Below are 56,464 nucleotides of genomic sequence, written 5' to 3'. Positions count from 1 at the left end.
GCTGGCCCGCGCCAACGGTTCCCCGATCAAGACGATCGACATCTACTCCCAGCCGGAATGGGCGGCCCTGGTGGCGAAGGAGTCCTCGGGCATTACCACCGTCGCTGACCTCAAGGGCAAGTCCGTGGCCGCGACCAAGGGCACCGACCCGTACTTCTTCCTGCTGCAGTCACTCTCCGAAGCCGGGATCTCCGCCAAGGACGTCACGGTGCAGAACCTGCAGCACGCGGACGGCCGTGCCGCGCTGGAAAACGGATCGGTGGATGCCTGGTCCGGGCTGGACCCGATCATGGCCGGCGCTGAGCAGAAGGGCGCCAAACTCTTCTACCGAAACCTTTCGTTCAACACCTACGGCTTCCTGAACGCCACGGAATCCTTCCTGGAGGCCAAGCCGCAGCAGGCGCAGGCCGTCGTCAATGCCTACGAGAAGGCACGCGCCTGGGCCGCCGCCAATCCGGACGAGACGGCCCGGATCCTCGCCGAGGTCGCCGGGCTGGACCTCGCCGTCGCGAAGACCGTGGTGCTGGAGCGCAGCAACCTGGACGTGGACCCGGCACCGGGCGAGGCCCAGCGCACTGTGCTGGCGAAGATCGGCCCCACGTTCGTGGAGACCGGCGACGTCGCCAGCCAGCAGCAGATCGACGACGCCGTCGCGTCCCTTCTTGATGACTCGCTGGTGAAGAAGGCGGACGCGTCCGCCATCAAGGATTCCTGATGACACAGCTCAGTAATCAGGCCGTCACCGGCACAAATGTTGCGGACGGGCGCGCTGCAGCCGTCCCCGCAACTCCAGCAGACGCCGCCCAGCCGGGCCCGACCCTCACGGGTGCGGGCGGCCCCCCGGCGAACGGATGGTCCCCCGCCGGGATCCTGGCCAGCGGCTGGGCGCGTCTGCTCCTTGGATTGATCATTCCCGCTGCGGTGCTGGCCGCCTGGCAGCTGTCCACGGCTGCCGGGGTGTTCAGCGTGGTCCAGCTCCCGCCGCCGGCCATGGTGCTGGAGGCCGGACTCGACCTCCTGCAGCGCGGGCAGCTCGGCCAGCACATCGCGATCTCCACCCAGCGTGTGCTGATTGGTTTCGCCGCCGGCGCGGCCCTTGGCCTCGTGTTCGGATCCCTGGTGGGCCTGTCGAAGTTCGCGGACGCCCTGCTCGCACCGACCATCGGCGCGCTTCGTGCCGTCCCGTCGCTGGCGTGGGTGCCGCTGCTGATTTTGTGGATGAGGATCGGCGAGGACTCCAAGATCACCCTGATCCTCATCGGCGCCTTCTTCCCCGTCTTCACCACCGTTTCCCTGGCGCTGCGCCATGTGGACCGGAACCTGGTGGAAGCAGCGCGCGCCTTTGGACTCAGGGGTGTGAAACTGCTGACCACCGTCCAGCTTCCGGCCGTGGTTCCGGCCGTGTTCTCCGGGCTCCGGCTGGCGCTGGCCCAAGCCTGGCTGTTCCTCGTCGCCGCCGAACTGATCGCCTCCTCGATGGGGCTCGGCTTCCTGCTCACGGATTCGCAGAACAACGGCCGCACGGACCGGCTGCTGCTGGCAATCGTGCTGCTCGCCGTCATCGGAAAAATCACCGACGCCTTGCTGGGCCTTGCCGAGAAATGGGCGGTGAAACGATGGGCGTAAGCACGCAAACAGCCCCCGCCAGTCACCCTGTGACGGAGGACGAGCGCCTCTCCTTCTGGGAGGAAGCGGCCCTCCGGCTCGACTGGGAGGACGTGCCCGGGCAGGACAAGCCGTGGCGCACCACCCACCGCCGGGTACCGGCAGACGTCGACGCCGGCACCGGGCCGGATATCACCTGGTTCGAAGGCGGCAGGCTCAACGTCGCCTACAACTGCGTCGACCGCCATGTAGCGGCGGGACGCGGGGACAAGGTGGCCCTGCACTTCGAGGGCGAGCCCGGCGACCGCCGCACCATCACCTACGCCGAGCTGCAACGCGAGGTTTCGCGGGCCGCCAACGCCCTGCTGGGCCTCGGCATCAGCAAGGGCGACCGGGTGGTCATCTACCTCCCGGTCATCCCGGAAACCGTGATCATTACCCTGGCCGTGGCCCGCATCGGCGCCATCCACTCGCTCGTCTTCGGCGGTTTCTCCGCGGAGGCGCTCAAGTTCCGGGTGGAGGACACGGGCGCCAAGCTGCTCGTCACCACCGACGGGCAGTTCCGCCGCGGCGTCGCCGTGCCGGTCAAGGACAACGCGGACGCGGCCGTCGCCGGGGACAACGCGATTGAGCATGTCCTGGTGGTCAACCGCACCACCGCACCGGAGATCCTGGACACCGTTCCGATGACCGGAGGCCGCGACGTGTGGTGGCATGACGCCGTCGGGCAGGCCTCCGCAGACCACACGCCGGAAGCGTTCGACGCCGAAACGCCGCTGTTCATCATGTACACCTCCGGCACCACCGGAAAGCCCAAGGGCCTGGTCCACACCTCCGGCGGCTACCTCACGCAGGCGTCCTGGAGCTTCGAGCACCTCTTCAGCAACCCGGATCCGGCCCTGCGCGACGGCGATGTCCACTGGTGCACGGCCGACCTCGCCTGGGTCACGGCCCACACCTACGAGCTGTACGGCCCGCTCTCCAACGGCGCCACGCAGGTAATCTTCGAGGGCACCCCCAACACCCCGCACCCGGGCCGGCACTTCGAAATCATTGAACGCTACGGCGTCACGCAGTACTACACCGCGCCCACCCTGGTCCGCTCGCTGATGGGCTGGTTCCCGGACGGCGTTCCGGCCAGCTACGACCTCTCCTCCATCCGGCTGCTCGGCACGGTCGGCGAAGCCGTCAACCCCGAGGCGTGGCGCTGGTTCCGGGAGAACGTCGGGGCCGGCACAGCCCCCGTGGTGGACACCTGGTGGCAGTCCGAAACCGGCGCCACCATCCTCTCCCCCGCCCCGACCGACACCGCGTTCAAGCCCGGCTGCGCAGCCCGGCCGCTGCCCGGCGTCAGCACCCGGATCGTGGACGACGCCGGCAACACCGTCCCGCCGGGCGTCCAGGGCTTCATCGTGGTGGACGCCCCCGGCCCCGCCATCGCCCGGACCGTGTGGGGCAACCCGCAGCGCTACTTCGACTCGTACTGGCGCCAGTATGCCGAACAGGGCTGGTTCCTTGCCGGTGACGGCGCCAAGTACGACGACGACGGCGACATCTGGATCCTCGGGCGGGTGGATGACACCCTCAACGTCTCCGGGCACCTGCTCTCCACGATCGAGATCGAATCTGCCCTCGTCTCGCACCCGGACGTCGTGGAGGCCGGCGTCTGCCCGGTCGCGGACCCAAAGACCGGCCACGCCATCGTCGCGTTCGTGGTCCTTCGGGAATCGGCGGCAGCCAAGAACATCGCGGCCGAACTGAAGGCACATGTCGCGAAGGAGATCGGGCCCATCGCTAAGCCGCGCGACGTCGTCGTGGTTGCCGATGTGCCGAAGACCCGCAGCGGCAAGATCATGCGCCGGCTCCTGACCCAGCTGTTCGAAGGAACCACGCTCGGCGACACGACCTCGCTGCAGAACGAACCGACGATCGCCGGCATCCAGACCGTCCTGCGTGAACGCAATGACACACCCGAAATACCCCAGAAGTAAAGGAACTCCCATGACTGACATCAGCAACGTCGCCCGTCTTTCCGATCCACTCAAGTTCGCCTACTGGGTTCCGAATGTCTCCGGCGGCCTCGTGGTTTCCACCATCGAACAGCGCACCGGCTGGGACTTCGACTACAACAAGAAGCTGGCCCGGATCGCGGAGAACTCCGGCTTCGAGTACGCGCTGACCCAGACCCGCTACGCCGCCTCGTACGGCGCGGACAAGCAGCACGAGGCCACCTCGTTCAGCCTCGCGCTGCTGGCCGCCACCGAGCGGCTCAAGGTGATCTCGGCCGTCCATCCGGGCATGTGGCACCCCGGTGTGCTGGCGAAATTCATCATCACCGCGGACCACATCTCCAACGGCCGCGCCGCTGTCAACGTCGTCTCGGGCTGGCTTAAGGCGGAGTTCGAGAACTTCGGCCTCGAGTGGCTCGAGCATGACGAACGCTACGTCCGCACCGAGGAATTCATCAAGGTCCTCCGCGGGCTGTGGACCGAGCAGGACTACAGCCAGTCCGGGAAGTACTACAACATCACCGACTTCACCCTCCAGCCGGCACCGGTGGACGTGCCGGGCCGGGCGCACCCGGAGATCTTCTTCGGCGGCAATTCCACCGCGGCGCAGGCCACGGCCGGCCGGGTGGCGGACTGGTACTTCTCCAACGGCAAGGACCTGGAAGGCTTCAAGGAGAACATCGCCGGCGTCGTCGCTTCCGCAGGGGAAAGCGGGCGCGGCACCGAGGGAGCCCTCGCCGCCCCGAAGTTTGGCCTGAACGGCTTCGTAATCTCGCGCGATTCCGAGAAGGAAGCCCGCGACACCCTCCGCGAGATCGTCGCGAAGGCGCACAAGCCCGCCGTCGAGGGTTTCCGCGCCGCGGTCCAGGAAGCCGGGGCGTCCACGCAGGACGGCAAGGGCATGTGGGCCGACTCGAGCTTCGAGGACCTGGTCCAGTACAACGACGGCTTCAAGACCCAGCTGATCGGCACCCCGGAGCAGATCGCCGAGCGCATCGTGGAGTACAAGAAGATCGGCGTGAACCTGTTCCTCACCGGCTACCTGCACTTCCAGGAGGAGGTCGCGGCCTTCGGCCAGGACATCCTGCCGATCGTCCGCGAACTCGAGGCCGACCTCGCCCGGAAGCACGGCACCGAACTCGTCCCCACCGGCACCCCGGCCGCTCCGGCCGGCACTACCGGCGAGCTGGTGAGCGCGTAATGGCCGACCGCAAATTCGGTTTCCGCACCCGCGCCCTGCACGCCGGAGGAACGCCCGACGCCGAGCACGGCGCCCGGGCCGTGCCGATCTACCAGACCACGTCCTTCGTGTTCAAGGACACCCAGGACGCCGCCAACCTTTTCGCGCTGCAGAAGTACGGCAACATCTACTCCCGGATCGGCAACCCCACGGTCGCCGCGTTCGAGGAGCGCATCGCGTCCCTGGAGGGCGGCATCGGCGCGGTGGCCACGTCCTCGGGCATGGCCGCGGAGTTCATCACCTTCGCCGCACTCACCCAGTCCGGCGACCATATCGTCGCGGCTTCCCAGCTCTACGGCGGCACCGTGACCCAGCTGGACGTCACGCTGCGCCGCTTCGGGGTGGACACCACGTTCGTTCCCGGCACCGACCCGGCGGACTACGCCGCCGCGGTCCGCGAGAACACCAAAGCGATTTTCGTCGAGGTGGTGGCCAACCCGTCGTCGGAAGTCCAGGACCTTGAGGGGCTGGCAAAGGTCGCGCGCGACGCCGGCATCCCGCTCGTCGTCGACGCCACCTTGAGCACGCCGTACCTCGTGCGGCCGATCGAACACGGGGCGGACATCGTGATCCACTCCGCCACCAAGTTCCTGGGCGGGCACGGCACCACCCTTGGCGGTGTGATTGTCGAGAGCGGCCGCTTCAACTGGGGCAACGGAAAGTTCCCCACCATGACCGAGCCGGTGGCTTCCTACGGCAACGTCTCCTGGTGGGGGAACTTCGGCGAGTACGGCTTCCTGACCAAACTCCGCTGCGAGCAGCTGCGCGACATCGGACCCGCACTGTCCCCGATGTCTGCGTTCCAGCTCCTGCAGGGCGTGGAGACCCTCCCGCAGCGCCTGGACGAACACCTCAAGAACGCCCAGGCCGTGGCGGAATGGCTCGAAGCGGACGAGCGTGTGGCCTACGTGAACTTCTCCGGCCTGCCCTCGCACCCGCACTTCGAGCGGGCCAAAAAGTACCTGCCGCTGGGACCGGGTTCGGTGTTCTCCTTCGGGGTGAAGGGCGGCCGGACCGCCGGCCAGAAGTTCATCGAGTCCCTGCAGCTGGCCTCGCACCTGGCTAACGTCGGCGACTCACGGACCCTCGTGATCCACCCGGGCTCCACTACCCACCAGCAGCTCAGCCCGGAGCAGCTCGAATCCGCCGGCATCCCCGAGGATCTGGTCCGGATTTCAATCGGGCTGGAAGACATCGAGGACATCCTCTGGGACCTGGACCAGGCTTTGGACTTGGCGTGTGAGGGGTCCGCCTCTGAAGCCGACACCTGCACGATCGGAGCACTGTCATGAGCAGCGAAGAAACCCGCACCTGGGCCGGACCGTCGGCGCCGGAGCGGCTGAACCTGCTGCGGCAGGCGAAATCGATCGCGATTGTGGGCGCCTCGGACAAACCGTCCCGGGCAAGCTATTTCGTGGCGACCTACCTGCAGTCCTCCACGCGCTACAAGGTGTACTTCGTGAACCCGGTGGTCAAGGAGATCCTGGGCGAGCCGACGTACGCCTCGCTCGCGGACCTGCCGGAGAGCCCGGACATTGTGGATGTGTTCCGCAAGCACGACGACCTGCCCGGCGTCCTGGACGAAGCCATCGCCGCCGGCGCCAAGACGCTCTGGCTGCAGCTTGGCTCGTGGCATGAGGACGTGGCGAAGGAAGCGGAAGCTGCCGGCCTCGAGGTCGTGATGGACCGCTGCGTGAAGATTGAGCATGCCCGGTTCCACGGCGGCCTGCACCTGGCCGGCTTCGATACCGGGGTCATTTCCTCCAAGCGGCAGGTCCTGGCCTAGCCCCCTGCACGTTTCCGCGGCGCTTTCGGACGAGCGCACCCCGGGTCCCAGCCGCGCCCGTCTGAAAGCGCCGCGGTAATCGGTACGCCGCGCCTCAGCCCGGGACCCGGCGGGGCTTCGATGGACCGTTGAGGGACAGGGAACGGGAACAGGGGCTTAACGACGGCGGCGGGCCACCTTTTCAGGTGACCCGCCGCCGTCGTGCGTCAGCTTCTGGAACGTCAGTCGTTGATCAGGTCGTTGATCACGATGGTCTGGTCGCGGTCCGGACCGACGCCGATGGCCGAGAAGCGCGTGCCGGAGAGCTTCTCCAGGGCCAGCACGTAGTTCTTGGCGTTCTCCGGGAGGTCCTCCAGGGTGCGGGCGCCGGTGATGTCCTCGGTCCAGCCTTCGAAGAACTCGAAGATCGGCTTGGCGTGGTGGAACTCGGTCTGCGTCATCGGCATTTCATCGTGCCTGACTCCGTCGACGTCGTAGGCCACACAGACCGGGATCTGCTCGATGCCCGTGAGCACGTCCAGCTTGGTGACGAAGTAGTCCGTGAAACCGTTGACGCGCGAGGCATGGCGCGCCAGCACGGCGTCGTACCAGCCGCAGCGGCGCGGCCGGCCGGTGTTGACGCCGAACTCGCCGCCCGTCTTCTGCAGGTACATGCCCATGTCGTCGAACAGCTCCGTAGGGAACGGACCTGCGCCGACCCGGGTGGTGTACGCCTTGATGATGCCGATGGAGCGCGAGATGCGGGTGGGGCCGATGCCCGAGCCCACGGAGGCGCCGCCGGCCGTCGGGTTCGAGGAGGTCACGAAGGGGTACGTGCCGTGGTCGACGTCCAGGAAGGTGGCCTGGCCGCCTTCCATCAGGACCACCTTGCCCTCGTCCAGGGCGGTGTTCAGGACATAGGTGCTGTCGATGACCAGTGGGCGGAGGCGCTCGGCGAAGGACAGGAAGTACTCCACAATCTCGTCCACCTCGATGTCGCGGCGGTTGTAGACCTTGACCAGGAGTTCGTTCTTCTGGCGCAGCGACCCTTCAACCTTCTGCCGCAGGATCGAGGCGTCGAAGACGTCCTGCACGCGGATGCCGAGGCGGGCCACCTTGTCCATGTAGGCCGGGCCGATGCCGCGGCCGGTGGTGCCGATGGCGCGGGAGCCGAGGAACCGCTCGGTGACCTTGTCCAGGACCTGGTGGTAGGGCGCCACGAGGTGGGCGTTGGCGGAGACGCGCAGCTTGGAGGTGTCGGCGCCGCGGGCTTCGAGGCCGTCGATTTCCTGGAACAGCGCCTCAAGGTTCACCACGCAGCCGTTGCCGATGATCGGAACCGCGTTGGGGCTCAGGATGCCGGCCGGAAGGAGCTTGAGCTCATACTTCTCACCGCCTACGACGACGGTGTGCCCGGCATTATTGCCGCCGTTGGGCTTGACGACGTAGTCGACTCGGCCACCAAGCAGGTCAGTGGCCTTACCTTTGCCTTCGTCGCCCCATTGGGCTCCGACGATCACGATTGCTGGCATGGGATCCTCCCCCATTCGTTCGGGCCAAAGTCCGTATGACTCACCGGGGTGGTCACCGGAGCTCAGCACCGTTCATGAGAATGCCCCGAATCTACCGCTGTGCTCGATCCATCAACGCCAGAGTCCGGGGCTCTTACCACCCAAGTTTAGCCGATCAGGGTCGCGGCAGCTCATTTGACCATCCAATGGACTTCCCGCCGGGCACGGCCTGCGACCGTGCGTCCAGCCAGCGGAACTCCGGCGCCCGGACTTGCGCAAGCCCGCCCGGTGGAATTGAGTGAGAGTTGACCATCCCGAGCGGCCGAGGGACCTGGACCGTTGACGCCGCAGCAACCCTGCCCGGACACAGCAATGTGACGGCAACGGTGCTACCGCCAGGACCGATGGAAAGGAAGCGCCCCATGCGCCACAACACCGACCATATCCGCGCCACCCACGCCGGCTCGCTGCCCCGCACCCCCGAGCTCATCGCCGCGAACGAGGCCAAGGAAGCAGACGGCGTCTCCCCCGAGTTCCTGGATCTGCTGGAAACGTCCGTGGTGGACATCGTCCAGCGCCAGAAGGACCTCGGCATCGGTATCCCCAACGACGGCGAATACGGGCACACGATGTCCAGCTCAGTGGACTACGGCGCGTGGTGGAACTACTCCTTCAGCCGGCTGGGCGGCCTCGAGCCGACAGAGGTGGACCGTTGGGCTGACGCCGCGGTGCACCGCTCCACACCAGGCAACATTGTGCTGACCTCCTTCCCGGACCGGCGCGACCGGCAGAAGTTCAACGAGGCCTACGACGATCCGTCCTCCGGAATCCTGGCGCACCGCAAGAGTGTCACGCAGCCGAAAATTGCCGGCCCGCTGCACTACACCGGGCAGGCCCTCGTGGGCTCGGACATCGCCAACCTCAAAACCGGCCTGGCCGCCGCCGGGCTGACCGACGGCTTCGTCGCCTCCCTCTCTCCCGGTTCCTGCGCCCGCGTCGCCAACGAGTACTACAAGACCGACGAGGAACTCCTGTACGCCTGCGCGGACGCCATGCGGGAGGAGTACAAGGCCATCATCGACGCCGGGCTCACGGTCCAGCTCGACGATCCGTCGCTGGCCGAAAGCTGGGACCAGATCAACCCGGAACCTAGCCTGGCGGACTATCTCAAATTCATCCAGCTCAGGGTTGAAGCCACAAACTGGGCCCTGCGAGACCTTCCCCAGGAGCAGATCCGGCTGCACGTCTGCTGGGGTTCCTGGCACGGCCCGCACACCACGGACATTCCTTTCGCGGACATCATCGGCTCCGTGCTGCAGATCAATGCGGGCGGCTACTCCTTCGAGGCCGCCAACGTCCGCCACGAGCACGAATGGCGCGTCTGGGAGGACACCAAGCTCCCCGACGGAAAAGTCATCATCCCCGGCGTCGTCTCCCATGCCACCAACGTCGTCGAGCACCCCGATCTGGTGGCGGACCGGATCGTACGCTTCGCCACATTGGTGGGCCGGGAAAATGTGATTGCCTCCACAGACTGCGGTCTTGGCGGCCGCGTGCACCCGCAAATCGCCTTTGCCAAGCTGGAATCCCTGGGGGAAGGCGCCCGCCGCGCCACCACCCGGCTCTGGTAACCAGGCGCCGGGAAGAAACGTCATTTCGCAGGGCTTGATAGACTAATAAAGATCGACCAGGAATCGGTCAACACCACATTTTCAAACCACACCGTACTTGGCGTGCCCGGTGCTCGGCGTGCCCGCGTACGGTCTGGCAGCTTCACCAATCCCGCAGGAGACTCAGCAATATATGACAGCCTTGGCCACTGAAAATTCCCGCGAACAGCTTCTGAGCCGCCGCTACGAACCTAGCGTCGCGGCTGTCAACGAGCTGTGCGACACGCTGCAGGCGACCAAAGCTGGCACCAATGTCCCCTATGTGGACCCGATGCACGACGTGGACGAGTGCCGCATCATCAGCCTCTTCTCCAACATCGGAACCGAGGATGAGTCTGGCTTCATCACCGCCGGGGACGAGGAAGCGGCCACCCGCCTGCTCGGCGTCCAGTGGAAGCTTGGCCTGCGCCCTGAGTACGTCATGCCCTGGAACGTCCACCCCTGGTACGTCCCGGGCGAGCCCAACGGCAAGTTCACGCCGGACCAGATTTCCGCAGGTTTGAAGCCGCTGCTGAAGTTCCTCGCCGTCGTGCCCCGCGCCTCAGTGATTGTGGCTCACGGCACCGAGGCCAACCGCCTCGCGAACCTGCTCCTCAAGACCGAGGTGCCCATGATCTGGCGCCGCGGCCTCAAGACCTACAAGGTCCGCTCGCTCAGCGGCCGCGCCTTCGCCGGCACTCCGGCCCGCCAGGAGCAGTACCTCGAAGAGATGGGCACCGTCTACGCGGACGCCATGGCCCGCACCGGTCTGGCCAAGACCAGCTAGCACGCATTAACGACGGCGGGCGCCCACCTTCTGGTGGACGCCTGCCGTCGGACTTTAAGCCGCGCTCCGCGTTGAGGCTAGCGCTTTTCGGCTTCGATGGCTGCTTTGGCGGAGGGGTCCGAGTCCTTGAGGAACTTCTCGATCCGCTCCGGTTCCTCGGCCTCGCCGATCGCCGCGGACGCCCGGCCCAGCGAATACAGGGCACGCAGGAAGCCGCGGTTCGGTTCGTGGTCCCACGGGATGGGCCCGACGCCGCGCCAGCCGTTGCGGCGCAGCGAATCCAGGCCGCGGTGGTAGCCGACACGGGAGTAGGCGTAGGAATCGATGGTCCGGCCCTCTTTCCACGCTTCCTCGGCCAGCACGGCCCAGAGCAGCGAGGAGGTCGGGTGCTTTTCCACCAGGTCCAGGGCTTCCTGGCCCGCATCAAGCGCTGCATAGACTTCCGTCTCGGCAGGCAGGTGCGTGGGCTCGGGACCCATCAGGTTCTTGCGGAACTCGTCCGACATGCCTAGAACGTCTTGCCGGTGGAGCCGAGCTGCTGCGCGGCCTCGACCACGCGGGCCGCGAGGCCGGCCTCGGCGGAGGCGCCCCAGACGCGCGGGTCATACAGCTTCTTGTTGCCGACCTCGCCGTCAATTTTCAGCACGCCGTCGTAGTTGCGGAGCATGTGGTCCACCACGGGGCGCGTGTAGGCGTACTGGGTGTCGGTGTCGATGTTCATCTTGATGACACCGTAGGAGACGGCGTCGGCGATCTCCTTCTCGGAGGAGCCGGAGCCGCCGTGGAACACCAGGTCGAACGGGTTGGCCTTGCCGATCTTGGCGCCCACCTGCTCCTGGATGTCCTTGAGGATCTCCGGGCGGAGCTTGACGCCGCCGGGCTTGTAGACGCCGTGCACGTTGCCGAAGGTCAGCGCCGTGATGTAGCGGCCGTTCTCGCCGGAGCCGAGGGCGTCGATGGTGGCGAGGGCGTCCTCGACCGTGGTGTACAGCTTGTCGTTGATGGCGTTCTCGACGCCGTCTTCCTCGCCGCCGACGGTGCCGATCTCGACCTCGAGGATCATCTTGGCGGCAGCGGTGCGCTCCAGCAGCTCACGGGCGATGCGCAGGTTTTCCTGCAGGGTCTCGGCGGAGCCGTCCCACATGTGGGAGTTGAAGAGCGGGTTGCGGCCGGCCTTCACCTCGGCTTCGGAGGCTGCCAGCAGCGGCAGGACAAAGCCGTCCAGCTTGTCCTTGGGGCAGTGGTCCGTGTGCAGGGCGATGTTGACGCCATAGTTCTTGGCGACTTCGCGGGCAAACGCGGCGAAGCCAAGCGAGCCGGCCACCATGTCCTTGGTGGAGGCGCCGGACCAGTAGGCTGCGCCGCCGGTGGAGACCTGGACGATGCCGTCGGACTCGGCCTCGGCGAAGCCTCGGAGGGCCGCGTTCAGGGTCTGGGAGGACGTGACGTTAACGGCGGGGAACGCGAAGCCACCCGTCTTGGCGCGGTCGATCATCTCGGAGTAGATCTCTGGGGTTGCAATGGGCATGCTGACTCCTAAAGTGAATTTCGTCTGCGGGCTGGGCTCACCCTGGAGTGAACCTCGTCGGCTAGGAACCATCCTAGCCATTCCTGCGCCCGGGCAGTGTCTCCGGTCACTCGCGCCTGTAATACTCGCCCGCGGGTGACCCCGTTCGCCGGGTCAACAGCGCGCACCGGCCGCCCCCTCCCCTACCCCGGGAGCTGGTTGAACACGTGCCGGCGGATCCAGGCATGCATCGCGATGGCGGCGGCCGAGGCGGCGTTGATCGAGCGAGTCGAGCCGAATTGCTCGATCGACAAAGTGTCCACGGCCGCTTCGTGGACCTCGGGGGAAAGTCCCGGGCCCTCCTGGCCGAACACCAGCACGCAGTCCCTGGGCAGTTCGTAGGTTTCCAGCGGGACGGAGTCCGGGAAGATGTCGATGCCGATGATCGCCAGGCCCTCCCCCTGCGCCCACTCCACGAACTCCGCGACGGTCGGGTGATGGCGGACGTGCTGGTACCGGTCGGTGACCATGGCCCCGCGGCGGTTCCACCGGCGTCGACCGATGATGTGGACCTCCTTGGCCAGGAACGCGTTGGCGCTGCGCACGACCGTGCCGATGTTCATGTCGTGCTGCCAGTTTTCGATCGCGATATGGAAATTGTGCCGCTTGGAGTCCAGGTCCGCGACGATCGCCTCGTGCTTCCAGTAGCGGTACTTGTCCACCACGTTGCGGCGGTCCCCGTCCGCCAGCAGGTCCGGGTCCCAGTGATCGCCCTCCGGCAGTTCCCCTTCCCAGGGGCCGACGCCGACCTCCGCCCTGGCCTCCTCCTCGGCCACAGTGCCGGAAAGGGTTTCGCTGGGGATCTCTGGTTCAGTCACGACTCAACATTAGACTGGGACTGGCATCGGCACATTATCGGCGGAGGACAGCATGGCGGAGCAGCAGGCAGACCACAGGGAAGACTCGGACCACGTGCTTTCATCGAAATCCGTGTACCGCAGCGGCCAGGAAATCGAGTGCTGGCTGACCGACATGGACGGTGTCCTGGTGCACGAAAACCAGCCCATCCCGGGCGCTGCCGAACTCATCCAGCGCTGGGTGGACACGTCCAAGCGCTTCCTCGTCCTGACCAACAACTCGATCTTCACGCCCCGGGACCTCGCCGCCAGGCTGAAGAGCTCGGGCCTGGAAATCCCGGAGGAGAACATCTGGACCTCCGCCCTGGCCACCGCACAGTTCCTCAAGGACCAGGTGCGCGGCTCGGATTCCGGCAACCGCGCCTACACGATCGGCGAAGCGGGCCTGACGACGGCGCTGCACGAGGCCGGTTTTATCCTCACCGACCAGGATCCCGACTTCGTGGTGCTCGGCGAGACCCGCACCTACTCCTTTGAAGCCATCACCATGGCCATCCGGCTGATCTTGGGCGGGGCGAGGTTCATCGCCACCAACCCGGACGCGACCGGGCCCTCGAAGGACGGCCCCATGCCTGCCACCGGCGCGATCGCGGCGCTCATCACGAAGGCCACCGGCCGGGAACCCTACATTGTGGGCAAGCCGAACCCGATGATGTTCCGCTCAGCCATGAACCAGATCGACGCGCATTCAGAAACCACGGCCATGATCGGTGACCGGATGGACACCGACATCATCGCGGGGATGGAAGCGGGGCTGCACACGGTGCTGGTGCTCAGCGGTATCACCCACAAGGATGACATCGCCGCCTACCCCTTCCGGCCCAACCAGATCCTGAACTCCGTGGCCGACCTGAAGAACCAGATCTAGGACCCCGCCCTAAACGACGGTTTTCTTGCCTCCGCCGGAGGGCAGCGGAAGGAACTGGTCCTGCAGCTCCTCAATGAGAGGCCGGTAAACGAACGGATTCCAGCCCGGGCTGGCGTGCGCCGGCCGCGCGCCGTCGGTCCGCAGTGAGTCTGCAACGAAGTTGTCCTTGAAGGTCAACGACCACGTGTCACGGGCTGTCTCGTAGTCGACCGTCCGGTCCCGCGGGTTGCCGATAAAGGCCATCCGCGTCCCGCCGAGCTTTCCCGCGAAGCGGGTGGCGTCGAAGTGGTAAATGTAGGCGGACTCGGACTGGATCAGCACGCTGGAGGGCGCAATCGGCGAGAGCTGTTCCAGGGTCTGGTCCACCACCTGTCCCCAGCTGCGCTCGTCCTTGTGCAGCATCCGCTCACCCAGTTCGTAGCCGCCGCGCAGCACCGAGGGGAACCGGAATCCGCTCTCGTAGAGGAACACCACCCCCTCAAACCAGCTCTGGTCCAGCACGTCGTACTTGCTGCACGGGCTGGAGTCCAGCAGGATAAACGCCACCTCAATGCCGTGCAGTTCCCGGAGCCGGGCGGCGACCTGGGTAGCCACCATGCCGCCGAAGCTGTGGCCGTAGAAGTAGAACGTGGTCAGTTGATGCGCCCGCGCGTGCTCGACCACGGCGATCACGATTTCGTCGATGTCGATGCCCACGTTGGAGTATCCGACGGCGGCGAGCTGGCCCCGCTTGTTCAGAGCTCCGCGCAGCGTATTCAGGATCCACAGGGCTTCCTCCCAGCTGGTCTTATAGCCTGGAAAGAGGAACCAGCTGGCGTTGGGAAAGTATCTCTCCGCAGTCTCGTCCGGCACCGTGAGGACTCTATGCACACGGCGTTCGGCCTGCACACGGCGCGTGAACAGCATGTCCGCCGCCAGCACGGAGGCGGCGCCCGTACCGGCCAGAAAGCCCCTCCGGGAGAACCGCTTGAGTTCAGCGGCGTGCCGAAGCACACGGGCGTCGGCCGGGCCGTCCCCGCCCACATCCTCAACTTCAGGCTCACGCGGCACATCTCTACCGTAGCCACCGAGGAACACGGATAAGAAACGACGCCGGATAACAGCTCTGTTACAGCCTGGCCGGGTGGGGCCGCCTAGACCGGTTTCGGTTCCCGGCCCGCTTCGGGGCGGCTGATTTCGAGGCCCGCGTCGCGCCGGACGGTTTCCAGGCCGACTTCGCGGCGGCTGATTTCGAGGCCGATTTCGTTATAGGTCGCGAGCAGCTGCGAGCGTGCCATGTCCGCCGGGTTGTCCAGCAGACCGAACACGGAGTCGCTCGCGGCGAGCAGTTCGGCGTCGGAGAAGACGTTCAGCGGGCGGGTCCCGGAGGTGTCAATGGACGCCGTGAAGTCCGTCGAGAGATCGAGCGACGGCAGCGCGGCGACGGCGGTTTCCAGGTACGGGTTCAGCTCGAGGGACACGCCGGCTGAGCTCGGGAGGGCGCCGGCGGTGTCGACGAGCGCTGCGGCGCCGTCGATGGCGTTGAGGTCGTTGCGGAGGCCAGCCAGCGCCGAGGATTCCACGAAGGCGGCATTGCCGAGATTCACCCGAATGTGGGACGTGATACCCATCCGGCGGACGCGCTGGATCAGCTGCATCAGAGTGGGGCGGGAGTGCTGCGTGAGGCTCCCCCGGACATCGATCCGGAGGACATCAGAGGCGATGTCCAGCTTGGCTTGGGCGTTCAACGAGGTGTCCATAGGTACTCCAAAAAAGGGTGTCTATGGCCGACGGCTCAACCTCGTTCAGCGTATAGGCCGCAGGGGGTGCACACAAGTCATATGGCCCTACCGGTTCGCACGTGACGCTGCCTGTTTAGCCGGCTTCTCTCTGGCCGGGTTCCTCGAAGTGGGTCCGGGACGCGGTGCCGCCCACGGACTGGACCAGGGAGGTGGCGATGTCACGCAGCTTGACGTTCCCGTTGCTGGACGCGTCGGTGAGGATCCTGACTGCTGCCTCCTGGTTGCAGCGGTTCTGCGCCATGACAATCCCGATCGCCATGTCGATCACGGTGCGGGACTCGAGGGTGGCCCGCAGGTTGGTGGCGCTGTCAGTGTGAAGGGAGAAGCGGACGGCGAGCCGGAGCGCCTGTGAGATCTGACGGGTGTAGCCGCGGGCCCGGGCGGCAACGTCGCCGTCGAACTTGCGCGGCGCATCGGAATACAGGTTCAACGCCGCCTGGGCCTCGCCCTGCAGGTGGAACGGCACGGACAGCACCGAACGAAGGCCGTGCGACGCGACGGCGTTGGCATAGTCCGGTCCCCAGCGGTCCTCTTCGAAGAGGTCCGGAACGTAGACTTCGCGTTCTTCCTGCGCCGCCGTCAGGCACGGCCCCTGCGCGAGCCGGTACTGGATTTCGTCCACTTCGCGGGCGGAGTCGCTGCTCCAGCCGATGGTCGCGGCCTTGCGGTCGCGCAACAGGGTGATGCCGCACAGGGCATCGTCGCCGGCGCCGGCTACCTGGTGGGCGGAGAAACGAGCGAGTTCGTTGAGGAAGTCCTCAAAATCGGTGCTGTCCAGAATGAGGTTTTGGATCTGGTCAACGGTGCTGAGGGGTTCAGATTGGAGGATTTCTTCGGGCAGGAGCATGGCGCTTGGTCTCCGGAGGGGTGTGGTGGGTATTCCAAGATGATAATTCACGGTCTATTCACCGTCCACACGCGTCCGCTGAAGGAGGAACTCCTAGCTGAGGCCGAGTTCGTCCTTGCCGAAAGCGAAGAGGTAGGGAACACCGGCCTCTGCCTCGATCTTTTCCTTGGCACCGGTGTCGCGGTCCACGATCACGGCGACGGCGACCACGTTGCCGCCGGCCTTGCGGACGCCCTCGACGGCGGTCAGCGCGGAGCCTCCGGTCGTGGAGGTGTCCTCCAGCACCAGCACCTTGCGGCCCTCGACGGCGGGGCCTTCCACCTGGCGGCCCATCCCGTAGGACTTCTGCGCTTTCCGGACCACAAACGCGTCCACGGGGCGTCCGGCGTCGACGGCGGCGTGCATAACAGCGGTGCCCACCGGGTCGGCACCCATGGTGAGTCCGCCGGCGCACTCAAAGTCGATGCCGGCGTCGTCCAGCAGTGAGAGCATGACCTGGCCGACGAGCTTGGAGGCCTCGTGGTGCAGCGTGATCCGGCGCAGGTCGATGTAGTAGTCGGCCTCGGCGCCGCTGGAGAGGATAACCTTGCCGCGCACGACGGCCAGCTCCTTGATCAGCTCAAGCAGGCGGGCACGGGCGGCAGCAGCGTCAGCTGCAGGGGCACTGTTGGCAGTCATGGGACCCAGTTTAGTGGCTGGCCGGTACCGGTTCCCCCTCCGGCCCGTTGATGTCGGGCAGCCGTCCGAAGGCTCCCGTTCCGGCGCCGGGTCTTTGTCCTCTAGGAACCCTTGCCGGGCAGGAGTGCGATGGAACCATGACGGCAGGAACGGAACCTTCGACCCGCTGGCCCGCGATTCCCAAAGACGTCGGCAGCTTCCGGGTCCGGCCGAACCTCGTGGATTATGACGCAGCCTATGCCGCCTTCTCCTGGGACGAAGCCCGGCATCAACTGTCCGGGCTGCCCGGTGGCCGCGGCGTCAACATCGCCTATGAGGCAGTGGACCGGCACGCCGCCGGGGGGCATGCCGGTCATGAGGCGCTGCGGTTCGTGCGGGCCGACGGCAGCAGCCACTCCCTGAGCTTTGCCGAACTCGCGGAACAAACCGGCCGCTTCGCCGGAGTGCTGCGCAGCCTCGGCGTCGGGCGCGGCGAGCGCGTCTTCTCGCTCACCGGGCGCGGACCGGCGCTGTACATTGCGGTGCTGGGCACGCTGAAGAATGCCAGCGTCTTCTGCCCGCTGTTCTCCGCCTTCGGCCCGGAACCGGTCCGCCAGCGGCTGCAGCTCGGATCCGGCCGTGCCCTGGTCACCACCCGGGCTCTCTACCGCAAGAAAATCGCCCACCTCCGCGACTCGCTCCCGGAACTCCAGCACGTCCTGCTGACCGACGCCGACGGCCGCCCGGAGCCAGGCACGCTGGACCTCGCTGCGCTGATGCGCGCAGCTCCGGCCGACGGCGGGATTGCCGCGACGCAGGCCGAGGACATGGCCCTGCTGCACTTCACGTCCGGAACCACTGGGACCCCAAAGGGCGCCATCCACGTGCACGACGCCGTCACCGCGCACCACGCGACCGGCACCGCCGCCCTGGACCTGCACCCGGAGGACGTGTACTGGTGCACGGCCGACCCCGGCTGGGTCACCGGAACCTCGTACGGCGTGATCGCGCCGTTGACCCACGGCGTGACGACCATCGTGGACGAAGAGGAAATGGACGTGGACCGCTGGTACCGGATCCTCGCCGAACAGCACGTCACCGTCTGGTACACCGCCCCCACGGCGCTGCGGATGCTGATGAAGGCCGGGGCGGACCGCGCCCGGGGCCATGACCTGTCCGCGCTGCGCTTCGTCGCCAGCGTCGGGGAACCGCTCAACCCCGAGGTCGTCGTCTGGGGCAAGGAAGCCTTCGGCCAGCCCGTGCACGACAACTGGTGGCAGACCGAAACCGGCGGCATCATGATCTCCAACTTCGCCGCCACCGAGATCCGCCCCGGTTCGATGGGCCGGCCGCTGCCCGGCGTCGAGGCGGGCATCGTGGCCCGGGATGCCCAGGACAAGCCGGTCGTCCGCGACGGCGAGGCGGTCCTCGTGACGGCACCGGACGCCGTCGGTGAACTGGCCCTGCGGCCGGGCTGGCCGTCGATGTTCCGCGGCTACCTGCATGAGGAGGAACGCTACCGCCGCTGCTTCGTGGGCGGCTGGTACCTCACCGGCGACCTCGCCAGGCGCGACGCCGACGGCTACTACTGGTTCGTCGGACGCGGCGACGACGTCATCAAGTCCTCCGGGCACCTGATCGGCCCGTTCGAGGTGGAGAGCTCGCTGATGGAACATGAGGCCGTGGCCGAGGCCGGGGTGATCGGGGTTCCCGACCCGGTCGCCGGCGAGGTGGTCAAAGCGTTCGTTGAACTGCGGCCCGGCTGGGAGCCCTCCGAGGAACTGCAGCTGGACATCATCGGCTTCGCCCGCAAACGGCTCGGCCCGGCGGTGGCCCCCCGGCTGCTGGACTTCACCACGGCCCTGCCCCGGACCCGCAGCGGCAAGATCCTCCGGCGCCTGCTCAAGGCCCGCGAACTCGGGCTCCCGGAGGGCGATACCTCCACAATCGAGACCCCGGCCGGTCCGCCGGAACCGGACGGACAACAGCCGGGCGGACACCCGCCGGAGCCACGGCCATGACCCGGCCCCTGGACCCGCCCGGCAGCCGCCTGGACCCCGCGCACGGGCGGCACCTGCTGCTGCAGATGCTCCGCGTCCGCCGGCTTGAGGAAAAATGCGTCGAGCTGTACAGCGCCGCCAAGATCCGCGGCTTCCTGCACGTCTACATCGGTGAGGAAGCCGTCGCGGTGGGGGTGCTGGAATCCCTAGCCCCGGAGGACGCCGTCGTCGCCACCTACCGGGAGCACGGCCACGCCCTCCTGCGCGGGGTCCCCGCGGGGGCGATCCTCGCCGAGATGTACGGCTACGTGGAGGGCTGCTGCCGCGGCCGCGGCGGGTCCATGCATTTGTTCGACGCCGCCACCCGCTTCTTCGGCGGGAACGCGATCGTCGCCGGGGGGCTGCCGCTCGCCGTCGGGCTGGCCCTCGCGGACAAGATGGCCGGGCGCTCCCGCGTGACCGTGTGCTTCTTCGGCGAAGGCGCTGTCGCCGAAGGGGAATTCCACGAAAGCCTCAATCTCGCCGCGCTGTGGCAGCTGCCCGTGCTGTTCTGCTGCGAGAACAACCTTTACGCCATGGGCACTGCGCTGGGCCGCTCGGAGTCACAGACGGACATCGCGCTCAAGGCGGCCGCCTACGAGATCTCGGCGTGGGCGGTGGACGGCATGGACGTCCTGGCCGTCGAGAAAACGGCCCGGCGCGCGGTGGACGCCGTCCGTTCCGGCGGCGGACCGCATTTCCTGGAACTGCGCACCTACCGTTTCCGGGCGCACTCGATGTTCGACCCGGAACGCTACCGCGACAAAGCCGAAGTCGCCCGCTGGCTCGAACGTGACCCGATCAGCCTGCTGCGCGCCACGATGGAGGCCGCAGGCCAGCTCTCCGCGCAGGACTGGGAACAGCTCGAGGCTGACGCCGACACGGAGGTCGCCGCCGCCGTCGAATTCGCCGAAGCCGGAACGCCCGAACCGGTGCAGGACCTCACCCGCTTCGTGTACAGCGAACGTGGCGCCGGACCGACAACCGGCACCGGCGAAGGGCTTGAGCCATGAAATCCAGCTACCGCGAGGCACTCCGGGCCGGCATCCGCGATGCCATGCTCCGCGACGAGCGGGTTTTCCTGATGGGTGAGGACGTCGGGGCGTACGGCGGATCCTTCGCGGTGAGCTTGGGCCTGCTGGAGGAATTCGGGCCCGGGCGGATCCGCGATACGCCGCTCTCGGAGTCCGGCTTTGTCGGAGCGGGAATCGGGGCGGCGCTCGGCGGAATGCGCCCGATCGTGGAAATCATGACCGTCAATTTCAGCCTGCTCGCGCTGGACCAGATCGTGAACAACGCCGCCTCACTGCTGCACATGTCCGGCGGGCAGTTCAACGTCCCCATCGTGATCCGGATGACCACGGGCGCCGGCCGCCAGCTCGGGGCACAGCATTCGCACAGCCTGGAGGGCTGGTACGCGCACATCCCCGGGCTGCGCATCCTCGCCCCCGCCACGCTCGCCGACGCCCGCGGCATGCTGTGGACCGCGCTGGAGGATCCCGACCCGGTGCTGATCTTCGAGCACGGCTCGCTCTACAACGTGACCGGGGAGCTCGACGACGCCGCCGGCCCGGTGGACATCGACACCGCCGTGGTCCGGCGCCCCGGGGACGACTTGTCGCTGATCACCTACGGCGGAACCCTTCCGGCAGTGCTCGGCGCCGCAGGACAGCTCGCGGACGAGGGCATCGACGCGGAGGTGCTGGACCTGCGCACGCTGCGGCCGCTCGACGAGGCCGCCATCCTCGCCTCGGTGCGCAGGACCCACCGGGCGGTGGTCGTGGATGAGGGGTGGCGCAGCGGAAGCATCTCCGCCGAGATCAGCGCCCGGATCACCGAGCACGCGTTCTACGAGCTGGACGCCCCGGTGGGACGGGTCTGCAGCGCCGAAGTGCCGATCCCTTACTCCAAGCACCTGGAGATGGCCGCCCTGCCATCCGTCGAGCGGATTGTGGCCGCAGCCAAGGAGGCGATCGCGGCCAGTGGGTGACTTCCTGATGCCGTCCCTCGGGGCTGACATGGAGCACGGCAAGATCGTCGAATGGCTGGTCAAGCCCGGGGACTATGTGCGCCGCGGGGACCTTGTGGCGGTGGTGGACACCGACAAGACGGTCATGGATGTGGAGTCCTTCCAGGAGGGGGTCGTCGCCGAACTGCTCGTGGGCCTCGGCGAAACCGTACCGGTGGGCACCCCGCTGGCCAGGATCACACAGACCCCGGCCGAGGTGGGGGCTCCCCGCCAGGAGGCGCCCGCACCTCCGGTCCGGGGCGCGGCCGCGAAGGCCGCGGAAGCTCCACCGATCGCGCCACCGATCGCTCCTCCGGTGCGGCATCTGGCACACCGGCTGGGCGTGGACACAGCCAGGATCCACGGCACCGGCAAGGGCGGCGCCATCACCCGGGCCGATGTGGAGCACGCCGTGGCGGCCAGTCCGTCCGGGGCACGGGTCCGTTCCTCGCCGCGGGCCAGGCGTCTCGCCGCCGAACTCGGCGTCGAGCTTTCCGCCGTCAGCGGCACCGGACCGGAGGGGGCCGTGACCGTGGCGGACGTTCAGCACGCCGCGGCCAGCCACCCGGCGGCCGCACCGCCTGGCGTGGCCGTGCCGGTGGCCGGGGCGCCGGCCGCGGGGACACCGGTTTCCGGGAAACCTTTGGAGGCCCGCGAGCGCGTGGCCAGCCTGCGCCGCGCCGTCGGGGCCCTGATGTCGCGCTCGAAGAAGACCATCCCGCACTACTACCTGAGCACCACCCTGGACCTGCGCGCCGCCGTCGACTGGATGCAGTCCGTCAATGCCCAGCGGCCGGTCGCGGCCCGGCTGGTCCCCTCCGCGCTGCTGCTCAAGGCCGCCGCGCTCGCGGCCAAGGACGTCCCGGAGATGAACGGGTTCTACGACGACGACGGCGGTTTCCGGCCCAGCGCGTCCGTGCACCTCGGTGTTGCCGTCGCCCTGCGCCAGGGCGGCCTGGTGGCCCCGGCCATCCACGACGCGGACACCCTGCCGGTCGACGTGCTGATGGAGCAGCTGCGGGACCTCGTCAGCCGCGCCCGGGCCGGACGGCTGCAACGCGCCGAAATGGCGGATCCCACCATCACCGTGACGAACCTGGGGGACCTCGGGGTGGAGAGTGTCTTCGGTGTTATCTATCCCCCGCAGGTCGCGATGGTCGGCTTCGGCCGGGTCCTGGAACAACCGTGGGCGCAGAACGGGATGCTCGGCGTCCGGCCCGCTGTCACCGCCACCCTTTCCGCCGACCACCGGGTCAGCGACGGACTCCGCGGGGGCCGCTACCTGGCACGGATCGACGAGCTGCTGCAGACACCGGAGGAACTGTGAAACGGGACGAACCATGAACGAACAGGACGCCCGGGCGGCGGTGCAGGCGGCTATCGGCAAGGTGGCGCCGGACGTGGACCTGGCCGAGGTGGACGAGGACGCCCGGCTCCGGCAGGACCTCGAACTCGATTCGCTGGATTTCCTCCGGCTGGTCGAAACGATCGACACGGCCACCGGCGTGGACATCCCGGAGCGGGACTACCCGGCGGTGGCCACGGTGAAGGGACTGATCGGCTACCTCGAGGCCCACGGCTAGGCTGGTGTTCTACCCGCCGGAACGCCCCGCACCGACCGCGTAGTGGAGCTCGACCAATCCGGCGTCGTAGGTCGTCGCGCTCCGCAGGCTCAGCAGGGTCGGGTCCTGGCGGGCCGGGACCACGCTACGGCCTGCGCCGATCGCGACTGGCATCACAACGAGCCGCACGGCGTCGACTTCGCCGGCCGCGAAGAACGCCTCGCTCAAGGTCAGGCTGCCCCACAGCACAATGGTGCCCTCGACCTCGAGCTTGATCCGGCGGATCGCCTCGACCGCGTCTCCGGATTCGATGGTTGCCGCAGGCAGGTCACCCCACGGCGCGTTCTTGAGGCTGCGGGAAAAGACGATGCGGCGCAGACCGTTCAGTGCCGGGGCAATGATTTCCCCGTCGGAGGCCGGCGTAGGCCAGAATTCCACGAACATGCGGTAGGTGGAGGCGCCGAGCACCATGGCGTCCACGGTGTCGAGCCAGGCCAGCTGGCTGCGGTCGAATTCTGTGGTGCCCCCTTCGAGCATCTGGTAGGCGTTGAATTCGTTGTTGGTGTTGGCCGCGAACCCATCGGCGGTCACGAATTCCTGGACAACCAGTTGTCCCATGATCGGCCCCTCTTCCCAGTTACCGGCGCTGCGGGGCGCGCCGGGCGAACGCGGGGGCGTGTTCCGGCCGCGGCCCGAAAGCCACGAACCGCGGAACCACCTTGCCGACGGCCGGGAGGTGCCTCGCCACGAACAGCAGGACGGCCGGCGCCCCTGCCCGCGTTCCGGTCATGATCGGCTCAAACAGCAGACGGTGCATCACCCGCTGCACAGTCTGCACGACGACGGTGGGTGTCCGCCGCCGTCGTTCAACTTTCGCCAGGTCCCCGCGGGAGACCCGGCCCCGGAGCAGCGCCGGGGCCAGGCAGTCCGCGGCGGCCACGGCGTCCTGGATAGCCAGGTTGATCCCGACCCCGCCGGCCGGTGACATCGCATGGGCGGCGTCTCCAATGCAGAGCAGACCGTTGATGTGCCAGTGGCGCAGCCGGTCAAGGCGCACGTCCAGCCAGTGCAGATCCTCCAGCGAGGCGATCGCGTCCACGCGGTCGGCGAGATCGGGGCGGAGCCCCACGATCCGGCGCCGGAAGCCCTCAACGCCCTCGGCGCGGATCCGGGCGTCGGTGCCCTTCGGCGCGAGGTATCCCATTTGGAAATAGTCGGTGCGGTTGAGCGCCAGCAGTGCCTCGCCGCGGCCGAAGGCAGGCACGATTCCCGCGATCTCGCCGCGCTCGGAGGCGAGCCGCGGCAGACGGAACCACCAGGTGTCGAACGGCACCGGATACTCCTTCGGGGCCAGCCCTGCCGCGGCGCGCAGCGCGGAATGGCGCCCGTCCGTCGCAACCACCACGTCCGCCCCGAGATCGCCCGCGGCCCCGTCCGCGGTCCGGTAGCGGACGCCCGTGACCCGGCCGCCGTTTCGGACCAGCGAGGTGGCCTTGTGGCCCATCCGCAGGCTGAAGGACGGTTCCTGGGCGGCGGCGTCGGCCAGGAAATTCAGGAAGTCCCATTGCGGCATCATGGCCACGTAGTTGTAGGGCGGCGGCAGCGAATCGAAGTTGCCCATGGTCACGGGCGGACCTCCGGGCACCGGGAAGGCGACGTTGCTCAGCCGGCTTTGCGGGAGCCGGCGGAACTCCTCGCCCAGGCCCAGCTCATCGATCAGCCGGATGGTGGACGCATGGACGGTGTCGCCGCGGAAGTCCCGGAAGAAATCGTTGTGCTTCTCCAGTACCGTGACCTGCACCCCGGCCCGCGCCAGCAGCAGACCCAGCATCATCCCGGCCGGACCGCCGCCGACCACCACACACCCGGTCTTCTCCATGGCCATACGCTACGCCTGCCCGGGGTGCCGCGGGAGGGGTTTTCGCGGCGGTTTCGGGCGTGCGCCGCGGTTTCGGACCCGCGCGGCGGAGATCCGCGTAGCGCCGGTCCGAAAGCGTAGCGCCACCCGAAATCCGCAGCGCCGGCCCGACGGACATAGTTGAGCGCGGTTGACACTGCTGACTAGGCTTTGAGTCATGCGTGAACTCCAGGCGAAGATCATCGACGAAATGGGCGTGCAGCCCCGGATTGACCCCGCCGGGGAGGTGCGCAAACGCGTCACGTTCCTCAAGGACTATCTCACGGCGACCCACACCAAGGGATTCGTCCTCGGCATCTCCGGCGGGCTGGACTCCTCCCTCGCCGGCCGGCTGGCCCAGCTTGCCGTCGAAGAGCTCACGGCCGAAGGTGTGGAGGCCAACTTCGTCGCCGTCCGCCTTCCCTATGGCGTGCAGCACGACGAGCACGACGCCCAGGCCGCCCTGGACTTCATCCAGGCCAAGACCGAGTGGACGTTCAACATCTCGGCGGCCGTGGATGGCTTCGAGGACGAATTCGAGAAGACGGTGGGCAACGGGATCTCCGACTTCCACAAGGGCAACACCAAGGCCCGCACCCGCATGATCGCGCAGTACGCCCTCGCCGGCGAGCACAATTACCTGGTCATCGGCACGGACCACGGCGCGGAATCAGTCACCGGCTTCTTCACCAAGTACGGTGACGGCGGCGCGGACATCCTGCCGCTGTTCGGACTGAATAAGCGCCAGAACCGTGCCCTGCTCGCTGAGCTGGGCGCCCCGGCCCGGATCTGGGAGAAGGTCCCCACGGCCGACCTCCTCGACGGCCAGCCCGGCCGCACCGACGAGGACGAACTGGGCCTCAGCTACGACACGATCGATGACTACCTCGAGGGCCGCGACATCCCCGTGGCCGCAGCCGAGCTGATCGAACAGAAATACCTCCGCACCCGGCACAAACGCACCGTCCCGGTCACCATCTTCGACACCTGGTGGAAGTAACCGGCCCCGGGATTTAGGCCGTCGGGAGCCGGCGCCGCCGGTCTCGGCACCAGCCAGGCGCCTACGTGGCGCCCTGCAGCAACGTGGAGATCCGGTGGGCCTCATCCATCAGGAGGCGCCCGAGCATCTCTTGCCGTTCGCCTTTGAAGCGCGGCTCGATGCCCGTCAGTGACAGCGCCCAGGCCGGGCGCCCGCGCTGGTCGAAGACGGCCGCCCCCATCCCCCAGCTGCCTTCCAGCACGAGCCCCGGATTCACCGAGTAGCCGGCCTGCCGCGTCGCAGCAAGGTTGGCGCGGACCAGCGGCTCGGTGTGGGCTGCGGCGAAACTGCCTGCGTGCGCGGGCCAGTCCGCCAGCAGTTCCTCCTGCTCCGCCTCGGGCAGGAACGCCATGATGGCGGTCCCGGCGGAAGCGACCCCGAGCGGGAAGCGGACGCCCTCGTGCAGCACGAACGACCGCACCGGAAAGCTGCCCTCCTCCCGGAGCAGGCACACCGTTTCGGCGCCGCGCCGGATGGAGAAGAAGGCACTTTCTCCGGTCGCCTCGGCTAGCCGGCGGAGGCTGGGCCGGGCGATGTCCTCCAGCGGAAACCGCGCCGAGGCCACCGAACCCATCAGCAGGATCTCCGGACCCAGCACCCAGTTGCCGCTGACCGGATCCTGGTCCAGCAGTCCCTCGGAGGCCAACGAGGAGAGCAGCCGGTGCACGGTGGGGCGGGTGAGCCCGGATTCCCTGACGAGTTCCACGAGCGGGGAGCCCTCCGGCTTCCGTCCGACAATACGCAGCAGCGACGCGACACGGCTGACAACCTGCGCGCCCTGGACCGGTGGTGACGTCATATTTCCTTGAACCTCGACTTTAATCGACCCAAACCATCCACATTGTGGATAGTCCTCAGCCTACCGTCCACACTGTAAAAACGGCACCATTGAAACCAAAACATCCCATTGACAGCCCACATTTCGGCCCCGTAGGCTCCAACAGCAGAGGAACAGTCCACAAAGTGGATTGCATCAAGAGCTCAATGAGGAGATGCGATGTCAAAGCTGAAATCCGGAGCGGCCGCCGCGCTGCAGGACGTACTGCGGGACGGCATGACGCTCGCCGTCGGAGGCTTTGGCCTCAGCGGCATCCCGGCAGACCTGATCGAGGCGGTGCGCGATTCGGGCGTCAAAGACCTCACCGTGGTGTCCAACAACATGGGCGTGGACGGCAAGGGCCTCGGCGTGCTGATTGAAGCCGGCCAGGTCCGCAAGGTCATCGCCTCCTACGTGGGCGAGAACAAGCTCTTCGCCGAGCAGTACCTCGCCGGCAAGCTGGAGGTGGAGTTCACCCCGCAAGGCACCCTGGCCGAGCGCCTCCGCGCCGGCGGCGCCGGCATCCCGGCCTTCTACACCAAGACCGGCGTCGGGACCCTCGTCGCTGAAGGCAAACCGCTCGCGGAGTTCGACGGCGAGACGTTCGTCCAGGAACGTGCCATCAAGGCCGACGTCGCCCTGGTGCACGCCCACACCGCCGATACCGACGGCAACCTGATCTACCGCTACACCGCACAGAACTTCAACCCCGTGGTCGCCGCGGCCGGCGCCGTGACCGTCGCGGAGGCCGAGGTGATCGTGGAGCCCGGTCAACTGGACCCCAACCACATCATCACCCCCGGGGTTTTCGTCCAGCGCCTGGTCCAGGCCAGCAACCGGGTCAAGGACATCGAACAGCGTACCGTCCGCCCCCGCGCCGAAGCCTCCGAATCAGCCGACGCCACGTCCGTTCCGGCCTGAGCGCCGCCCCTACTTTCTTCAGGAGAATCATCATGGCTTGGACCCGGAATGAAATGGCTGCCATCGCGGCCGAAGAACTCAACGACGGCGACTACGTCAACCTCGGCATCGGCATCCCCACGCTGGTCGCCAACAACCTGCGCGAGGGCGTCCGCGTCGTGCTGCAGAGCGAGAACGGCCTGCTCGGCATGGGGCCCTTCCCCTACGAGGGCGAGGAGGACGCGGACCTCATCAACGCCGGCAAGCAGACTGTCACGGTCCTGCCCGGCGGCAGCATCTTCGACTCCGCCGCCTCCTTCGGCATGATCCGCGGCGGGCACGTCAAGGTCGCCATCCTCGGCGCCATGCAGGTCTCCGGCGACGGCGACCTCGCCAACTGGACCATCCCTGGCAAGATGGTGAAGGGCATGGGCGGCGCCATGGACCTCGTCGCCGGCACCCCGCGCGTGGTGGTCCTCACCGAGCACAACGCCAAGGACGGCACCGCCAAGATCGTCAAGGAATGCACCCTCCCCCTCACCGGGCTGAGCTGCGTGGACCGCATTATCAGCGACCTTGCGGTGTTTGACCTTGTGAAGAATGAACAAGTTGCAGGCGGCGGCCGGCAGCTCACGCTGACCCGGCTCGCCCCGGGCGTCACCGTGGAGGAACTCCGCGGGAAAACCGAAGCCCACTTCGACATCGCACCATCCCTCGACGCAACACCCACCCTTGAAGGAGCCACAGCATGAGCCTGCGCGAACAGTTCGGCAAAGACATCCTGCTGACCGGCTGGGGCCACAGCCGCTTTGGCAAACTCACGGACGAGACCCTCGAATCCCTGATCGTCCAGGTCGCCACGGAGGCCATCGGCAACGCCGGGATCGAGCCGGGCCAGATCGACGAAATCTACCTCGGCCAGTTCAACTCCGGCATGATGCCGCTGGCGTTCCCGTCCTCGCTGGCCCTGCAGGTCTCGGAGCAACTGGCCAACGTCCCCTCCACCCGGGTCGAGAACGCCTGCGCCTCCGGATCGGCCGCCTTCCAGCAGGGCACCAAGTCGCTGCTGGCCGGAACCGCGAAGACCGTTCTGGTGATCGGCGCCGAAAAGATGACGCACGCCGGGGCCGACGTCGTCGGGGCGGCACTGCTCGGCGCCGACTACGACATGGCCGGCACGGCTTCCAGCACCGGCTTCACCGGGCTCTTTGCCGAGGTCGCCAAGCACTACGAGAAGCGCTACGGACCGGTATCGGACGTGCTGGGCACCATCGCCGCGAAGAACCACCGCAACGGCGTCGACAACCCCTACGCCCAGCTCCGCAAGGACCTCGGCGAGGAGTTCTGCCGCACCGTCTCGGACAAAAACCCGATGGTCGCCGACCCGCTGCGCCGCACCGACTGCTCGCCCGTGTCCGACGGCGCCGCCGCCGTTGTGCTGAGCCTTGCCCCCACCGGCGGGGCCACAGCCCCGGTCCGGCTCGCCGGTTTCGGGCACGCGAATGATTTCTTCCCCACCGAGCGCCGCGACCCCACGGCCTTCAACGCGACACGGGTCTCCTGGCAGCGCGCCCTGGGGATGGCCGGCGTCGGGCTCGAGAGCCTCGACTTCGCCGAGGTGCACGACTGCTTCACCATCGCCGAGCTGCTGATGTACGAGGCCATGGGACTGACCGAACCGGGGCAGGGCGCCCGTGCTGTCGAGGAAGGCTGGGTCTTCAAGGACGGCAAGCTGCCCATCAACGTCTCCGGCGGACTCAAGGCCAAGGGCCACCCCGTGGGCGCCACCGGCGTCTCGCAGCACGTCATCGCCGCGATGCAGCTCACCGGCACCGCCGGCGGCATGCAGCTGCCCACGGCCCGCCGCGCTGCCGTGCAGAACATGGGCGGCGTTGGCATCGCCAACTACGTCAGCGTCCTCGAAGCCCTCTAGCAGGACCAACGCGGGGTCAGGTACGGTCCATTGACGCATCGGGAACGGACCGTCCCTGACCCCGCGCTGGCAGTGGTGCGGGCCATCGAGGGAGGGAGGCCGCACGGAGGAGCGGGCAATGGTCACCACTGTCTTTGATGCCGCGATTCCCATAGGATTTCAGCGGGCCACATGCATTTTCCGGCGACGGCCGGACCACAAGGAGGTGGCGGATGCCGACGGGACCACCCAGTGCATCAAGCAAGTTCCGCGCGCCCGAGCCGGTTGGCCAGTGGGTCCACCGCACGCGGCTGACCGATATGCTCCACTCGGACCGGAAACGGCGGCTTGCGTTGATCCACGCCCCGGCCGGTTTCGGCAAATCGACCCTTGCTGCCCAATGGATGGAAAGCCTCGCGTCCCAGGGCCTCGTCACCGTCTGGTTGTCCTTGGACCGGGACGACAACAACACCATCTGGTTCCTTTCCCACCTGCTCCAGGCAATCCGCAAAGCCAGGCCGGGGTTCGAGGAGGAACTACAGCAGTTGCTGGAGGAGCGGCCCGCCGACGCCGAACAGTACGTGGTCCCCGCCCTGATCAACGCCATCGACGAGGGCGGCCAGGACATCGTCATCACCCTGGATGACTGGCACCTGGTCACGGAGCCCAGAACCAGGGCCGTCGTCGAACGGCTGCTGGATGCCGGCGGCTCCCATCTGTCCTTCATCATCACCAGCCGCAACCGCTCGGGCCTGCCGCTGGGCCGGCTTATGGTGCGGGACCAGCTACTCGAGGTGGACGCCGTCGCGCTGAGGTTCGATGAAACGGAATCCCAGGACTTCCTCGTCGGCATCAACCGGCTCGATCTGGACGCGGGAGACCTGGCCAGCCTCCACCGGACGACCGAGGGCTGGATCGCTGCGCTGCAGCTGGTCTCCTTGTCCCTCAGGGACCACCGGGAGGCTTCAGAGCTGATCGAACGGCTCTCGGGCCGGCACGCCTCCATTGGGGAATATCTGGCCGAAAACGTCCTCGACACCCTCGATCCCGAAACGCTGGATTTCCTCCTGATGACGTCGGTTCCGGAACGGCTGTGCGCGGGACTGGCGTCCGCCCTCTCGGGCGTGGAACTGGGCCAGGCCATGCTGGAGAAGACCCAGGCACAGGATCTTTTCCTGCAGCCCCTTGACGAGGACGGCACGTGGTACCGCTATCACCACCTGTTTGAGGATTACCTGCGCCGCCGCCTGGAGCGCGATTACCCGGGCCGGACCAAAGAACTGAACCTGACCGCTGCCCGCTGGTATTCGGAAAACGGATTCCCCAGCGACGCCGTGGACCATGCCCTCGCCGCCGGGGACGTTGAGCTTGCGGTGGAAATCGTGGAATTCCGCGCAATGTGGCTGGTGGAACACTCCAGCATGTCGACCCTGTTGGCTCTCGTCGGCAAGATCCCGGCTGACCATGTGGCCGGGCAGGCCCGGCTCCAGACGGCGATAGCGTGGGCCCATACACTGCTCCACCAATCTTCAGCGGCGCAAAGTGCCCTGGACCGGGCCGAAGCCGTGATGCCCGCGGATGCGACCCTGACCGAACACGACCGCTTTGAACTGGGCGTCGAAGGGCTCGTTGTTCAGAGCTGCATCGACATGTACAGCGACAGAGTGAATCACGTGGAGGAACTGGACGAAAAATGCTTCGCCCAGGCGGATCTGCTCCGGCCCTGGATCGTCTCAGTGGCGGCGAACGTCTCAACGTTTAAGAAGATCCACGACGGCGAGTACCCTCTCGCTTTGGAACAACAGCGCTGGGCCGCGAAGTTTCACGGCCTCACTTCGGGGCCCTTCAGTGGCGTGTACGGGCAGTGTTTCGCGGGGCTTGCCGCCTACGCCCTGCTCGATCTGGACAGCGTGGACCAGCATTTCACGGCGGCGGTGGAACTCGGCCGGAGTAAGGCGGGGCGGTACTCGCATGCGGCGCGGCTGGCCGGAGCGATGATGGGCCAGCTCCTTTATGAACGCGGCGAACTCGACAAGGCCGAGAAGTTACTGGAAGAAACCCGCGAGCTGGGTTCCGAAGGCGGGGTGGTGGACTTCATGTTGTCCACGTACGCCACGCTGGCAAGAATCAAAGCTCTCCGGGGGGACACCCCGCGGGCCCGGGAAATACTCGACGAAGGCGATCTGGTGGCCGACAGCCTCGGCCTGGACCGGCTCAAACTGGTCATGAATCTGGAACGCGTGCAGTTGGGAATCAGTCCCCGGGCCATCCACGCCGAACCCCAGGGTGACGTACTGGGAGCGGCAGCTGCCCAGGAAGCGGCGGACAGCACCGGACCGCGGCTGGAAGGGCTGGCCGAGACCAAGCACCAGATCCAGCTGGCCACGCTGTTGCGGTCCGCCATTGCTGGCTCCGGGCAGGAGGGCACGGACTCCCCCGGCAAACCGGACACAGTGGAAGGCGCCCGCCGCTTGCTCCCCCGGGCAGCAGCCTATTTGGGGCCGAGGGCGGAACTTAACGCCCGTATCCTGCTGGCAGCCGCGCTTGAACAGGCGGGGAACCGCGCGGAAGCCGAAACGACGCTGTGGCCGGCCCTGGAGACGTGTTCCCGGCTGGGCCTGGTCCGGCCCGTGCTCGATGGCGGGCCGGGCTGCCTCGAGCTGGTGCGCGCGATTTCGGCCAGGCTACGGCGCGAGCCCGCCCCGGAGGGGGCCAGCCACGAGTTACCGCGCTTCCTCAGTGTCCTCATCCGGCTCGATGCCCAGGCCAGGACCAACCGCGATGCCGGGTGGTCTGCAGAGGCGGTCACTCCCACCACCGGCCCCGGCACCCCGTCCGTTCCGGAGCCGGGCTTGTCACAACGCGAACAAATGATCCTGCGCCTGGTCGAGAAGGAACGGTCGAACCGCGAGATCGCCCAGGAGCTGCATCTGGGCATCGACACAGTCAAGTGGTACCTCAAGAGCCTGTTCAACACTCTCGGCGTCAGTGATCGAAGGGCCTGTGTGAGAGAGGCCCGACGCCGGCACCTGCTGCCGTCGAAGTGACCAGGGGCAGTTACCCCAGGGTTTCCAGCCTGGCTAGGACGGCCTCCGGCGAAGCGGCGCTGGGGATCTCGCCCAGGTAGAAGTCCCCGGCGGGGAGTTCCACGTCCGGCTCCAGCCAGAACCCTGCAGGAATATAGACGCCAACCGCAGCGTCGCCCTGCAGGCGAGCCTGGTCGTCGTCGAGCTGCCCCAGCGTCCAACGGTAGTTGCCGGCCAGATTGGCAATCGGGGTGTAGGCCTCCAGCGGCACGTGCACGCCGCTGGAGGCGCCGGCCGGAGTCCGGTTGTCCAGTAAGAGTCCTGCGATGGGCAGCCCCGCGAACGCCCGCAGCCAGTCGCTGACGTACATGGAGGCGTTCTCGGCATTGTCGGCGTCGAGGTCGCTGGCGTCGTCCGCGCCGGAGAAATGGTGCGTTCCCGTGAGCCAGGCCATCGGCGACGGGAATCGCAGCACCACAGGCTGGCGGGCTGTCTTGGCGAACACGGTAACGAAGTCCAGCACCGCCCGGTTGAGGTCATCCTCAGCCAGCAAAGTCTTCAGCGCGAAACCTGTCCGGGCCCTGGCCGCCATGGCGGTCTCGAGCGCGCTGTTGCCGGCGGTCAAATGGCCGTACAGCCGGTGCAGGTCCAGGAGCGCCACGTCCGGGCGGAGCAGCCCCTGGGCCTGGGCGAAGAAAGCCGCGTAGGCGGTGGCGTTGTCCCAGGGGACGGGCCGGCCCCGCAGGATCACGGAAGCTGCGTACTCGTGGTGGTCGAGTACCACTGCTTTCGGCCGCCCCGACGGAGGGGAGGCAACAACGTTGACGAGGGTGGTGGCAGTGGAAGTGGGCATGACGTCTTTCTCCAAACTTTTAGCTGATAGAGGCCTTCAGCGCCGCACTGTCCGGGAGTGGGAGGATGCGGCGCTGAAGGCTTCTTGAGTTGCTGCGTCCCGGAGCGGGATGAGCCGTAGCGGGCTAGGACTTGCGGTGGACTACTTCCCCGTGCTTGAGTTCGAGCTCGCGGATTCGGTCCTCCAGCGCGCTGATCTTGACTTCCCTGCGGTCCGGAAGCATGATCAGCGGCAGCTTGTCGATGGTCGCTTTGACCCGTTCCGGCCCGTTGTTGGTGAAGTGGGTGGCGGTCAGCTCCTCCGTATCGTCGCCCCATGACCCGTAGTAGAGCAGGTCCTTCGGGGGCTCGGCTTTCACGTAGCCCTCAAGGAACTCCTTGTACGGCTTGCCGCGGGCGATCCGGGCCTGCCGTGAGTCGTGGCGCAACTGGGTGGTTGCCTCCTGGTCCACCACGAACGTCTCGGGGTCCCAGACGACGCCATAGATGCTGGTAGCGACCTTCCGCGAAATACGGCCGAGCTCCAGGTCCTTGGCCACCGCTTCCGGATCCCGTTCCAGGACGTCGCCGTACCCGCCGCCGGAGCCCTGGGCGATCATGTACATCTCGCCGTCCTTGGCGACGTCGAACTGCAGCCCCATATGGGAAGTGGTGTATTTACCGCCCTCGTAGGGCTGCTCGTTCATGATCCGTTCCATGGACAAATCGAACTTGCTGGAATCCTTGCGGATGACGTCGTAGATGTTGATGCCCTTGACCATGGCCAGCGGCGTCGTGCTGCAGCCGTAGCCGCCGAACATTCCGGTGACGGACGAGAACTTGGATCCCGAGGTAACGGTCATGAATCCCCACATCGGCGTTCCCTCGGCGGCAACGATCATCTCGTAGCCCATGCCGCCGCTGTTCTTGCCGAAGCCCTGGTTGTCACGGACGATCCGCTTGCTGACCAGCTGCATAAAAGGAACTTCCTCTTCCATGACTTCCTGTTCAGCAGTGTCGGCCATGGCACAGAACAACGGTGAGACGGCGTCTTCACCGTCGCGGAATGCCTTGGCACCGCCGCCCATGCCGTTGAGGTCGGCACACAGGTTTCCTACCTGGTCGCCGTGCTGGGTCAGCCCTCCCCACAGGAAGGTGTTGATCTGGTTGAACCACGGAGCCAGGACATTGGAGAACTTCTCCGGGTTGGAGAACTGCATCTTGGCAAAGGCGGTCTGCAGGGCTGAGAATCCACGGAACGACGCCTGCAGCGATTGCCCCATGGGCGCATCGTAACCAGCGTCGGCCCACGTGTGTTCGTCCGAGATGATGTCGATGGGCGACATCGCCGAAGTGCAGCGGGGCAGGTCAGGCCACCAGAACGCCAGGATCGCCTGCATCATCATCGACTTGACCGAGCACAGCGGGGAGTTGATGGCCCGGTTGAGGATTTCGGGACCCGTCCCCCTCAGGTCCACCGTCATTTTGTCACCCTTGACCGTCACCTTGCAGGCGAACTTGATCAGGATGTTCTCCTTGAGCGTGGAATCCATGAACTGGTTGAAGGACACGGTCCCGTCCGGCAGTTCACTGATGCGGCGCTTGACTTCCTGCTCCACGTCTTCAACGGTGACCCGCAGGGCGGCGACGAAGGTCTCCACGCCCACTTCGTCGATGATGCTGTCGACGCGTTCCTGGATGCGCTGGACGGCACCGATCTTGACCTTGAGGTCAGCCAGTTGCAGCTTGGGGTCGCGAACGGAGTGCTGCAGGAATGTCAGCAGGTCCCGGCGCAGATCGCCCTTCTCAACGATCTTGAACGGGGACATCCGGAGTCCGTCGTCGAACGGGGTCTCGGAGCCAGAGGGCATTCCGCCGGGCTCGCAGGCTCCGTTCTCGCCTTCGTGAATGGTCGCGGCCACCCAGGCGATGATCTTTCCCTCGCGGAAGATCGGCATGATCATGGACTGGTCCGTGTTGTGGACGTTTCCGTACCGGGCATCGTTGTGGATGAATCCATCGCCGGGGTTGATCCCCACCGTCGGCTCGTCCTTCCAGTACTTCATGATGTAGCGGATCGGGTGATGCAGGATCGCCGAGAACGCGATCACACCGTGGCAGGACAGGTAGGTGACGTCCCCTTCGGCGGTGTAGATCGCCGTCGTCAGGTCCCCCCATTTGGCACCGGGAGCGGCACCCATGGCCTCGCACATTTCGTAGCCCTCATCCAGGGCACCGGCGAGGCGCTTGCGGATGCGGTCCACTTTGATGGGGTCCACGCCCTTGGAGATGCACTCGTCCTCGTAGGCGGAGCGCGAAGTGATCTGGTGGCTTCGCATGATGGCCGGGTCCGGGCCGAGGAAGAGGGTCGTTTCGTCCATGAACTGGTCCACCCACTGCTGCTCCTGGGCAGTCAGCGGCTGCGAAGCGTCTCCGGCTGTATCTCCGGCTCTGCCGGTGGTGCTGTTTTCATTTGCTGTAAGCGTCATTGCTGTCGAGCTCCTTCAATGGGATTAGCTGGAAGGTCTGGATGGGATCCGTGCGGCACGGGATCAGTCTTTGAGGAACCACACGGCTCCCTGGGATGTCGGTTCCAGGCGCCAGCCGGGTTCAACCAGGTAGGTGGTGTTTTCCGTGGTGACGATGGCCGGGCCGTGGATGACGTGTTGGTGGTGGAGGGCCTCGGCGTCGTACACCGGGGTATCCACAGCTCCGTCGATCTTCACGAAGTGGACCTGCCGGGTCCCGACCGGGCTGGGCATGGTCCTGTCATGTCCGGAGTCGATCGAATCGAACTTGACCACGTCCCCGTCCACATAGGAGGACACCCGCACGGTCTGGGCCCGGATGCCGGCCTCTGGAGCCTGGCTGCCGGAACCGTAGCGCCTGCCATAGATATCCGAGAACGTCCGGATCAGGTGCAGCACGTCGGCGACGCCGTTCACACGGTTGATGTCGAAAACGACGGCCGTGGTCACCAGCTGATTGCCGTAGCGCATGTCCATTTCGAGGCTGTAGCGGATGTCGGCGGCGTCGTAGCCCTGACGGATCAGGTCCTCCTTGCCCTTGGCTTCCAGTTCCTGGATGACACTGTTCAGCTCGTCGTAGCTTCGGTAGAGGCTGCGGTCCGTGGGGTTGTACAGCACCACATGGGAGCCGCGCTCATGGATGTGGAGGGGTTTCATGTTGCCGGCGCCGCAGGCCGAGAACACCGAGGAAAAGGGCGGCGCGAGGATCCTGCGGATGCCGGCGTGATCGGCAATGCCGCAGGCGTGCAGGGGGCCGTTGCCGCCATAGGCCAGCATGGTGAAGTCTTCCGGAAGGTATCCCCGGACCCGCAACTCCTTTGCCATTCCGATCGCCATCTGCTCGTCGACCGCATTCTTGATGATCTTGGCGACCTGGATGGTATCCATGTTCAGGTCATCAGCGAGGACCTCGTCGATCGCGTAGACGGAACGCTTCTTGTTCAGCTTGATGTAGCCATTGGCGTAGTTGTCCGGATCCAGGTACCCCAGGACCAGGTCAGCGTCCGTGACTGTGGGCCGGAGGCCGCCGCGGTCGTAGCATGCGGGGCCCGGATCCGAGCCTGCTGATTCCGGCCCGATCTGGACCGCGTGGTGGATGCGGTCATAACTGGCGATCGAACCGCCTCCCGCACCCAGCGTCAACAGGTGGATCATGGGAACCGACACCAGCCAGCGGCCGATGGTCGGCTGGAAGTCGTAGTGCTTGACTCCGCCTTCCGGGACCAGGCCGATGTCGAAGGACGTGCCGCCCATATCCGTCGAAATCACGTTTCCCAAGCCGGTGCTGTGCGCCAGGTGCTGGGCAGCGCCCACGCCGGCGATAGGTCCGGAGTGGATGGTCTGCAGGGCATCCGTCGAGTTGGACTGCGCCATACCGCCCGAGTTGTGGATAACAAGCATGGGCTTGTCGTAGCCGGACGACCGCAGGTTGTTGGACAGCTGCCCCAGCGCGTGGAACATGATCTCGTGCAGGAACGCGTCCACGATCGTCGACGTCGCCCGGACATACTCGCCTTTGCGGCCCGACACCTGGCTTCCCAGCAGGACGGGGATGGCCCCGAGCTCGTGGGCCGGGTACTCGTCCAGGATGATCTCCAGGATCTGCTGCTCATGGACCGGGTTTTCGGTGGAGTTGACCAGGGAGACCACGATCGCTTCCGCCCCGGCGTCCACGAGTTCGCGCACCTGGGTGCGGACATCGTCTTCCATCAGCGAAACGACGACATTGCCGGCCGAGTTGATTCGCTCCTTCACCGACCGGATCATGGCGCGCGGCACCAGCGGATCAGGGCGGGTGGCATCAGGCATGTTCTGCTGTTTGGAAGGGTCCAGACCTTCGCCGTAGCCACGGCCGCGGGAAAGCGGGATGGTGTCCTCGAAGCCGTGCGTGACCAGGGCACCCACACGGGGGCCTTTGCCTTCGATCAGGGCGTTGGTTCCGAGGGTGGTGGCGTAGCGGACGGAATCGACTTCCTTCAGGACGAGGGCCCGGTCCAGTCCGGCGCGTGAGCAGGCGAGATCGAGTGCTTCGTTGAAGCCTTGGGCCAGGTTGTGGTGCGTTGTGAGCGCCTTTGCTTCAACGTACTGGTCTTCCCAGGCAAAAAAGCAGTCGGTAAATGTGCCGCCGATGTCGACGGAGATTCGTTTCATGACCAGTGGTCTCCTTTATTCCAAGTACTAGCTGAACGAATGGGGGGAATGGTTGTGTGTGTTGTATGAGCCGAGGGCCGGGGTGAAATCGGCAACCGCCTCTTCGCCGGGGCCGTAGTTGATGGCGACCTCAGGCTTGGTGCCCCGCTTGTTCCATGTTTCGCGGAGTGAGTCGATGTCCCACAGCATGTCCACCGTCGGCGGGTGTCCCGGCGGGACGTACTCCGTTTCCAGCTGTGTTCCGCAACCCGGGCAGTAGAACTCGAGGATCCGGCAGAAGGTGGGGTCCGGAGCGAACGTGAATTCGTACTTCTCCGGGTCCAGGATCGACTGGTGGATTTCCGTGGGGTCCCGGTCGTAGACCAGCGTCCCCTCCTTGTAGTTGCCCCTGGCCTCGCCGAGGTCCTGGTTGCATACCTTGCAGTTCCACCGCTCGGTTTCGAGGTCGATGATCAGATATTCCGTCATTGGAATTCGCATAGCGTGTCTCACCTGTTTTCTGGCTGGTTGTGTGGGGTCAGTTCTGGATGGTGTCTGTGAGCATGAGGTCACCGGAGACCGTCACATCGAAGACCCAGCCATGCGGCACACGGGCCGTGAAGTAGGGGCCTTCGACGATTGCGGGGCCCGACGCCGATGCCCCGGGCGCTTGGCTGTCCAGTTCGAAGACCTGCACCTCGTCCACCTTGTCCACGGCGGAGCGGACCTTTCGGGTGGAGGCGGCGACGGCGGGCGTCTTCGCCACTGATTCGGCCCGCCGGATCGATGCGTGCGGCAGTTCGTACCGGGCGGTCAGGGTCAGCATGGTGTTGTGTTCGCTGCTGCCCGGCTGCGGGTCCGAAGCCAGGTACGGCAACTCGGACACGAGCTGGCCGTCAGCGTCTTCCAGCACCACGTTCCATTCGAGCCGGCAGTCGGCAATTTCGTGGCCCTCCTGGAACATGTCCCGCGTTGCCCGGGCCAGCAGCATCGCCTTGGTTGCGCCGAAGTTGTCCGCGTCCATTCCCGCGACATTCGCCTCATAAGTCTGCGCAATGTCAGAAAAGCCGATTCCGAAGGCCGAGAAGACCGCGGCCATCTTGGGCACCAGGACACGGCGAACACCTGCGATCCGCGCCGCGCCACAGGCGCTCATCGGTCCGGCACCTCCGAACGCAGCAACCGTGGTGGCGTCCCCGTCCTCAACGTCGGCGGCAAAGGATTGCGACATGCGTTCGAAGTAGGCGGCCTCCATCCGGATCAGGGCGTCATTCAGGGTGATCCCCAAAGGTTCTGCGATGACTTCGGTGATCACTGCGCGGGAGCGTTCCGCGTCAAGACTGAAACCTCCATCGAGGTAGGTGTCCGGATCGAGCACGCCGAGAAGCAGATTTACATCCGTGATAGTGGCCTGCTTGCCCCCAAAACCAAAACAAGCAGGACCTGGTGCCGCTCCAACGCTCTCGGGGCCGACTGTAATGACGCCGTCGCGAACGGCGATGACCGAACTGCCTCCCACGCCGCTGGAGTGGACGTTACTCATCTCGAATGACACCGGAACTCCCTGAATGGAGCCTCTGCGATCCGTCGAGATGGTCGAGTTCTTGACCGAGCCGACGTCCGTGGTGGTGCCGCCGACGTCGATCATCAGAACGTGCGCGAGTCCATACGCCTCCGAGAGCGCCTTGGTTCCTTCCAGCCCGCCGCGGGGGCCGGAAGAGTAGGTCTTCAACGCGACGGACTTGGCCACCCGTGACGAGGCTCCGTCGTTGCGGTAGATGAGGAGCGGGTTCTTGACCTTGTGGTCCCGCAGCCGGTGCTCGGTGTTGTAGAGGAACCGCTCCATGGTGGGATGCAGGAAGGAGTTGATGATTCCGGACCACACCCGGCGGGCCTGGACGGCGTCGGGCGTGAATTCCCAGGAGAACAACATGGGGACCGAGCCCAGCAGGTGGCGGGGGAACTTCCGGAGCAGAACGCCTTTGACGGCCTTCTCCTTGTTGCGGTCCGCCATGGCGATGACAAGCCGTGCGGCGCCGTCCGTCGTCAGCCGGTTGACATGCTTGACGATGTCCTGGGAGAGCTCCTCCACGTCCTGTTCAGCGTTGATGACTGCCACGCGGGTGCCGACGAGGTCTTCGAACAGCTCAGCTGCCGCCCCGCCGTTGCGGAGCTCGCCGGCCAGCGTGGTGCTGTCTGTGAGGATGCCGATCCGGGGACCCTTGCGCTCCACGAGGGCATTAGTTCCCTGGGTGGTGGAGTACCGGATGTGACGGGTTGAGTGCAGCAGTCCGGGGAGATCCTCTTCGCCGAAGATTTCCTTGGAGGCTTTGGCCATTCCGTCGAAGAGACACTGGGAGAGGTCAAAGGGCGTCGTGAGGGTCTTCGTGAACGAAAAATTCTCACCGTCCCAGACACAAATATCGGTCAGCGTCCCACCGTTGTCGATGTTAATGAGCCGTTCCATTGATACTCCTTTGTATGTTGAGGCGCGGTGACACCAGCGGCGTATTCCTCAACTTGTGACTGTGATCCAAGCCACATTGAGGACTGGTCTCAGTGTGGCTCAGCAGCCGGAGTGGCCCGCAACCACCTGACCGGGTGGACTATTCGGGGCATGGGCGGCTACCCGGGTGGGTGGCGGGATGCGGACCAGACGAGACTGGCCGGCGAACACTGCAGAACCCGGGCGGGGCTGGACGGCGGAATTTCGTTAGGGATCTGAACCCGACAGCTCAGTCGCCCGGGTGTGTCCGGGCCAGGGGCTCAGGCGTAGTTGTAGAAGCCGCGGCCGCTCTTGACCCCGAGCCAGCCCTTGGCGATGTATTCCTCCAGCATGGGGGCCGATTTGTTCTCAACCCCGGCCAGCTCGCAGTAGTGGTTCTCGATGTCCAGGACCGCGTCCAGGCCCACCTCGTCCATAAAGCGGAAAGGGGTGATCTCGGATTTGAAGAGGTCAGCGAACATGGCGTCCACGTCCCGCGGCTCCGCCACGCCCTCGGCGACGACCAGAAGCGATTCGCGCTTGATGGCTGCCCAGATTCTGTTGAAGATGAAGCCGGCACTCTGCTTGCGCACCCGATGCGGGACCAGCGCGTACTTGGGCAGCTCGGCCAGGAGCAGGTCGATGATCCCGGGGTCGGTGTGGCCGCTGGACATCAACTCCACCGAACGCACTTCCGGCGGCAGGTAAAAGTGCATGTTCAGGACACGCTCCGGGCTGTTCACGCCGCCGATGAATTCGGAGGAAGCGAACGAGGAAGAGTTGCTGGCCAGCACGGCATCCGGGGCTGCCAGCTGGTCAAGCTCAGCGAAGATGGCCTGCTTGAGGCCCAGTTTGTCAGGCACCGACTCGACCACGAGCCACGAATCCCGCAGGGCGTCCGCGAGATTGTCGCTCGCCGCGAGCCGGACCGCCGGGCTGCCCCCGAGCTCTTCCACGGCGCGGTGGCGCTGGGTGGCGACGTACTCGAGCGCGGCTTTGGCTACCGCGAGGCTTGTGTCGTAGACACGCACTTCGGCGCCCTGGAGCGAAAGCATCAAGGCGATGCGCCGGCCCAGGGTTCCGCCGCCAACAACGGTAATGGGCCGGTCCGCGATGTTGGCGGGGAGCGTGTACGTCATGTCAATTCCTTTCAGGAGGCTGCCAGCGCTGCGGCGGCCAGATGGGTGCGGTTCGCGCTGGTGCCCTTGGCGATCAATACAAGGGCAGGGACAGCGGAAGCACAAGGGCCGAACCGTGCGCGGTCCCTCCGGGAGACCGCCCGGCCCTGATTGGACTGCCGAACAACCTCCTGAACAGGCGCCTTTACTGCCTCTTAAACTGGCTCTTGTTCTGCCACGGCGCGGGGTCTAGCGTGAAGCGCATCAGCATCCGCCGCCGTCGAGGAGCCGTCATGGCCAGGTTCGTGCAGATCATCGAATTCCAGACCTCCCGCATCGAGGAAATCGAAGCGCTGGGCCGGCCGTCCAGGACGGAGGGAAGCACCCCACCCACCTTCCGCCGGATCCTTGCCACAGCGGACCGCGACCGTCCCGGAACGTATCTCACCCTCGTCGAGTTCGATTCCTACGACTCGGCCATGGAGAACTCCGCGCGGCCTGAGACCTCCGAGTTCGCCGCACGGATGGCGGCCCTCTGCGATGGGCCACCGGTGTTCCGCAACCTGGACGTGATGTGGGAGGACACCGGCAGTCCAACGGACCTTCCGTAGGGGCCCGCCATGGATTCTGCGCGTCCTGACCCGTCGGCCGGCAGTTCCCGCGCGGGACCCCTCGTGCTGGACCTCAGCGGGACGGGCACGGCCCCCCTGCACCTGGTGGGCGGCAAGGCCTTGAACCTGGGCAAACTCCTGGCGGCCGGCATGCCGGTGCCACACGGGTTCTGCCTGACCACCCTCGCCTACGAACTGGCGGAACCACCCGGACTCGCTGCCCTCGCGGCCGAACTCGATGTGCCGGCATCCGGGGCAGGTACGGCAGCATCAGTGGCAGCGCCGGGCACATTAACGCCGGGCATGGTGCCCGGGAGGGCCCGGGCACTGATCGCGGAAGCGCCGATCCCGCCGGAGGTGGATGCCGCTGTCCGCGCCGCGTACTCGGAGATGGGCGGAACCCTGCCGGTGGCCGTCCGCTCCTCCGCCACGGCAGAGGACCTGCCATTCGCCAGTTTCGCCGGCCAGCAGGACTCCTACCTCGATGTCATCGGCGCCGACGCTGTGGTCGAGGCGGTCCGGCGCTGCTGGGCGTCGCTCTGGAGCGACCGGGCGGTGGCGTACCGGTCTTCCTACGGGATCAGCAACCGTGACGTGGGGCTCGCCGTCGTCGTCCAGGCCATGGTCGACGCCGCCACGGCCGGGGTGCTGTTCACCGCGAACCCCGTTACCGGGACCCGGACCGAGACGGTCATCAACGCCAGCCCCGGCTCGGGGCAGGCCGTGGTCTCGGGGGCGGTCAACCCGGACCAGTTCGTGCTGGACACGGCTTCCGGCCTGGTCAGGCTTGAAACGCCGGGAGGGACAGGCCCCGGACGCGGCCCGGTCCTGAGCGAGCCCCAGCTGCGGGACCTCACGGCGCTCGGAGACCGCGTCCAGCGCCTCCTGAGGGCGCCGCAGGACATCGAATGGGTGATCGATACCGCCGGCGGCATCTGGCTCACCCAGTCACGGCCGATCACCACGCTGTATCCGCTGCCCGAGCCCGCGCCCGAAGACGCCGGCTCCGGCGCCCCGGCCCCCACCCGGGTGTACCTGTGCGGCACCCTGTTCCAGGGGCTGACCCGGCCGATCACGCCGCTGGGGCTGGCTGTCCTTGAGCTCATGCGCAACAACAAGGGCCCCTGGCGGTACGTCAACCCCGGGATGCGGATGTACGTGGATCTGACGGCCGTGGTCCTCAACAAGTCCGGCCGCGCCTACCTGCTGCGGTTGCTTCCCCTGGCGGACGGTAGATCCGGCGCCGTCCTCCCGGCACTGCTCGAAGATCCGAGGTTCGGCATTGTCGGCCACCCGTTCCTGGAAACCCTGCGCAAGCCCAAGGCCGGCCACCGCATCCCGCCACCGCCCCGACGCACCGGCAGCACCGAAAAAACAGCCAGCCTCGGCCTCATCGCGGGGCTGCTTCCCGCCATGGTCCGGGCCGCTATCTCGCCCGCCGCGGAGCTGCGGCGGGCGAAAAACTACGGCAGGGAGCTCGAATCCGAGCTCCGGCTGGGCGAGCCCGCCAGCTCCGCCCAGCGGCTCGAACACACCGAGCAGATCCTGGGCCGTTCGGTTGATGGACTGATCCGGGCCACCCTCCCGGGCCCGTCCGTTGGCTACATCATGCTGGCCGTGGCCCGGCGGCTGCTGCGCGGCATCGCCCCACCCCGGGAGCTGGAAGCTGTCCTGCGCGGCCTTCCCCACAACATCACCACCGAGATGGACCTGGAACTCTGGCAGCTCGCCGTTTCCATCGGCGACGACCCGGTGTCGCGCGGGGAATTCCTGGCGAAACGGCCCGAGGTGTTGTCCACCGAATATCTCGCCGGCACGCTGCCGCCCCAGGCCCAGGCCGGGGTGCGTGGCTTCCTCGCCCGCTACGGCCACCGCGCCGTGGCGGAAATAGACCTCGGTATGCCCCGCTGGTCCGATCAGCCCGACCACATCCTCGGCATGATCTCCAACTACCTCCGCGTCCAGGACCCGGAGCAGGCTCCCGACCGGCAGTTTGCCCGGGCAACCGAGCATGCGGAGGACAGGATCCGCAGCCTGGTGGAGCAGGCGCGGGCGCGGAGCCCCTGGCGCGCACGGGCGCTGGCGCTCAGTCTGCGCCGCGTGCGGCAACTGGCGGGGCTGCGCGAACTGCCCAAGTTCTATATCGTGGCTGTGCTCGGCGAGATGCATCGGCAGCTGCTGCTGGTCGGGGCGGACATGGCCTCGGCCGGCACAATCGCCGCCGCCGATGACGTCTTTTTCCTCGACTTCGACGAAATCCGCGTAGGCCTGCGCGGCGCGGACCTGCACGGCATCGTCGCGGACCGCCGTCGGCTGTACGACGTTGAACTGCGACGCCGGCGCATCCCGCGGCTGCTGCTGTCCGACGGCACCGACGTCGAGGCCGCCATGACGGCGAAGTCTCCGGCGACCGGGGCCATGACCGGGACGCCGGCGTCGGCAGGCACCGCCACCGGACGGGTCAGGGTGATCGTCGACCCGGTGGGCGCCCACCTGGAACCCGGCGAAATCCTGGTGGCCCCCTCGACGGACCCCGGCTGGACGCCGCTGTTCCTGACAGCCGGCGCGCTGGTCATGGAAATGGGCGGAGTCATATCCCACGGGGCCGTGGTGGCCCGTGAGTACGGCATCCCGGCCGTCGTGGGCGTTCCGGACGCGACCACCAGGCTGCAGACGGGCCAGACGGTCACCGTCGACGGCGCGGCGGGCACCATCCGCGAGGAGCCGTGACCCGGACGTGCAGTGCCATGGCCCCTGGGATGCCGTGCCGCCGTCCACCGGGCTCCGGGACAGGGCAGGCTGGCCTCACAGCTGTAGCACAGCTGTGCCAGATAGAATCTGTGTCATGACCACACCGGCCCACCAGCCAACGCAGTACGAGGCGTCCTTGCAGCTGGCCCGGCACCGGCCGCAACAATCCGTCGGCACCTTCGCTCTGGCCCGTAAAGCGCGGAACATCCTGCGGCGCGTTCCGGTGTGGACCTGGCGGGTGCTGATGCACTCGGTGAAGGCCAGCGAGAACTCCCGTTTCAACGTCGACCCGATTACCGGCGTCGAATACTTCCACGACATCGATTTCGTGGGCGATGGCATCAGGGCACACCGCCTCGACGTCATCACCCCTCACCCGCCCGGCGGCTCGACGGCGGCGCTGCCCGTCTACGTGTACTTCCACGGCGGCGGCTGGACCTCCGGGGACAAGGCCTCGCTGACCAAGTACTGCGCCAGCCAGGCCGAGGGCGGCATGGTGGTGGTCAACGTGAAGTACCGGAAGGCTCCGCGTTTCCAGATGGCCCACGTCCTGGCGGACGCCAACGCCGCGCTTGCCTGGGTCCGGCAGAACATTGCCGGCTATGGCGGCGACGGATCGCGCATCGTGCTGGGCGGCGACTCCGCCGGCGGCCAGATCGCGGCGCTCCTGACCGCAGCCAGCTTCCGGCCGGAACTGGCGCGGCACCACGGCCTGACCCCGGCCGTACCGGCGTCGGACTTCAAGGGACTGGTCCAGCATTGCAGCGTGGTGGACTTCTCCGTCTTCTTCGACAAGGGCTTCGTACTGAGCCTGAGCTTCATCCGGATGCTGCTGCCCGGGCTCCGTTCCGGCGGCAGGAACCGCGGCATCGGCGCGGGTCTGCGCGGCGGCTTCGGCAGCAGGTTCACTGGCTCCGGTCCCAGCCGGCTTGAGGCCCTCCGCGTGGGCGCAGGGTTCCTCTCACCGATCGAGTGGCTGGATTCCCGCTTCCCGCCGGTCTTCGTGACCACTTCGGAACGGGACTTCTTCTATGCCGCCAACATGAACTTCATCGCCCGGCTGCACGAACATTCCGTCCCTGTGGACAGCCTCATCTATGACTGGGACAACTCCAACACCGAGCACACCTGGCAGCAGAACTTCCGCTACCCGGAATCGCAGGAGGTCTACCGCCGGCTGCATGCCTTCGTGCACAAGGTGGCCTGAGGACCGCACGGGACTATGTTTAGTCCATGGTGTCTGCCGACAGCAACGCACAGAGCGACCAGGAACCTGAGGGATTCGGGTCGGCGCTGGTTGACGAAGCCGCCCGCCGGGATGCCGCCCTGGGCGACGTGGACTGGGCTGCCCTGCCCGACGGTGCCGTGCGCGGCACCTTCAATGCCCCCAGCGGACCGCTCGCCACCCTGTCCATGGGCACGCCCGGGAATCCTCGGGTGCTTTTGATCCCCGGTGCCACCGGATCCAAGGAAGACTTCGTGCTGATGCTGCCCGAGCTCGCCGCGGCCGGGTACTTCGTCCTGAGCTGCGACATTGCCGGCCAGTACGAATCCGCCGCGGCGGGCCCGGAAAACCTCGTGCCTCCGCGCGCGCACTACGATTACGAGCTGTTCACGAACGACCTGCTCGCCATGCTCGACGCCGACGACGGGGCTGCGCACGTCATCGGGTATTCCTTCGCTGCGATCGTCGCCCAGGTGGCCTTCTCCCGTCGGCCGGAAAAATTCCGCAGCCTCACCTTGCTCAGCTGCCCGCCCGAGCCAGGCCAGAGCTTCCGCGGCGTCCAGCGCATCGGACGGTTCAGCGGCTGGGCCAGCCCGCGGGTCGGCGCCGCGCTGATGATCTGGGGCATCCGCGTCAACGTCGTGCGTGTCCCGCCTAACCGGATTCGGTTTGTGAACTACCGGTTCCGTTTCACCCGCCGGAGTTCCGTTCGCGACATCGTCGGGCTGATGCAGCACGCGCCTGACCTGAGAGCGGTCCTGGCGGAGGCGTCGCTGCCGAAGTTCGTCGCCGTCGGCGAACACGACCTCTGGCCTCTGGCGATGCACCGGCGCTTCGCGCAGTCCATCGGCGCGCGCATCGCGGTGTACCGGGGCGGGCACAGCCCGAGTGAGACCTCGCCGCACCAGATGAGCCGCGACCTGACCGCGCTCTACGGATCCGCCTAGCGCGGGTGGTCGCGTTCCCATTGACGGCGGCGGCGGCGCCGCCGGAACGGGCTCTCCTGTTTGAACTCGACACCGAAAGTGGTCCACGCCATCGACAGCCGGCGACCGACGGAGTGCCTGTCCGCCAGCGGCCGCGCGGAGACCTGCACGCGCAGCGTGGGATCGCCGATCACTTTCACTTCGGGCGGGATCTGGTAGGAAATGTCCAGATCATCGTGGACCGGCGGATGGCACCGATGCACTGAGCCCCGGATCCGGTCCCAGACGTCCGAGCGCAGGGCGAAATCCGAGCCAAACAGCGGAGGATGACCCAGCAGCCATCCGATGGCCCAGAAATATCCGGGAATGTAGACGCTCGCGCCCACCCACCGGGCGAACCGGGTTTCGCCGTAGAAATCGGCGGGGCCGGATACGGCGGACAGCGGGCCCGCCTCCTCGAGGATGGCTTCAACCCGTTCGAGCCAGTCCGCGGGCGGGACCGAGTCCGTGTCCAGCCTGGCAATCAGCTCGGAGCGGGCCGCGTCGAATCCGTACGCCGTGGAGGCGGCGATACCCGGGAGTTCGACGGCGATCCGCCGGGCCCCGGCGGCGGCGCAGACCTCCGCGGTGTTGTCCGTACTGGCGTTGTCTATAACGACGATTTCATCAGCCGGACGGGTCTGCCGGGCGAGGGCCGCGAGGCAGACGGCGAGCATGTCAGCGTCGTTCCGGGTAGGGATAACCACCGAGATTGTTGTCATATTGCCCCGACTATAGTCCGGGGGCGGGACGAAATGCCCCCGTTGGACTCTTGCACCAAGGCCCCCGGCCCCGTAGGTTGGGCAACAGCGGACGAATGTCTCCGCAGCCGTTGGCCTCCGGGCCGCCGGAGATCAGCAGCATTTCAGAAGGATATGGCATGGCTACAGGCACAGTTAAATGGTTCAACGCCGAAAAGGGTTTTGGCTTCATTGCCCCGGATGACGGGTCAGCCGACGTTTTCGCCCACTACTCGGCAATCGCCAGCAGCGGCTACCGCTCGCTGGACGAGAACCAGAAGGTCGAGTTCGACGTCACCCAGGGTCCGAAGGGCCCGCAGGCCGAGAACATCCGCCCGCTCTAAATACTCCGGATAGCAGCACCGGCCAGCCGGCCGCCATGCTTTCCCCAAGACCACAAACGCCCCCGTCGAGGGTTCCTCGGGAGGGGCGTTTGTCGTCGGGGGCGGAATGCGGTCAGCCGGCGTGGACCCGCGTCCTCCGGGTCACGTCCGGTTCCGCGGGTCCTTGCCTCCCTAGACGAACGCTGACTTCCCGGTCACGGCCCTGGCCACGATCAGTGAGTTGATCTCGTAGCTGCCCTCATACGTGTACAGAATCTCGGCATCGCCAAAGAGTTTGCCCATCTCGTAGTCGCTGCTGATGCCGTTGCCGCCCATCAGCGAGCGCCCCATCGCGACCGATGCCCTGGCCAGCCGGGTGGTCGTGGACTTGGCCATCGCGGCCTGGACCATCTCGAGCTTTCCGTCCTCCTGGATCCTGGCCAGCTGCGCCATCAGCGACAGCGACGCGGAAGCGTTGCCCAGAATCTCGGCCAGCTGCTGCTGGATCAGCTGGAAGCGCGCCAGTTCCTTGCCGAACTGCTTCCGCTCCAGCGAATAGGCGCGCGCGACGTCGAACGCGGCCAGCTGGATGCCGGCGGCCTGCCAGCCTACCCAGGCGCGCGAATCGCGCAGGAGTTCGTTGGCTTTGGAGAAGTCGGTGGCCCCGGGGAGCAGGTTGGACTCCGGGATGCGGACCTCGTCGAGCACGATATCCGCGTTCTGCATGATCCGCAGCCCGATCTTGTTCGCGATCTTGGTGGCCGTGTAGCCGGGGCGGTCCGTCTCGACGATGAAGCCCTTGATCTGCTGGTCCGCCACATCCCGCGCCCACACCAGGGCGAAGTCCGCAATGGTGCCGGCGCCAATCCAGCGCTTCGCACCGTTGATGACCCATTCTCCGTCCTCCAGCCGTGCCGTGGTGGCCAGCCCGCCCGCGATGTCCGAGCCGTGCTCCGGCTCGGTCAGGGCGAACGCGCCGATCTGGGTCAGGGCGGTGAGCCCCGGAAGCCAGCGGGCCTGCTGTTCCTCGGAGCCGAGCTGATCGATCATGCCGACGATCAACTCATTGTGGATCCCCACGAGGGCTGAGAGGGACACATCGGCGCGGGCAACCTCGACGTACATGAGGCCTTTGAACAGCTTGGACGTCCCGTCCGTCTGCAGGCCGCCCAGGCCGTACTTGCCGAGCTCGGCGAGCAGCCCGAAGGGGAACTCCTCACGGTTCCAGTAATCGATCGAGGCCGCCCGGATCCGGGACTGGAGGAAGTCACGGATTTCCAGGTAGCGGGACTGCTCCTCCGGGGGAAGCAGGTCGACGATGTACATCAGATCGGCGTCCGGGAAGGGCGGAGCCGCCACGCCCTCAAGCGCTGCTTCATCCTCGGTGACCCTCTGTCCGCTGGCACGTCCTTGTGGCTGCACGGGCATGTATCCCTTCGTAGTGATCCGGTCATGAACCGGGTCGGCTCTTCCAAACCCTTGGATGTCCTAGTATATTGCACAGTGATGGGGATCACTAGACAACGGGTGATCTCCGGGCAACGGCGCCGGGCTTGAAACGGCTGCGCCACCAGACTTCGAAAGGTGCACCATGACAGTCACTGAGGAATTCCGCGCAGCACGCGACCGCATGCTTGACCTCCGCATGGACTACGAGGCGGCGCGCAGCGAATTCCAGTGGCCGCGCTTTGAGCACTTCAACTTCGCCCTGGACTGGTTCGACCAGATCGCGGCGGACCCGGCCAAGGCGAACAACCCGGCCCTCGTCATCGTCGAGCAGGACGGCTCTGCCACGCGGCGCAGCTACGCAGACCTGTCCCGACGCTCCGCCCAGGTGGCCAACTGGCTGCGCAGCCAGGGTGTCCGGCGCGGCGACCGCATGATCATCATGCTCGGCAACCAGGTGGAACTCTGGGAACTGATGCTCGCCGGCATCAAGCTTGGCATCGTCATGATCCCCACCACCACCCTGATGGGACCGGCGGACCTCAAGGACCGGGTGGAACGCGGCGGCGCGAACTGGGCCGCCGTCGGAAGTGCCAATATCCAGAAATTCGACGAGGTCCCGGGCGACTACACCCTGATCGAAATCGGCGGCGAAGCCGGCAACGCCGATATAAACAAAGCCGCCCTGCAGTACACCGAATCCGCCGGCGCGGCGGAGGCCTTCACCCCGGACGCGCCGACCCGTGCCGACGAGACCCTGCTGCTCTACTTCACCTCGGGCACCACCTCCAAAGCCAAGCTCGTGGAGCACACGCACACCTCCTACCCGGTGGGCCACCTGTCCACCATGTTCTGGATCGGGATGGAACCCGGCGATGTGCACCTGAACGTGGCCTCGCCCGGCTGGGCCAAGCACGCCTGGTCCAATGTGTTCACTCCCTTTATCGCCGAGGCCTGCGTTTTCATCTACAACTACGAACGCTTCGATGCCAAGGCACTCATGGAGCAGATGGACCGCGAGTCGGTGACGAGCTTCTGCGCCCCTCCCACGGTGTGGCGCATGCTCATCCAGGCCGATCTGACCCTGCTCAAGAACCCGCCCACCAAGGTGGTGTCCGCCGGCGAGCCGCTCAACGCCGAGGTGATCGACCAGGTCCATCGCGCCTGGGGACAGACCATCCGCGACGGCTTCGGCCAGACCGAATCCACGGTGCAGATCGCGAACACCCCCGGCCAGCCGATTAAGATCGGGGCCATGGGCAAGCCGCTGCCCGGTTACGACGTCGTGCTCGTGGACCCGGCAACGGGTGACGAGGGCGACGACGGCGAGCTCTGCCTGCGCCTCGACCCCCGCCCCGTCGGGCTGATGAAGGCATACTACGGGGACCCCGAAAAGACGGCGGACGCGTTCCGTGACGGCTACTACCACACCGGTGACATGGCGAGCCGGGACGAGCGCGGCATCATCACCTACGTGGGCCGCGGCGACGACGTCTTCAAGTCCTCGGACTACCGGCTGTCCCCGTTCGAGCTGGAAAGCGTGCTGATTGAGCACCCGGCGGTGGCCGAGGCCGCCGTCGTCCCCTCCCCGGACCCGCTCAAGCTCTCGGTCCCCAAGGCGTTTGTGGTCCTGGCGGCCGGGCACGAGGCCGGCCCGGAACTTGCCGAGGACATCCTGCGGTACTGCCGCGACCATCTGGCACCGTTCAAGCGGATCCGCCGGCTGGAATTCGCCGAGCTGCCCAAGACCATCTCCGGCAAGATCCGGCGCGTGGAGCTGCGGCACAGTGAAGAAGTACGCCACGGCGGCGGGACGGTCCCGGCCGGCCTCGGCACGGAGTACTCCGAAGCCGATTTCCCCGGCCTGAAAAGCCCCGCCGAAAAGCTAGGCTGAATCCCATGAGATTCAGGTCGAGAAGCTGGGGGTGCCGTGGCAACGCCGCTGCCGCGTGATCCGATCGCCGACGCCCGGCTGAACTGGGAACGGCACGGCTGGTCCGACGTCGCCGCGCCGATGGCCGCCATCACCGCCATCATGCGGACCCAGCAGATCCTGCTGGCCCGGATTGAGGGCGTCCTGAAGCCGTTCGGACTGACGTTTGCCCGCTACGAACTGCTCGCCCTGCTGAGCTTCGCCCGCAGCGGCGCGCTGCCCATGAACAAGGCGAGCGCGCTGCTGCAGGTCCATCCCACCTCGGTGACGAACGCCGTCGACAGGCTGCAGCAGGCGGGCCTGGTGCTCCGCTCGCCGCATCCCACGGACGGGCGCACCACCCTGATCGAACTCACCCAGGAGGGGCGTACACTGGCGAAACGGGCCACGGCAGCACTCAACTCCGAGGTGTTCGCCCAGTCCGGCTTCGCGGAGCAGGATGTCGACCAGCTGATCCGGATCCTGGGCACCTTCCGCCGCACCTCCGGCGATTTCAGCGAGTGACCATGGCCGGAAGGCCTCAACAGGACTGACTTCCCGTCACAATGCAGTGATGGGTTCCGCGGCACCAGGAGACGACTCATGCAGCCGAACGCCTATTCCCGCCCCGATGACCGGGAGCTGCTCCGGGCCTCCCTGCGCCTGCTCTCCGGCAGGTTCCGGCCCGCCGTGCTTTTCGCGGGGCTTGCCAGCGGCGAGTTGCTGCAGCTGACCGATTTCCTGGGCACCGCCACGTCCAGCCTGCACCAAATGCTGGTGGTTCCAGGCACGGGACTCGGCGGCCGGGTCTTCACGCAGCGGCGGCCGTTCCTTGTCGAGGACTATATCGCCTCCGAGGGAATCACCCATGAGTACGATCTCGCCGTCCGGCGGGAACGCCTGACGTCGATGGCAGCCGTCCCCGTGGTGGTCCAGGGCCGGTCGCGGGCGGTGCTGTACATCGCCAGCAGGGACAGTGCCCCGCTGGGCGAAGACGCTGTGTGCGAGGCGATGGAGGCTGCCTGCGAGATCGCCGCTGAGCTCCGCGTTCGGGACGAGGTGGACCGTCGGGTCTCGATTATCAATACGGCACGGGCCGAGCCTGCCCTGGCCTTGGACCGGAGCTGGCTGGAGCACGTCCGGGAAGCCCACGCCGAGCTGCGGTCCCTGGCCGGCACGGTGTCCGACCCGAACCTGGCACGGCAGCTGGACATCATCGGCAGCCATCTGGCGCCGCCTCCCGCCGACGGCATCCATCCGACGGCCCGGCTGGCCCGCCGTGAGCTTGATGTGCTGGCGCAGGTGGCGCTGGGCTGCTCGTACCAGGAGACCGCGGAACGCCTGGGCCTGAAAGCGGTGACGGTCAAGAGCTACCTGCAGAACGCGATGGCCAAATTGTCCGCGCACAACCGGCTTGAGGCCGTGTCCGCGGCCCGCCGGCTGGGACTCATCCCGTAGGGCGGGGCTCCCGGTCTTCACCGGCAACCCCGCCCCTGACTGCGGATCCCCCAACGACCGGCATCCGCAGCCTCGATTACCCCGGCTCAGATCCCTAGGGACCGGCGACGGGCTCGGCAACTGCTGTGCCTTCCGCATGCTTCGAGGAGGCGTGCGGCTTGCCGTCTTCCAGCCCGCGGTTTTCGCGGTTGGGCAGGGCCAGGGTGCAGAGTACGCTGAACACACCGATCCCGGCGAGCAGGAACCCGATGGACCACGCACCGGAGGTGACGGCGAGCTGGGCCGCCACGAGAGGGACGATGCCGCCGCCGACGACTCCGGCGAGGTTGTAGCCCATGCCGGCACCGGTGTAGCGGTAGCGGGTCTCGAAGAGCTCCGGCAGCAGTGCCCCGGCAGGGCCGTAGGCGATGGCGAAGATCACCAGGGTGACGGTGAGCCCGAGACCGAAGGCGAAGACGGTGTTCGCGCTGAGGATCGGGAACAGCATGAGGGACCACGGCACGGCGAGGATGCAGGAGGTGGCGATGACCTTCTTGCGGCCGAAGCGGTCCGAGAGGACGCCGGAGGCCAGGGTGGCGGCGGCGACAAACAGCGAGGCGACGATGCCGGTGCTCAGCACTTCCACCCGGCTCAGCTGCATGCCGGTGGGGCTTGTGGCATAGCTGGTGAGGTAGGCGGTGCCGATGTAGAAGAACGCGAACAGCAGCGTCAAGGAGCCGCCGGCGAGGAGGATTTCGCGCGGCTGGCGCTTGATGGATTCAAGGATGGGCAGCTTGGTGCTGGTATTGGTGACCGTGGCGGCGTTCTTGAAGACCGGTGTTTCCTCGATGCTCAGCCGCACCCACAGGCCCACGAGCACGAGCACTGCGCTGAGGATGAACGGAACCCGCCAGCCGATCGTGATGAAGGCCTCGGATTTGTCCCCCAGCGTCAGGTTGGTGATGAGGAAGGTGCCGCTGGCCAGGGCGAAGGCAACCGACGGGCCGAGTTGCGGGAAGGAGCCGAACAGCCCGCGCTTTCCCTTGGGAGCATATTCGGCCACGAGGAGCGTGGCGCCGGCCCATTCGCCGCCAACGGCGAGGCCCTGCACGAAGCGGAGCACCACCAGCAGGATGGGCGCGGCCACACCGATGGTGCTGGCGTCCGGAATGAGTCCGATCATCACGGTGGCGATGCCCATCATGAGCAGCGTGGTGATGAGGGTTTTCTTCCGGCCAATCCGGTCCCCGTAGTGGCCGAAGATAATCGCGCCGACGGGACGGGCGAAGAAGGCGACGGCGAACGTGCCGAAGGAGGCGATGGTGCCGGCTGCGGCGCCCAGGGCCGGGAAGAACACAACCGGGAAGACCAGGGCGGCGGCGGTGCCGTAGATGAAGAAGTCGTAGAACTCGATGGTGGTACCGGCGGCGCTGGCGAAGGCCACCTTGCGCAGCGTCTTCTTGCTGGGCGGCGCCTGCAGCCCGGCCGGCGAAGTCGGTGAAACTGAAGTCATGGCAATCTCCTTTGATGTCAGCCTCGATGCACGGCTTTGTGACTCAGCTCACCGTAGCGAAAAGCATGGACATCCAACTACCTCCTAAAAGAGGTAGTTCCGAAAGGCCAAGGACCGCCCGGGCGGTCCCCTAGACACCCTGGTGGTCAGCTTCGTCAGCGCGTGGGTGCTGGCGGGGTCGGCCGCCATCTCCCAGCACTTCTGCGGCGGGAACTTCCTGGTCAATACCCTGGTCACCGCCCTGATCCTGTGGGCAGGGTTCACGGCGGCGCGCTTCATCACCCACGACGCGTTCGAGGGCCGCCCGGCCGGGCTGACGGTGCTGAACTGCGCCCACGAACTCGTGACCCTCCTGGTGATGGCCCTGATCATCGGACCGTTCGGCATCAGCGCGGTGTGATGTCCGGCCCTGGCGACGCGCAAAAGCCCTGACGCTACCGGAATTCGGTAGCGTCAGGGCTTTTGTGCGTCATGGACCGGTTCCCGCCTGTCGCAGGAAGGTCAGCGGTGCGTGAAGTCCGGCTGGCGCTTCTCGGCGAAGGCCGCCATGCCCTCCTTCTGGTCCTCGGTGGCGAACAGTGAGTGGAACACCCGCCGCTCAAAGAGCACGCCCTGGGCCAGCCCGGTCTCGAACGCCGTGTTGACGGCTTCCTTGGCCACCATCGCCACCGGCTTGGACTTGGAGGCAATCACCGCGGCGGCCTTCAGTGCCTCGTCCACAACCTCCGCGGCGGGCACCACCCGGGACACGAGGCCGGCGCGTTCGGCTTCCTCGGCGTCCATGAAGCGCCCGGTCAGGATCATGTCCATCGCTTTGGATTTGCCCACCGCGCGGGTGAGCCGCTGCGAACCACCCATACCGGGGAGCACGCCCAGGTTGATCTCCGGCTGGCCGAACCTGGCGTTGTCTCCGGCAATGATGAAATCGCACATCATCGCGAGTTCACAGCCGCCGCCCAGGGCGAACCCGGACACGGCCGCGACCACCGGGATGCGCAGCCGGGTGAAATCCTCCCAGCCGCGGAACCAGTCCGCCGCGTACATGTCCATGTAGCCCTTGGACTGCATTTCCTTGATGTCCGCCCCGGCCGCGAAGGCCTTGGCGGAGCCGGTCAGCACGACTGCCCCCACCTCGGGGTCGGCGTCCATGGCCGACACGGCGGCCACGAGTTCGTCCATGGTGGCCTTGTTGAGGGCGTTCAGCGCCTCGGGCCGGTTGAGCGTCACGAGCCCCACCCGGCCACGGCGCTCCACCAGAATGTTTGAGTACTGCTCCGTCATGCCTGTCCCCTCAGTGCTGTTCGGAAATGTTGGGTGTTCGGCTGGCCAGTGTTCAGGACCGCCTAGTGTTCGGATTTTTCCCGGATGTCGGTGATGATGCCGGAGAAGTCCCGGCCCGCCCCGCCTTCCGCGGCAAAGCTATCGTAGATTTCGGAAGCGAGCGGACCCAGCCGCGCGGCGACACCGGTGCTTTCGAGCGCGTTGAGTGCCAGCTTCAGGTCCTTCGCCATGAGGGCTCCGGCGAACCCGGGCTGGTAGTCGCGGTTGGCGGGGCTCGTGGGCACCGGCCCCGGCACGGGGCAGTTGGTGGTCAGCGCCCAGCACTGGCCTGAGGCCGCGGAGGCGACGTCAAACAGCGCCTGGTGCGTCAGCCCCAGCTTCTCGCCCAGCACAAAGGCCTCGCTGACCGCGATCATCGAGACGCCAAGGATCATGTTGTTGCAGATCTTCGCGGCCTGCCCTGCACCATGTTCCCCGCAGTGGACCACACGATTGCCCATCACCTCGAGCATCGGCTTGACCGCTTCGAAGTCCTGCGGAAGTGCCCCCACCATGAAGGTCAGGGTGCCCGCCTCGGCCCCAACGACGCCGCCGGAAACCGGGGCGTCGACGGCCCGGTGTCCGGCCGCCACGGCGAGTTCGGCCGCTTCCCGGGCCTCATCCACGTTGATCGTGGAACAGTCCAGGAAGAGGGTGTCGGGAGCCGCGGTGGCGAGCAGACCAGTCTGGCCGGGGGTGCCGCGGTAGGCGTCCAGCAGGTGCTTTCCGCTGGGCAGCATGGTCAGGACGACGGCGGCACCGGCCACTGCCTCGGCGGCGCTGTCT

The 56,464-nt window shown here is 66.7% G+C and carries 49 protein-coding genes, 1 pseudogene and 1 riboswitch (2 of these 51 cut by a window edge); of the genes and pseudogenes, 28 read left to right on the top strand and 22 right to left on the bottom strand.

What is annotated here, in order from left to right; genetic code table 11:
* The 6 genes in view from AC50YC_RS10225 to AC50YC_RS10200 are tightly spaced (at most 10 nt apart) and all read left to right on the top strand, a layout consistent with a single transcriptional unit that may run on beyond the window.
* Positions 1–715, top strand: the 3' portion of a protein-coding gene (locus AC50YC_RS10225) for an aliphatic sulfonate ABC transporter substrate-binding protein (RefSeq protein ID WP_494953428.1). 329 nt of this gene lie to the left of the window's left edge; only the last 715 of its 1,044 coding nucleotides appear in the window; its start codon lies beyond the left edge, outside the window; it ends in the stop codon at positions 713–715.
* Positions 715–1,626 carry an ABC transporter permease gene (locus AC50YC_RS10220; protein ID WP_494953427.1) on the top strand — a complete coding sequence of 304 codons (912 nt, stop codon included), beginning with the start codon at positions 715–717 and terminating at the stop codon, positions 1,624–1,626. The genes AC50YC_RS10225 and AC50YC_RS10220 overlap by 1 nt, the downstream gene beginning before the upstream one ends.
* Positions 1,602–3,596, top strand: a complete 1,995-nt coding sequence (gene acs / locus AC50YC_RS10215) for an acetate--CoA ligase (RefSeq protein WP_494953426.1) — start codon at positions 1,602–1,604, stop codon at positions 3,594–3,596. The genes AC50YC_RS10220 and acs overlap by 25 nt, the downstream gene beginning before the upstream one ends.
* Positions 3,597–3,606: 10 nt before the next feature.
* Complete coding sequence (gene sfnG / locus AC50YC_RS10210; RefSeq protein WP_494953425.1) at positions 3,607–4,815, top strand: dimethylsulfone monooxygenase SfnG; 1,209 nt, start codon at positions 3,607–3,609, stop codon at positions 4,813–4,815.
* Positions 4,815–6,146, top strand: coding sequence for an O-acetylhomoserine aminocarboxypropyltransferase/cysteine synthase family protein (locus AC50YC_RS10205; RefSeq protein WP_494953424.1), 1,332 nt, complete (start codon positions 4,815–4,817; stop codon positions 6,144–6,146). The genes sfnG and AC50YC_RS10205 overlap by 1 nt, the downstream gene beginning before the upstream one ends.
* Positions 6,143–6,640, top strand: a complete 498-nt coding sequence (locus tag AC50YC_RS10200) for a CoA-binding protein (RefSeq protein WP_494953423.1) — start codon at positions 6,143–6,145, stop codon at positions 6,638–6,640. Before AC50YC_RS10205 ends, AC50YC_RS10200 begins: the two co-directional genes overlap by 4 nt.
* Before the next feature lie 221 nt (positions 6,641–6,861).
* Here AC50YC_RS10200 and AC50YC_RS10195 read toward each other — a convergent pair whose 3' ends face one another.
* Positions 6,862–8,151 carry an adenylosuccinate synthase gene (locus AC50YC_RS10195; protein WP_494953422.1) on the bottom strand — a complete coding sequence of 430 codons (1,290 nt, stop codon included), beginning with the start codon at positions 8,149–8,151 and terminating at the stop codon, positions 6,862–6,864.
* 285 nt (positions 8,152–8,436) lie between these two features.
* Positions 8,437–8,541, top strand: a riboswitch (SAM riboswitch).
* Between the two features lie 11 nt (positions 8,542–8,552).
* On the opposite strand from AC50YC_RS10195, the gene AC50YC_RS10190 reads away from it, so the two are divergent.
* On the top strand, positions 8,553–9,761 hold the full coding sequence (locus AC50YC_RS10190; RefSeq protein ID WP_494953421.1) for a cobalamin-independent methionine synthase II family protein: 1,209 nt from the start codon (positions 8,553–8,555) through the stop codon (positions 9,759–9,761).
* 172 nt (positions 9,762–9,933) lie between these two features.
* Positions 9,934–10,566 (top strand): uracil-DNA glycosylase family protein, encoded by a 633-nt coding sequence (locus tag AC50YC_RS10185; RefSeq protein ID WP_354172686.1) that lies wholly within the window; start codon positions 9,934–9,936, stop codon positions 10,564–10,566.
* Between the two features lie 77 nt (positions 10,567–10,643).
* Here AC50YC_RS10185 and AC50YC_RS10180 read toward each other — a convergent pair whose 3' ends face one another.
* The 3 genes from AC50YC_RS10180 to AC50YC_RS10170 all read right to left on the bottom strand — a co-directional run bounded on the left by AC50YC_RS10180 (position 10,644) and on the right by AC50YC_RS10170 (position 12,951).
* Positions 10,644–11,072 (bottom strand): DUF3151 domain-containing protein, encoded by a 429-nt coding sequence (locus AC50YC_RS10180; RefSeq protein ID WP_494953420.1) that lies wholly within the window; start codon positions 11,070–11,072, stop codon positions 10,644–10,646.
* A 2-nt stretch (positions 11,073–11,074) separates the two neighbouring features.
* A complete protein-coding gene (gene fbaA / locus AC50YC_RS10175) occupies positions 11,075–12,094 on the bottom strand; it encodes a class II fructose-bisphosphate aldolase (protein ID WP_494953419.1) in 1,020 nt (339 codons plus the stop codon).
* 182 nt (positions 12,095–12,276) lie between these two features.
* Positions 12,277–12,951, bottom strand: a complete 675-nt coding sequence (locus AC50YC_RS10170) for a TrmH family RNA methyltransferase (protein WP_494953418.1) — start codon at positions 12,949–12,951, stop codon at positions 12,277–12,279.
* Positions 12,952–13,003: 52 nt separating this feature from the next.
* Here AC50YC_RS10170 and AC50YC_RS10165 point away from each other — a divergent pair, with 52 nt between their 5' ends.
* The gene (locus AC50YC_RS10165) at positions 13,004–13,858 is read left to right on the top strand and encodes an HAD-IIA family hydrolase (protein ID WP_024367380.1); all 855 of its coding nucleotides are present in this window, start codon (positions 13,004–13,006) and stop codon (positions 13,856–13,858) included.
* Positions 13,859–13,867: 9 nt separating this feature from the next.
* On the opposite strand, the gene AC50YC_RS10160 is transcribed toward AC50YC_RS10165, so the two are convergent.
* From AC50YC_RS10160 to pyrE, 4 genes are all read right to left on the bottom strand, one after another.
* Entirely contained in the window at positions 13,868–14,908 is a 1,041-nt protein-coding gene (locus AC50YC_RS10160) for a thioesterase domain-containing protein (protein ID WP_494953417.1), read from the bottom strand.
* Positions 14,909–14,991: 83 nt separating this feature from the next.
* Complete coding sequence (locus AC50YC_RS10155) at positions 14,992–15,597, bottom strand: hypothetical protein (RefSeq protein WP_494953416.1); 606 nt, start codon at positions 15,595–15,597, stop codon at positions 14,992–14,994.
* Positions 15,598–15,712: 115 nt separating this feature from the next.
* A complete protein-coding gene (locus tag AC50YC_RS10150) occupies positions 15,713–16,486 on the bottom strand; it encodes a GAF and ANTAR domain-containing protein (protein WP_494953415.1) in 774 nt (257 codons plus the stop codon).
* A 93-nt stretch (positions 16,487–16,579) separates the two neighbouring features.
* Positions 16,580–17,164, bottom strand: a complete 585-nt coding sequence (gene pyrE, locus AC50YC_RS10145) for an orotate phosphoribosyltransferase (protein WP_494953414.1) — start codon at positions 17,162–17,164, stop codon at positions 16,580–16,582.
* Positions 17,165–17,301: 137 nt separating this feature from the next.
* On the opposite strand from pyrE, the gene acsA reads away from it, so the two are divergent.
* From acsA to AC50YC_RS10120, 5 genes are read left to right on the top strand one after another with little or no spacing between them, the layout of a single operon-like run.
* Positions 17,302–19,164 (top strand): acetate--CoA ligase, encoded by a 1,863-nt coding sequence (acsA, locus tag AC50YC_RS10140; protein WP_494953413.1) that lies wholly within the window; start codon positions 17,302–17,304, stop codon positions 19,162–19,164.
* A complete protein-coding gene (gene pdhA, locus AC50YC_RS10135) occupies positions 19,161–20,195 on the top strand; it encodes a pyruvate dehydrogenase (acetyl-transferring) E1 component subunit alpha (RefSeq protein WP_494953412.1) in 1,035 nt (344 codons plus the stop codon). The genes acsA and pdhA overlap by 4 nt, the downstream gene beginning before the upstream one ends.
* Positions 20,192–21,172: an alpha-ketoacid dehydrogenase subunit beta gene (locus tag AC50YC_RS10130; protein ID WP_494953411.1), complete on the top strand. Its 981-nt coding sequence runs from the start codon at positions 20,192–20,194 to the stop codon at positions 21,170–21,172. The genes pdhA and AC50YC_RS10130 overlap by 4 nt, the downstream gene beginning before the upstream one ends.
* Entirely contained in the window at positions 21,165–22,517 is a 1,353-nt protein-coding gene (locus tag AC50YC_RS10125; RefSeq protein ID WP_494953410.1) for a dihydrolipoamide acetyltransferase family protein, read from the top strand. Before AC50YC_RS10130 ends, AC50YC_RS10125 begins: the two co-directional genes overlap by 8 nt.
* Positions 22,518–22,530: 13 nt before the next feature.
* Positions 22,531–22,773, top strand: coding sequence for an acyl carrier protein (locus AC50YC_RS10120; protein WP_494953409.1), 243 nt, complete (start codon positions 22,531–22,533; stop codon positions 22,771–22,773).
* 9 nt (positions 22,774–22,782) lie between these two features.
* On the opposite strand, the gene AC50YC_RS10115 is transcribed toward AC50YC_RS10120, so the two are convergent.
* Complete coding sequence (locus tag AC50YC_RS10115; protein WP_494953408.1) at positions 22,783–23,370, bottom strand: dihydrofolate reductase family protein; 588 nt, start codon at positions 23,368–23,370, stop codon at positions 22,783–22,785.
* Between the two features lie 19 nt (positions 23,371–23,389).
* Positions 23,390–24,631 (bottom strand): FAD-dependent oxidoreductase, encoded by a 1,242-nt coding sequence (locus tag AC50YC_RS10110; protein WP_494953407.1) that lies wholly within the window; start codon positions 24,629–24,631, stop codon positions 23,390–23,392.
* 196 nt (positions 24,632–24,827) lie between these two features.
* Here AC50YC_RS10110 and nadE point away from each other — a divergent pair, with 196 nt between their 5' ends.
* Complete coding sequence (nadE, locus tag AC50YC_RS10105) at positions 24,828–25,649, top strand: NAD(+) synthase (protein WP_494953406.1); 822 nt, start codon at positions 24,828–24,830, stop codon at positions 25,647–25,649.
* A 61-nt stretch (positions 25,650–25,710) separates the two neighbouring features.
* Here nadE and AC50YC_RS10100 read toward each other — a convergent pair whose 3' ends face one another.
* A complete protein-coding gene (locus AC50YC_RS10100; RefSeq protein ID WP_494953405.1) occupies positions 25,711–26,487 on the bottom strand; it encodes an IclR family transcriptional regulator in 777 nt (258 codons plus the stop codon).
* 198 nt (positions 26,488–26,685) lie between these two features.
* Between AC50YC_RS10100 and AC50YC_RS10095 the strand changes: the two genes are divergently transcribed.
* The 4 genes from AC50YC_RS10095 to AC50YC_RS10080 all read left to right on the top strand — a co-directional run bounded on the left by AC50YC_RS10095 (position 26,686) and on the right by AC50YC_RS10080 (position 32,364).
* Positions 26,686–27,426: a CoA transferase subunit A gene (locus AC50YC_RS10095; RefSeq protein ID WP_494953404.1), complete on the top strand. Its 741-nt coding sequence runs from the start codon at positions 26,686–26,688 to the stop codon at positions 27,424–27,426.
* A 32-nt stretch (positions 27,427–27,458) separates the two neighbouring features.
* Positions 27,459–28,157 (top strand): CoA transferase subunit B, encoded by a 699-nt coding sequence (locus AC50YC_RS10090; protein ID WP_494953403.1) that lies wholly within the window; start codon positions 27,459–27,461, stop codon positions 28,155–28,157.
* Positions 28,154–29,338: an acetyl-CoA acetyltransferase gene (locus AC50YC_RS10085; protein ID WP_494953402.1), complete on the top strand. Its 1,185-nt coding sequence runs from the start codon at positions 28,154–28,156 to the stop codon at positions 29,336–29,338. Before AC50YC_RS10090 ends, AC50YC_RS10085 begins: the two co-directional genes overlap by 4 nt.
* Positions 29,339–29,550: 212 nt before the next feature.
* Positions 29,551–32,364 (top strand): winged helix-turn-helix domain-containing protein, encoded by a 2,814-nt coding sequence (locus AC50YC_RS10080; RefSeq protein ID WP_494953401.1) that lies wholly within the window; start codon positions 29,551–29,553, stop codon positions 32,362–32,364.
* Positions 32,365–32,374: 10 nt separating this feature from the next.
* Here AC50YC_RS10080 and AC50YC_RS10075 read toward each other — a convergent pair whose 3' ends face one another.
* From AC50YC_RS10075 to AC50YC_RS10050, 6 genes are all read right to left on the bottom strand, one after another.
* Complete coding sequence (locus AC50YC_RS10075) at positions 32,375–33,196, bottom strand: hypothetical protein (protein ID WP_494953400.1); 822 nt, start codon at positions 33,194–33,196, stop codon at positions 32,375–32,377.
* A gap of 124 nt (positions 33,197–33,320) precedes the next feature.
* Positions 33,321–35,663 carry a hydantoinase B/oxoprolinase family protein gene (locus AC50YC_RS10070; RefSeq protein ID WP_494953399.1) on the bottom strand — a complete coding sequence of 781 codons (2,343 nt, stop codon included), beginning with the start codon at positions 35,661–35,663 and terminating at the stop codon, positions 33,321–33,323.
* A 63-nt stretch (positions 35,664–35,726) separates the two neighbouring features.
* Positions 35,727–37,853 (bottom strand): hydantoinase/oxoprolinase family protein, encoded by a 2,127-nt coding sequence (locus tag AC50YC_RS10065; protein WP_494953398.1) that lies wholly within the window; start codon positions 37,851–37,853, stop codon positions 35,727–35,729.
* 27 nt (positions 37,854–37,880) lie between these two features.
* Positions 37,881–38,333: an acetone carboxylase subunit gamma gene (locus AC50YC_RS10060; protein WP_494953397.1), complete on the bottom strand. Its 453-nt coding sequence runs from the start codon at positions 38,331–38,333 to the stop codon at positions 37,881–37,883.
* Between the two features lie 37 nt (positions 38,334–38,370).
* Positions 38,371–40,299, bottom strand: a complete 1,929-nt coding sequence (locus AC50YC_RS10055; protein ID WP_494953396.1) for a hydantoinase/oxoprolinase family protein — start codon at positions 40,297–40,299, stop codon at positions 38,371–38,373.
* Positions 40,300–40,598: 299 nt separating this feature from the next.
* Positions 40,599–41,456 carry a 3-hydroxyacyl-CoA dehydrogenase family protein gene (locus AC50YC_RS10050; protein WP_494953395.1) on the bottom strand — a complete coding sequence of 286 codons (858 nt, stop codon included), beginning with the start codon at positions 41,454–41,456 and terminating at the stop codon, positions 40,599–40,601.
* 272 nt (positions 41,457–41,728) lie between these two features.
* Here AC50YC_RS10050 and AC50YC_RS10045 point away from each other — a divergent pair, with 272 nt between their 5' ends.
* The 4 genes from AC50YC_RS10045 to AC50YC_RS10030 all read left to right on the top strand — a co-directional run bounded on the left by AC50YC_RS10045 (position 41,729) and on the right by AC50YC_RS10030 (position 46,969).
* Complete coding sequence (locus AC50YC_RS10045) at positions 41,729–42,046, top strand: NIPSNAP family protein (protein ID WP_494953394.1); 318 nt, start codon at positions 41,729–41,731, stop codon at positions 42,044–42,046.
* Positions 42,047–42,055: 9 nt separating this feature from the next.
* Positions 42,056–44,776, top strand: coding sequence for a PEP/pyruvate-binding domain-containing protein (locus AC50YC_RS10040; protein ID WP_494953393.1), 2,721 nt, complete (start codon positions 42,056–42,058; stop codon positions 44,774–44,776).
* A gap of 115 nt (positions 44,777–44,891) precedes the next feature.
* Positions 44,892–46,004: an alpha/beta hydrolase gene (locus tag AC50YC_RS10035; protein ID WP_494953392.1), complete on the top strand. Its 1,113-nt coding sequence runs from the start codon at positions 44,892–44,894 to the stop codon at positions 46,002–46,004.
* A 26-nt stretch (positions 46,005–46,030) separates the two neighbouring features.
* Positions 46,031–46,969, top strand: a complete 939-nt coding sequence (locus AC50YC_RS10030) for an alpha/beta fold hydrolase (RefSeq protein ID WP_494953391.1) — start codon at positions 46,031–46,033, stop codon at positions 46,967–46,969.
* Here AC50YC_RS10030 and AC50YC_RS10025 read toward each other — a convergent pair.
* Complete coding sequence (locus AC50YC_RS10025) at positions 46,966–47,709, bottom strand: glycosyltransferase family 2 protein (RefSeq protein WP_494953390.1); 744 nt, start codon at positions 47,707–47,709, stop codon at positions 46,966–46,968. The two genes, AC50YC_RS10030 and AC50YC_RS10025, sit on opposite strands and share 4 nt — an antisense overlap.
* 158 nt (positions 47,710–47,867) lie before the next feature.
* Here AC50YC_RS10025 and AC50YC_RS10020 point away from each other — a divergent pair, with 158 nt between their 5' ends.
* Positions 47,868–48,071, top strand: coding sequence for a cold-shock protein (locus AC50YC_RS10020; RefSeq protein ID WP_013599688.1), 204 nt, complete (start codon positions 47,868–47,870; stop codon positions 48,069–48,071).
* A 171-nt stretch (positions 48,072–48,242) separates the two neighbouring features.
* On the opposite strand, the gene AC50YC_RS10015 is transcribed toward AC50YC_RS10020, so the two are convergent.
* The gene (locus AC50YC_RS10015; RefSeq protein WP_494953566.1) at positions 48,243–49,376 is read right to left on the bottom strand and encodes an acyl-CoA dehydrogenase family protein; all 1,134 of its coding nucleotides are present in this window, start codon (positions 49,374–49,376) and stop codon (positions 48,243–48,245) included.
* 265 nt (positions 49,377–49,641) lie between these two features.
* Here AC50YC_RS10015 and AC50YC_RS10010 point away from each other — a divergent pair, with 265 nt between their 5' ends.
* From AC50YC_RS10010 to AC50YC_RS10000, 3 genes are all read left to right on the top strand, one after another.
* Complete coding sequence (locus AC50YC_RS10010; RefSeq protein WP_494953389.1) at positions 49,642–51,390, top strand: AMP-binding protein; 1,749 nt, start codon at positions 49,642–49,644, stop codon at positions 51,388–51,390.
* Positions 51,391–51,426: 36 nt separating this feature from the next.
* A complete protein-coding gene (locus AC50YC_RS10005; RefSeq protein WP_494953388.1) occupies positions 51,427–51,933 on the top strand; it encodes a MarR family winged helix-turn-helix transcriptional regulator in 507 nt (168 codons plus the stop codon).
* Between the two features lie 78 nt (positions 51,934–52,011).
* Positions 52,012–52,866 carry a LuxR C-terminal-related transcriptional regulator gene (locus AC50YC_RS10000; RefSeq protein ID WP_494953387.1) on the top strand — a complete coding sequence of 285 codons (855 nt, stop codon included), beginning with the start codon at positions 52,012–52,014 and terminating at the stop codon, positions 52,864–52,866.
* 94 nt (positions 52,867–52,960) lie between these two features.
* On the opposite strand, the gene AC50YC_RS09995 is transcribed toward AC50YC_RS10000, so the two are convergent.
* The gene (locus tag AC50YC_RS09995; RefSeq protein ID WP_494953386.1) at positions 52,961–54,358 is read right to left on the bottom strand and encodes an MFS transporter; all 1,398 of its coding nucleotides are present in this window, start codon (positions 54,356–54,358) and stop codon (positions 52,961–52,963) included.
* A gap of 130 nt (positions 54,359–54,488) precedes the next feature.
* On the opposite strand from AC50YC_RS09995, the pseudogene AC50YC_RS09990 reads away from it, so the two are divergent.
* Positions 54,489–54,758: pseudogene (locus tag AC50YC_RS09990) on the top strand (DUF1761 domain-containing protein); the annotation flags it as partial.
* Positions 54,759–54,859: 101 nt separating this feature from the next.
* Here the strand turns inward: AC50YC_RS09990 and AC50YC_RS09985 are convergent.
* Both AC50YC_RS09985 and mmsB read right to left on the bottom strand, forming a co-directional pair.
* Entirely contained in the window at positions 54,860–55,639 is a 780-nt protein-coding gene (locus AC50YC_RS09985; RefSeq protein ID WP_494953385.1) for an enoyl-CoA hydratase, read from the bottom strand.
* A gap of 62 nt (positions 55,640–55,701) precedes the next feature.
* Positions 55,702–56,464, bottom strand: partial view of a 3-hydroxyisobutyrate dehydrogenase gene (gene mmsB / locus AC50YC_RS09980; protein WP_494953384.1) — the 3' portion only. It continues 188 nt past the right edge of the window; only the last 763 of its 951 coding nucleotides appear in the window; the start codon falls outside the window, past its right edge — the gene reads right to left on this strand; it ends in the stop codon at positions 55,702–55,704.

It is taken from the genome of Pseudarthrobacter sp. MDT1-56, from assembly GCF_059383555.1.
The sequence above is the reverse complement of the archived record's forward strand: the minus strand, read 5'-3'. Positions and strand labels throughout refer to the sequence as shown.

What these genes read in the sequence shown, in the direction of transcription:
- AC50YC_RS10200 (WP_494953423.1), top strand. Translation starts at nt 6,143, where the DNA reads ATGAGCAGCGAAGAAACCCGCACCTGGGCCGGACCGTCGGCGCCGGAG.
- acsA (WP_494953413.1), top strand. Translation starts at nt 17,302, where the DNA reads ATGACGGCAGGAACGGAACCTTCGACCCGCTGGCCCGCGATTCCCAAA.
- AC50YC_RS10025 (WP_494953390.1), bottom strand. Translation starts at nt 47,709, where the DNA reads ATGACAACAATCTCGGTGGTTATCCCTACCCGGAACGACGCTGACATG.
- AC50YC_RS10085 (WP_494953402.1), top strand. Translation starts at nt 28,154, where the DNA reads ATGAGCCTGCGCGAACAGTTCGGCAAAGACATCCTGCTGACCGGCTGG.
- AC50YC_RS10050 (WP_494953395.1), bottom strand. Translation starts at nt 41,456, where the DNA reads ATGACGTACACGCTCCCCGCCAACATCGCGGACCGGCCCATTACCGTT.
- AC50YC_RS10120 (WP_494953409.1), top strand. Translation starts at nt 22,531, where the DNA reads ATGAACGAACAGGACGCCCGGGCGGCGGTGCAGGCGGCTATCGGCAAG.
- AC50YC_RS10035 (WP_494953392.1), top strand. Translation starts at nt 44,892, where the DNA reads ATGACCACACCGGCCCACCAGCCAACGCAGTACGAGGCGTCCTTGCAG.
- AC50YC_RS10180 (WP_494953420.1), bottom strand. Translation starts at nt 11,072, where the DNA reads ATGTCGGACGAGTTCCGCAAGAACCTGATGGGTCCCGAGCCCACGCAC.
- AC50YC_RS10060 (WP_494953397.1), bottom strand. Translation starts at nt 38,333, where the DNA reads ATGCGAATTCCAATGACGGAATATCTGATCATCGACCTCGAAACCGAG.
- AC50YC_RS10100 (WP_494953405.1), bottom strand. Translation starts at nt 26,487, where the DNA reads ATGACGTCACCACCGGTCCAGGGCGCGCAGGTTGTCAGCCGTGTCGCG.
- AC50YC_RS10030 (WP_494953391.1), top strand. Translation starts at nt 46,031, where the DNA reads ATGGTGTCTGCCGACAGCAACGCACAGAGCGACCAGGAACCTGAGGGA.
- AC50YC_RS10015 (WP_494953566.1), bottom strand. Translation starts at nt 49,376, where the DNA reads ATGTACATCGTCGACCTGCTTCCCCCGGAGGAGCAGTCCCGCTACCTG.
- AC50YC_RS10010 (WP_494953389.1), top strand. Translation starts at nt 49,642, where the DNA reads ATGACAGTCACTGAGGAATTCCGCGCAGCACGCGACCGCATGCTTGAC.
- pyrE (WP_494953414.1), bottom strand. Translation starts at nt 17,164, where the DNA reads ATGACTGCCAACAGTGCCCCTGCAGCTGACGCTGCTGCCGCCCGTGCC.
- sfnG (WP_494953425.1), top strand. Translation starts at nt 3,607, where the DNA reads ATGACTGACATCAGCAACGTCGCCCGTCTTTCCGATCCACTCAAGTTC.
- AC50YC_RS09985 (WP_494953385.1), bottom strand. Translation starts at nt 55,639, where the DNA reads ATGACGGAGCAGTACTCAAACATTCTGGTGGAGCGCCGTGGCCGGGTG.
- AC50YC_RS10205 (WP_494953424.1), top strand. Translation starts at nt 4,815, where the DNA reads ATGGCCGACCGCAAATTCGGTTTCCGCACCCGCGCCCTGCACGCCGGA.
- AC50YC_RS10110 (WP_494953407.1), bottom strand. Translation starts at nt 24,631, where the DNA reads ATGGAGAAGACCGGGTGTGTGGTGGTCGGCGGCGGTCCGGCCGGGATG.
- AC50YC_RS10155 (WP_494953416.1), bottom strand. Translation starts at nt 15,597, where the DNA reads ATGGACACCTCGTTGAACGCCCAAGCCAAGCTGGACATCGCCTCTGAT.
- AC50YC_RS10070 (WP_494953399.1), bottom strand. Translation starts at nt 35,663, where the DNA reads ATGACGCTTACAGCAAATGAAAACAGCACCACCGGCAGAGCCGGAGAT.
- AC50YC_RS10065 (WP_494953398.1), bottom strand. Translation starts at nt 37,853, where the DNA reads ATGAAACGAATCTCCGTCGACATCGGCGGCACATTTACCGACTGCTTT.
- AC50YC_RS10185 (WP_354172686.1), top strand. Translation starts at nt 9,934, where the DNA reads ATGACAGCCTTGGCCACTGAAAATTCCCGCGAACAGCTTCTGAGCCGC.
- AC50YC_RS10220 (WP_494953427.1), top strand. Translation starts at nt 715, where the DNA reads ATGACACAGCTCAGTAATCAGGCCGTCACCGGCACAAATGTTGCGGAC.
- nadE (WP_494953406.1), top strand. Translation starts at nt 24,828, where the DNA reads ATGCGTGAACTCCAGGCGAAGATCATCGACGAAATGGGCGTGCAGCCC.
- AC50YC_RS10165 (WP_024367380.1), top strand. Translation starts at nt 13,004, where the DNA reads ATGGCGGAGCAGCAGGCAGACCACAGGGAAGACTCGGACCACGTGCTT.
- AC50YC_RS10115 (WP_494953408.1), bottom strand. Translation starts at nt 23,370, where the DNA reads ATGGGACAACTGGTTGTCCAGGAATTCGTGACCGCCGATGGGTTCGCG.
- AC50YC_RS09995 (WP_494953386.1), bottom strand. Translation starts at nt 54,358, where the DNA reads ATGACTTCAGTTTCACCGACTTCGCCGGCCGGGCTGCAGGCGCCGCCC.
- AC50YC_RS10130 (WP_494953411.1), top strand. Translation starts at nt 20,192, where the DNA reads ATGAAATCCAGCTACCGCGAGGCACTCCGGGCCGGCATCCGCGATGCC.
- AC50YC_RS10195 (WP_494953422.1), bottom strand. Translation starts at nt 8,151, where the DNA reads ATGCCAGCAATCGTGATCGTCGGAGCCCAATGGGGCGACGAAGGCAAA.
- fbaA (WP_494953419.1), bottom strand. Translation starts at nt 12,094, where the DNA reads ATGCCCATTGCAACCCCAGAGATCTACTCCGAGATGATCGACCGCGCC.
- AC50YC_RS10045 (WP_494953394.1), top strand. Translation starts at nt 41,729, where the DNA reads ATGGCCAGGTTCGTGCAGATCATCGAATTCCAGACCTCCCGCATCGAG.
- AC50YC_RS10080 (WP_494953401.1), top strand. Translation starts at nt 29,551, where the DNA reads ATGCCGACGGGACCACCCAGTGCATCAAGCAAGTTCCGCGCGCCCGAG.
- AC50YC_RS10090 (WP_494953403.1), top strand. Translation starts at nt 27,459, where the DNA reads ATGGCTTGGACCCGGAATGAAATGGCTGCCATCGCGGCCGAAGAACTC.
- AC50YC_RS10095 (WP_494953404.1), top strand. Translation starts at nt 26,686, where the DNA reads ATGTCAAAGCTGAAATCCGGAGCGGCCGCCGCGCTGCAGGACGTACTG.
- pdhA (WP_494953412.1), top strand. Translation starts at nt 19,161, where the DNA reads ATGACCCGGCCCCTGGACCCGCCCGGCAGCCGCCTGGACCCCGCGCAC.
- AC50YC_RS10000 (WP_494953387.1), top strand. Translation starts at nt 52,012, where the DNA reads ATGCAGCCGAACGCCTATTCCCGCCCCGATGACCGGGAGCTGCTCCGG.
- AC50YC_RS10040 (WP_494953393.1), top strand. Translation starts at nt 42,056, where the DNA reads ATGGATTCTGCGCGTCCTGACCCGTCGGCCGGCAGTTCCCGCGCGGGA.
- AC50YC_RS10075 (WP_494953400.1), bottom strand. Translation starts at nt 33,196, where the DNA reads ATGCCCACTTCCACTGCCACCACCCTCGTCAACGTTGTTGCCTCCCCT.
- AC50YC_RS10190 (WP_494953421.1), top strand. Translation starts at nt 8,553, where the DNA reads ATGCGCCACAACACCGACCATATCCGCGCCACCCACGCCGGCTCGCTG.
- AC50YC_RS10020 (WP_013599688.1), top strand. Translation starts at nt 47,868, where the DNA reads ATGGCTACAGGCACAGTTAAATGGTTCAACGCCGAAAAGGGTTTTGGC.
- AC50YC_RS10150 (WP_494953415.1), bottom strand. Translation starts at nt 16,486, where the DNA reads ATGCTCCTGCCCGAAGAAATCCTCCAATCTGAACCCCTCAGCACCGTT.
- AC50YC_RS10055 (WP_494953396.1), bottom strand. Translation starts at nt 40,299, where the DNA reads ATGGAACGGCTCATTAACATCGACAACGGTGGGACGCTGACCGATATT.
- acs (WP_494953426.1), top strand. Translation starts at nt 1,602, where the DNA reads ATGGGCGGTGAAACGATGGGCGTAAGCACGCAAACAGCCCCCGCCAGT.